Annotated in this window: 47 protein-coding genes (2 of these 47 only partly in view); 25 read left to right on the forward strand and 22 right to left on the reverse strand. The window is 65.4% G+C overall.

The window, feature by feature from the left end; genetic code table 11:
- The 6 genes in view from GA566_RS17900 to GA566_RS17925 are tightly spaced (at most 16 nt apart) and all read left to right on the forward strand, a layout consistent with a single transcriptional unit that may run on beyond the window.
- Positions 1-1,581, forward strand: the final stretch of a protein-coding gene (locus tag GA566_RS17900) for a hypothetical protein (protein ID WP_160473560.1). 2,538 nt of this gene lie to the left of the window's left edge; 1,581 of the gene's 4,119 nt are visible here — the last part of the coding sequence; the start codon falls outside the window, past its left edge; the stop codon is at positions 1,579-1,581.
- Entirely contained in the window at positions 1,571-2,401 is an 831-nt protein-coding gene (locus GA566_RS17905) for a hypothetical protein (RefSeq protein ID WP_160473561.1), read from the forward strand. Before GA566_RS17900 ends, GA566_RS17905 begins: the two co-directional genes overlap by 11 nt.
- Positions 2,398-4,998, forward strand: coding sequence for a hypothetical protein (locus GA566_RS17910; RefSeq protein ID WP_160473562.1), 2,601 nt, complete (start codon positions 2,398-2,400; stop codon positions 4,996-4,998). The genes GA566_RS17905 and GA566_RS17910 overlap by 4 nt, the downstream gene beginning before the upstream one ends.
- Complete coding sequence (locus GA566_RS17915) at positions 4,995-8,225, forward strand: contractile injection system tape measure protein (protein ID WP_160473563.1); 3,231 nt, start codon at positions 4,995-4,997, stop codon at positions 8,223-8,225. The genes GA566_RS17910 and GA566_RS17915 overlap by 4 nt, the downstream gene beginning before the upstream one ends.
- A 16-nt stretch (positions 8,226-8,241) precedes the next feature.
- Positions 8,242-9,585 carry an ATP-binding protein gene (locus GA566_RS17920; protein ID WP_160473564.1) on the forward strand — a complete coding sequence of 448 codons (1,344 nt, stop codon included), beginning with the start codon at positions 8,242-8,244 and terminating at the stop codon, positions 9,583-9,585.
- Complete coding sequence (locus GA566_RS17925; RefSeq protein WP_160473565.1) at positions 9,582-12,242, forward strand: Ig domain-containing protein; 2,661 nt, start codon at positions 9,582-9,584, stop codon at positions 12,240-12,242. The genes GA566_RS17920 and GA566_RS17925 overlap by 4 nt, the downstream gene beginning before the upstream one ends.
- 20 nt (positions 12,243-12,262) lie before the next feature.
- Here the strand turns inward: GA566_RS17925 and GA566_RS17930 are convergent, their stop codons facing one another.
- Positions 12,263-12,907, reverse strand: coding sequence for a response regulator transcription factor (locus GA566_RS17930; protein WP_160473566.1), 645 nt, complete (start codon positions 12,905-12,907; stop codon positions 12,263-12,265).
- Positions 12,904-13,830, reverse strand: a complete 927-nt coding sequence (locus GA566_RS17935) for a sensor histidine kinase (protein WP_370459322.1) — start codon at positions 13,828-13,830, stop codon at positions 12,904-12,906. The genes GA566_RS17930 and GA566_RS17935 overlap by 4 nt, the downstream gene beginning before the upstream one ends.
- Positions 13,831-14,078: 248 nt before the next feature.
- On the opposite strand from GA566_RS17935, the gene GA566_RS17940 reads away from it, so the two are divergent.
- A complete protein-coding gene (locus GA566_RS17940; RefSeq protein WP_160473568.1) occupies positions 14,079-15,899 on the forward strand; it encodes a DUF4157 domain-containing protein in 1,821 nt (606 codons plus the stop codon).
- Between the two features lie 31 nt (positions 15,900-15,930).
- Here the strand turns inward: GA566_RS17940 and GA566_RS17945 are convergent, their stop codons facing one another.
- Positions 15,931-17,811 carry a glycerophosphodiester phosphodiesterase family protein gene (locus GA566_RS17945; protein ID WP_160473569.1) on the reverse strand — a complete coding sequence of 627 codons (1,881 nt, stop codon included), beginning with the start codon at positions 17,809-17,811 and terminating at the stop codon, positions 15,931-15,933.
- Positions 17,812-18,042: 231 nt separating this feature from the next.
- On the opposite strand from GA566_RS17945, the gene GA566_RS17950 reads away from it, so the two are divergent.
- Positions 18,043-18,192, forward strand: coding sequence for a hypothetical protein (locus GA566_RS17950; RefSeq protein ID WP_160473570.1), 150 nt, complete (start codon positions 18,043-18,045; stop codon positions 18,190-18,192).
- Here GA566_RS17950 and GA566_RS17955 read toward each other — a convergent pair.
- On the reverse strand, positions 18,189-18,827 hold the full coding sequence (locus tag GA566_RS17955) for a DUF2459 domain-containing protein (protein WP_160473571.1): 639 nt from the start codon (positions 18,825-18,827) through the stop codon (positions 18,189-18,191). The genes GA566_RS17950 and GA566_RS17955 overlap by 4 nt on opposite strands.
- Positions 18,824-19,438: a TetR/AcrR family transcriptional regulator gene (locus GA566_RS17960; protein ID WP_160473572.1), complete on the reverse strand. Its 615-nt coding sequence runs from the start codon at positions 19,436-19,438 to the stop codon at positions 18,824-18,826. Before GA566_RS17960 ends, GA566_RS17955 begins: the two co-directional genes overlap by 4 nt.
- Before the next feature lie 89 nt (positions 19,439-19,527).
- On the opposite strand from GA566_RS17960, the gene GA566_RS17965 reads away from it, so the two are divergent.
- The gene (locus GA566_RS17965) at positions 19,528-19,956 is read left to right on the forward strand and encodes a VOC family protein (RefSeq protein ID WP_160473573.1); all 429 of its coding nucleotides are present in this window, start codon (positions 19,528-19,530) and stop codon (positions 19,954-19,956) included.
- On the opposite strand, the gene chrA is transcribed toward GA566_RS17965, so the two are convergent.
- On the reverse strand, positions 19,953-21,125 hold the full coding sequence (gene chrA / locus GA566_RS17970) for a chromate efflux transporter (RefSeq protein WP_160473574.1): 1,173 nt from the start codon (positions 21,123-21,125) through the stop codon (positions 19,953-19,955). The two genes, GA566_RS17965 and chrA, sit on opposite strands and share 4 nt — an antisense overlap.
- Before the next feature lie 199 nt (positions 21,126-21,324).
- On the opposite strand from chrA, the gene GA566_RS17975 reads away from it, so the two are divergent.
- Together GA566_RS17975 and mdtD are read left to right on the forward strand one after the other, a co-directional pair.
- The gene (locus GA566_RS17975) at positions 21,325-23,439 is read left to right on the forward strand and encodes a TonB-dependent receptor (protein ID WP_160473575.1); all 2,115 of its coding nucleotides are present in this window, start codon (positions 21,325-21,327) and stop codon (positions 23,437-23,439) included.
- 133 nt (positions 23,440-23,572) lie between these two features.
- A complete protein-coding gene (mdtD, locus tag GA566_RS17980; RefSeq protein WP_160473576.1) occupies positions 23,573-24,979 on the forward strand; it encodes a multidrug transporter subunit MdtD in 1,407 nt (468 codons plus the stop codon).
- 165 nt (positions 24,980-25,144) lie between these two features.
- On the opposite strand, the gene GA566_RS17985 is transcribed toward mdtD, so the two are convergent.
- Positions 25,145-26,032, reverse strand: a complete 888-nt coding sequence (locus GA566_RS17985; RefSeq protein WP_160473577.1) for a LysR substrate-binding domain-containing protein — start codon at positions 26,030-26,032, stop codon at positions 25,145-25,147.
- 105 nt (positions 26,033-26,137) lie between these two features.
- On the opposite strand from GA566_RS17985, the gene GA566_RS17990 reads away from it, so the two are divergent.
- The 10 genes from GA566_RS17990 (at position 26,138) to GA566_RS18035 (ending at position 36,179) form a co-directional block, all read left to right on the forward strand.
- Complete coding sequence (locus GA566_RS17990; RefSeq protein ID WP_160473578.1) at positions 26,138-27,142, forward strand: tripartite tricarboxylate transporter substrate binding protein; 1,005 nt, start codon at positions 26,138-26,140, stop codon at positions 27,140-27,142.
- 52 nt (positions 27,143-27,194) lie between these two features.
- Positions 27,195-27,926, forward strand: a complete 732-nt coding sequence (locus GA566_RS17995) for a PIG-L deacetylase family protein (protein WP_137926887.1) — start codon at positions 27,195-27,197, stop codon at positions 27,924-27,926.
- Positions 27,923-28,636, forward strand: coding sequence for a 4-carboxy-4-hydroxy-2-oxoadipate aldolase/oxaloacetate decarboxylase (locus GA566_RS18000; protein WP_160473579.1), 714 nt, complete (start codon positions 27,923-27,925; stop codon positions 28,634-28,636). Before GA566_RS17995 ends, GA566_RS18000 begins: the two co-directional genes overlap by 4 nt.
- A gap of 124 nt (positions 28,637-28,760) precedes the next feature.
- Positions 28,761-29,708, forward strand: a complete 948-nt coding sequence (locus GA566_RS18005; protein ID WP_137926885.1) for a LysR substrate-binding domain-containing protein — start codon at positions 28,761-28,763, stop codon at positions 29,706-29,708.
- Between the two features lie 215 nt (positions 29,709-29,923).
- Positions 29,924-31,339, forward strand: coding sequence for an FAD-dependent tricarballylate dehydrogenase TcuA (gene tcuA, locus GA566_RS18010; protein ID WP_160474645.1), 1,416 nt, complete (start codon positions 29,924-29,926; stop codon positions 31,337-31,339).
- On the forward strand, positions 31,326-32,534 hold the full coding sequence (tcuB, locus tag GA566_RS18015) for a tricarballylate utilization 4Fe-4S protein TcuB (RefSeq protein ID WP_137926884.1): 1,209 nt from the start codon (positions 31,326-31,328) through the stop codon (positions 32,532-32,534). The genes tcuA and tcuB overlap by 14 nt, the downstream gene beginning before the upstream one ends.
- 49 nt (positions 32,535-32,583) lie before the next feature.
- Positions 32,584-33,372 (forward strand): class II aldolase/adducin family protein, encoded by a 789-nt coding sequence (locus tag GA566_RS18020; protein ID WP_160473580.1) that lies wholly within the window; start codon positions 32,584-32,586, stop codon positions 33,370-33,372.
- Positions 33,373-33,557: 185 nt separating this feature from the next.
- The gene (locus GA566_RS18025; protein ID WP_137926882.1) at positions 33,558-34,544 is read left to right on the forward strand and encodes a tripartite tricarboxylate transporter substrate binding protein; all 987 of its coding nucleotides are present in this window, start codon (positions 33,558-33,560) and stop codon (positions 34,542-34,544) included.
- A gap of 3 nt (positions 34,545-34,547) precedes the next feature.
- Positions 34,548-35,567, forward strand: a complete 1,020-nt coding sequence (locus GA566_RS18030) for a D-2-hydroxyacid dehydrogenase (protein WP_160473581.1) — start codon at positions 34,548-34,550, stop codon at positions 35,565-35,567.
- A 135-nt stretch (positions 35,568-35,702) separates the two neighbouring features.
- The gene (locus GA566_RS18035) at positions 35,703-36,179 is read left to right on the forward strand and encodes a response regulator (protein ID WP_202126826.1); all 477 of its coding nucleotides are present in this window, start codon (positions 35,703-35,705) and stop codon (positions 36,177-36,179) included.
- Positions 36,180-36,189: 10 nt separating this feature from the next.
- Here the strand turns inward: GA566_RS18035 and GA566_RS18040 are convergent, their stop codons facing one another.
- Positions 36,190-36,831 (reverse strand): HD domain-containing protein, encoded by a 642-nt coding sequence (locus tag GA566_RS18040; protein ID WP_160473582.1) that lies wholly within the window; start codon positions 36,829-36,831, stop codon positions 36,190-36,192.
- A gap of 108 nt (positions 36,832-36,939) precedes the next feature.
- On the opposite strand from GA566_RS18040, the gene GA566_RS18045 reads away from it, so the two are divergent.
- A complete protein-coding gene (locus GA566_RS18045; protein WP_160473583.1) occupies positions 36,940-37,923 on the forward strand; it encodes a GlxA family transcriptional regulator in 984 nt (327 codons plus the stop codon).
- A gap of 188 nt (positions 37,924-38,111) precedes the next feature.
- On the opposite strand, the gene lpdA is transcribed toward GA566_RS18045, so the two are convergent.
- The 3 genes from lpdA to GA566_RS18060 all read right to left on the reverse strand — a co-directional run bounded on the left by lpdA (position 38,112) and on the right by GA566_RS18060 (position 42,110).
- Complete coding sequence (gene lpdA, locus GA566_RS18050) at positions 38,112-39,917, reverse strand: dihydrolipoyl dehydrogenase (protein ID WP_160473584.1); 1,806 nt, start codon at positions 39,915-39,917, stop codon at positions 38,112-38,114.
- A gap of 103 nt (positions 39,918-40,020) precedes the next feature.
- Complete coding sequence (locus tag GA566_RS18055) at positions 40,021-40,752, reverse strand: SDR family NAD(P)-dependent oxidoreductase (RefSeq protein WP_137926877.1); 732 nt, start codon at positions 40,750-40,752, stop codon at positions 40,021-40,023.
- 236 nt (positions 40,753-40,988) lie between these two features.
- Entirely contained in the window at positions 40,989-42,110 is a 1,122-nt protein-coding gene (locus GA566_RS18060; protein ID WP_160473585.1) for a nitronate monooxygenase family protein, read from the reverse strand.
- A gap of 230 nt (positions 42,111-42,340) precedes the next feature.
- Between GA566_RS18060 and GA566_RS18065 the strand changes: the two genes are divergently transcribed.
- A complete protein-coding gene (locus GA566_RS18065) occupies positions 42,341-42,805 on the forward strand; it encodes a RidA family protein (protein WP_137926875.1) in 465 nt (154 codons plus the stop codon).
- On the opposite strand, the gene GA566_RS18070 is transcribed toward GA566_RS18065, so the two are convergent.
- The 4 genes from GA566_RS18070 to GA566_RS18085 form a co-directional block, all read right to left on the reverse strand.
- Positions 42,802-44,160, reverse strand: a complete 1,359-nt coding sequence (locus tag GA566_RS18070; protein ID WP_160473586.1) for a chloride channel protein — start codon at positions 44,158-44,160, stop codon at positions 42,802-42,804. The genes GA566_RS18065 and GA566_RS18070 overlap by 4 nt on opposite strands.
- Positions 44,161-44,162: 2 nt before the next feature.
- Positions 44,163-44,651 (reverse strand): DUF4148 domain-containing protein, encoded by a 489-nt coding sequence (locus GA566_RS33680; protein WP_160473587.1) that lies wholly within the window; start codon positions 44,649-44,651, stop codon positions 44,163-44,165.
- Positions 44,652-44,878: 227 nt separating this feature from the next.
- Positions 44,879-45,046 (reverse strand): hypothetical protein, encoded by a 168-nt coding sequence (locus tag GA566_RS18080; RefSeq protein WP_202126827.1) that lies wholly within the window; start codon positions 45,044-45,046, stop codon positions 44,879-44,881.
- A 61-nt stretch (positions 45,047-45,107) separates the two neighbouring features.
- Positions 45,108-45,686, reverse strand: coding sequence for a DUF3299 domain-containing protein (locus GA566_RS18085; RefSeq protein ID WP_160473588.1), 579 nt, complete (start codon positions 45,684-45,686; stop codon positions 45,108-45,110).
- 387 nt (positions 45,687-46,073) lie between these two features.
- Here GA566_RS18085 and GA566_RS18090 point away from each other — a divergent pair, with 387 nt between their 5' ends.
- Positions 46,074-47,279 (forward strand): cytochrome P450, encoded by a 1,206-nt coding sequence (locus tag GA566_RS18090; protein ID WP_137928516.1) that lies wholly within the window; start codon positions 46,074-46,076, stop codon positions 47,277-47,279.
- 92 nt (positions 47,280-47,371) lie between these two features.
- Here GA566_RS18090 and GA566_RS18095 read toward each other — a convergent pair whose 3' ends face one another.
- From GA566_RS18095 to GA566_RS18120, 6 genes are all read right to left on the reverse strand, one after another.
- A complete protein-coding gene (locus GA566_RS18095; RefSeq protein WP_237380461.1) occupies positions 47,372-47,515 on the reverse strand; it encodes a MarR family transcriptional regulator in 144 nt (47 codons plus the stop codon).
- Between the two features lie 10 nt (positions 47,516-47,525).
- Positions 47,526-48,578 carry an alpha/beta fold hydrolase gene (locus GA566_RS18100; protein WP_137928514.1) on the reverse strand — a complete coding sequence of 351 codons (1,053 nt, stop codon included), beginning with the start codon at positions 48,576-48,578 and terminating at the stop codon, positions 47,526-47,528.
- Between the two features lie 140 nt (positions 48,579-48,718).
- Positions 48,719-50,125 (reverse strand): SLC13 family permease, encoded by a 1,407-nt coding sequence (locus GA566_RS18105; RefSeq protein WP_160473589.1) that lies wholly within the window; start codon positions 50,123-50,125, stop codon positions 48,719-48,721.
- A 297-nt stretch (positions 50,126-50,422) separates the two neighbouring features.
- Positions 50,423-51,211, reverse strand: coding sequence for an alpha/beta hydrolase (locus tag GA566_RS18110; protein ID WP_160473590.1), 789 nt, complete (start codon positions 51,209-51,211; stop codon positions 50,423-50,425).
- A gap of 281 nt (positions 51,212-51,492) precedes the next feature.
- Entirely contained in the window at positions 51,493-52,437 is a 945-nt protein-coding gene (locus GA566_RS18115) for a LysR substrate-binding domain-containing protein (protein ID WP_137928511.1), read from the reverse strand.
- A 67-nt stretch (positions 52,438-52,504) separates the two neighbouring features.
- Positions 52,505-54,352 (reverse strand): CocE/NonD family hydrolase, encoded by a 1,848-nt coding sequence (locus GA566_RS18120; protein ID WP_160473591.1) that lies wholly within the window; start codon positions 54,350-54,352, stop codon positions 52,505-52,507.
- 353 nt (positions 54,353-54,705) lie between these two features.
- Here GA566_RS18120 and GA566_RS18125 point away from each other — a divergent pair, with 353 nt between their 5' ends.
- Complete coding sequence (locus GA566_RS18125) at positions 54,706-55,680, forward strand: tripartite tricarboxylate transporter substrate binding protein (RefSeq protein ID WP_237380463.1); 975 nt, start codon at positions 54,706-54,708, stop codon at positions 55,678-55,680.
- Here the strand turns inward: GA566_RS18125 and GA566_RS18130 are convergent.
- Positions 55,649-57,671: the 3' portion of a bifunctional diguanylate cyclase/phosphodiesterase gene (locus GA566_RS18130; protein ID WP_160473592.1), read on the reverse strand. Its footprint extends 155 nt past the window's final position; only the last 2,023 of its 2,178 coding nucleotides appear in the window; its start codon lies beyond the right edge, outside the window; it ends in the stop codon at positions 55,649-55,651. The two genes, GA566_RS18125 and GA566_RS18130, sit on opposite strands and share 32 nt — an antisense overlap.

The raw sequence follows: 57,671 nt of genomic DNA on the forward strand, positions 1-57,671 counted from the left end.
CCCACGTTGCTGAGTACCACGCTCACCCGCAACACGAAGCTCAAGCGTCCTGCGGCGCTGCCGCGCGAGCCGTATACGCCGACGCTGCAAGGGCTGGCCCTGCATTACCAGTCAACCCAGGATATCCGCCTTGTACCCGGCGACGGCAGCGACGCGGACCAAAGCCTGTTGCAGCGTGCCTATCACCTGTACCCGTACGGCATCGCTGCGATGGTGCCGCAGCACGGACAGCCGCCGGGCCTGCTGCCGCGCCATGCTGGCGACGGCAATCTCTTCATTGGCCTGAGTGGAGACGATCTGCAGGGCACGCTCAGCCTGTTCTTCCATCTGCGCCGCGAGGAGGCTGCGGAGCGCTGGGGCGATGCCGTGCCGGAACTGCATTGGGCCACTTGGCAGGATGGCCACTGGCAGCCGCTGGCACCGCATATGGTGCTGTCCGACGGCACCCAGGGATTGCTGCGCTCCGGCATCGTGCAGTTGAATCTTCCGGCCGGCATGACCGCCAATTGTGCTTCGCTACCGGGAGCGTGCTACTGGCTGCGGCTCGGCGCGGACTGGGGGTTCACGCAGCTGGCTGGTCTCTACGGCGTGCATGCACAGGCCATCACGGCAACGCGCACGGTTCTGCCGGAGGGTGACCAGGCCCCGATCGCGGTGCCGCCGGGCACCATCAACATGCCCGGCGAGCGTGTGCCCGGCTTGCGTGCGGTGGTGCAGGTGGGGCCGGCGGACGGGTGGCGCGCGGCGGACCGGCCCGAGGCAGTGCGCATGCGCGGGGCTGAGCGACTGCGTCACAAGCTGCGCGCGGTGACGCGCTGGGACTACGAGCGCCTGCTGCTCGACGCGTTTCCGGAGGTGTTCAAGGCCCGGTGCTTCGCCCACCACGAGGCCACGCTGATCGACCCCGCCGGCCGGCGCCACCAGCATCTGGCCAATCTGCCCGGGCAGGTCCTGCTCGCCGTGGTACCGCATCCGCAACCGGGCGAGCTGTTCCGCAGCACCGAGGCGCCGCGCTTCGATGCTGCGCTGCTCGAAGCGATGCGCGCGCACTTGCAGGCTTGCGCGCCGGCAGGGGCACGCGTGCTGGTGCGCAATGCCGCCTATGAGCGCGCGCAGGTGCGCTGCATCCTGCGACTGGTATCAGGCAGCCATCCCGGCGCCATGTTGCGCCAATTGAACCAGGCGCTCGTCGAATACCTGTCGCCTTGGCACGCCGATGGCATCGGCGCCGATTTCGACTGGAGCGTGCGGGCCGACACGCTCGAGGCATTCCTGCGCGCCCAGCCCGGCGTGGATGCGGTGGGCAAGCTGTCGATGCTCCATATCGTGCGCAACGACCGCCAGTTCAACGTGCTGCATGACACCGCCACGCACACGATCCGGGGCGAAGCGCGTACGTTGCGACCCGCGCAGCCGTGGAGCCTGCTGTTGCCGACGCGCCGTCACCTGCTGGAGCTGCACGACGACATCGGCCCGCTGGTGCCGCACGTCACCGGTATCCGGCGGCTGGAGGTTGGCAGCACGTTCATTGTCGGCCGCGCCGCGCCGAACCCTTCCGCGCAGGTGCGTGATGACCAGTAGGAACCGAGAATCCCTCAAGCGCTATTTCCGCGAAGGCGCGCTGCCAAACGAGGACCATTTCGCCGATCTGATCGACTCCATGCTCAACATGAGCGACGAGGGCTTTCGCAAGACCGTCGAGCATGGCTTCGAGGTGTACTCGCCGCTCGGCCACGACGCGCTGGTCAGCTTCTTCCGCGATCAGGACCCGGAGCGGCCGGCATGGCGCTTCGGGCTGGGTGCCAACGACGAACTGCTGGTGCAGGGCCGCACCAGCCCATTGGCGAACGGGGCTGGTGCCGATACCGGCGCGGGGCAGGCGCAGGCATTGCCGCCAGCCGTGCTGTGCCTGGACCAGGACCGGCGCATTGGCGTGGGGACAGAGAATCCGCGCGCGACCCTCGACGTGGCCGGCGTGGTGCGCGCCACGGGGCGGCAGGGCGCGCTCGCACGCCAGCACGCCCTGCCGCTGCTGGCCAACGGTGAGTGGCAGGACCTGACCGACGACCTTGAAGGGTGTCAGGCGCTCGAAGTGGTGGCGGGCGCGGGGCAGCGCGGCAAGGGGCGTTTTGGCCTGGTGCATGCGATTGCGATGAATACGTACAACCCGACGCTCGGCCTGTTCGACTTCTTCAACCGCAAGCGTGGCATCCGCAGTACCCATGGCTTCTATAGCCGGCGCTGCGACCGGCTCGAACTGCGCTGGAACGGCACCAGCGGCCGCAATGCGCGCTACCGGTTGCAGATCCGGAGCGGCTGCGATTTCGGCAGCGGCGTGCACATCCAGGCGCAGGTCACCCAGCTCTGGTTCGATCCCCACATGAGCGAGGGCCAGTCATGAGCATCCTGCTGCGTCGCGCCTCGCCTACCGCGTCGGTAGTGCCGACGGCCCTGCCGTCGCCGCTGGAGCCCGCTGCCGACAGCGCCACCATCGAGCGCCTGAGCGACGACCCGCCGTTCAGCTATCCGGACCTGCGGCAGCACGGCATTGCGCTGACGCAGGCATTGAGTGGTGAGTGGTGGACCGACTACAACTATCACGACCCCGGAGTCACGCTGCTCGAGGCGCTGTGCTACACGATCACCGAGAACGTGTTTGGCGCCGACGCCGAGATCGCGGACCTGCTGACCGCGCCCGATGGCCGCATTCACTATCGGCGTCACGCCCTCCACGGTGTGGAAGACGCGCTGCCGTGCCGGCCCACCACCGATCTCGACCTGATGCGCTACCTGCTCGATCGCGTGCCGGCAGTGCATCAGTTGCGCCTCACCATGCCGGACCACGACGGGCTATGGCGCATGGCCCTGCGCGTACACGATGGCGATGATGTTGCCGCAGCACGCGATACGGCCCGCGCCTATCGTGCGCAGCGCAACCTGGGCGAGGACATCGCGACGCTGGCACAGGTGTTGCGCCCGCGCTGGTGCGCGTTGCAGATACAGATGAGCGTGGAAGGGCCGCGCGACCTCAATGACATCCTGGTGGAACTGGTGCAGCGCTGTGCGCGGCTGGTCAGCGCGGCGCCCCCGCGACGACCGGTGCAGGCGCGTCTGGCGCAGCGCGACGCGTTCGGGCGGCCACTAGGCACGAGCCGGTTGTTCGAAGGCCCGTCACTGCAATGCGGCTGGATTGCCGAGGAGGACCTGCGGCGCGACGCCGCCGATGCGTCCGCGCGGCGGGACAGCCGCCTGTATTTCAGCGACCTGGCGCGCGCATTGAGCCAGATCGACGGCATTGCCGATATCAGCGACCTGCGGCTCGTGCTGCAAGAAGCAAGCGATGCGGGAACAGGCGACGATCATGACGACGACGGTGCCGACAGCCTGCAATGGCAGGGCGAAGACTGGGCGCTGCAGTTGCGCTGGCCGGAGACGGAAGCGGCATTGTCGGGCTGGACCGTCAGCCGGCGTGGCAGCCGTATCCATCTCGATGCGCGTGAACTGGTGGCGCAACTGGCCGATGCACGGCAGGCGGCGCGTATCGCCAGCGTTCCGCCACGCACACGCGCCTATGCGGGTCAACTGCTGCCTCGGCCGTCCGGCCACTACGTGCCGGAGATCCCCTACCTGTCCACCTGGCACCACCTTCCGCCGCTGTACCGTGAGGCCCACTCGGCGCCGCTTGCCGATGCCGAACGCCAGGCGCAGTTCGGCGCTTATCTGGCATTGCTCGAACAGTGGATGGCGCATGGCAACGCGCAACTACAGCATCTGCGCGAGCTGTTCAGCCTGGCGCCGCAGCCGGACAGCAGCTACTGGTGGGAGCCGCTGGGCCCGGCGCAGGTGCCGGGCCTGGCCGGGGTCTGTGCCGAGCCGGGCGATGAGACAGCCCGTGCGCTGGCAGCGGGTGACGACGCGCTGGAGCGCCGCAGTCGCGTGCTCGACCTGCTCCTCGCGTTGCACGGTGAACATTGCGACCAGCACAGCATCCAGGGCTTTGGCTACTACTTCGATGCCGCGGGCTGGCAAGCGCATCTGTACGAATGCAAGCGGCGCTTCGTGCAGCGCATCGTGCGCCATACGCGGGACCGCGCGGGTGCATTCGACTATAGCCGGCCATCGTTGGGCCGGCGCGGCAATACCGCGCCGCTGCAGGAACGCATCGGACTGCTGCTTGGTTTCACGCAGACCCATAGCCGGTTGCTCGCAGGCGGACTGTCGGCGCTTGGCATGCGTATCGACGATGCCCATGCCCATACCCGGCGCAATGCCACCGAGCCACCGTCCGATCTGGAAGCGCTGACGATGGGTGCGCCGCTGCGCACGCGCATCGCCGAACACTATGCCGAGGATACGGAACTCGGTCAGGTGGCGGATCGTCTCGCGTATTACTTCACCGATCTCGCGCCGCAGAGCTGGCCCGGCGCGTTGCTGCGGTGTGCCGCGCACGGCGGGCGCTATCACCAGGGTGCAGGCGGGGATGGCGCGCCGCAGCTCTGGCTTGGACCCGACGAACACGGTGCCTGGTGGCCGCTCGCGGTGAGGGAAGGGCCGGGCGGCGTGCTGGCGCCTGCCCTCTATCTTCACGAGTTTGCCTGCCGCCTGCAACGCGAGTCCGAGGGCCTGCATCTGGTCGAGCATATCCTCTTGCGGCCGTTCGGCGATGCGCCATCCGAAGCGGACGTGCCGGCTGACTTCTACCCTCATCGGCTCAGCGTGATCCTGCCTGGCTGGACAGCGCGTGGCGCGGTCCAGAGCTTCCGCGATCTCGCGGAGGAGACCATCGCGCTCGGTTGTCCCGCGCACCTCATGCCGCATGTCCATTGGCTCGACGCGGCAGATCTGGCTGCATTCGAACTGGATTTCGAAGCATGGCTGCGTGCACGGCAGGCACAGGCCAATGCGCCCGATGACGCCGCCGTCGTGGCGCATCTCGATACCTGTGCCGCGGCCATGCGCCATCGGTTGAGCGCGTCACGGCGCGGAGACGCGCGATGAATGCACCGCTGCGCCTGCCGCACGTAACCGGACATGCCATCGAGACGCTGTCGTGGACCAGCGTTGGCGCCATGGAGCGAGAGGCCGCGCACGCCTATCAGGCGCGCCTGAGCCGCTTTCTCAACGGCCGTGGACGCGAGGTGATCGCACGGGTGTTCACACGGTTGTCTCCGCCTGGCGAGCACTGGCGCATCGATCGGCTGGAGATCGATACTGGCCCGCTGGCGGAAGACGCCGGCGAGAGCCAGTGGGCCGCCGTACTGGAGGCGCAACTGGTGGAGACACTGACCCGGGCGCGTCGTGCGAGCGGCGGGGCCAGTTTGACCGATTGGGCCCAGCGGGTCATTGGGACCGGAGGGAACGTTGCGTCCGCGACCGCCCCGCGACCGGCAGACCACCAGGCGCTGGAACACTTCCTGTTTTATCTCCAGCGAGGCCATCTGCCCTGGTCGCATAGCCCCATGGCGGGACGGGCGTTGTCCGCATGGCTCGCGCTGCTGGCACGCCGCATCGGGCCGCGGCTGTGGTCGATGCTGCAGCGGTTGCAGCCAGGCGACTACGTTCTCGCGCGGCTTAGCCGCATTACGCCGCATGAGGGATTGCAAGCCCTGATCGGCGTGCGCTATCGCGAGCTGGCGGACAGCCTGAGCACGCTCGACGCGCAGGTGCTGGCACCCTTGCAGGCGCGCGGTCGTCTCAGTGCCTATCAGGTACAGCAGTTGCAGCAAGCGTGGCGGGTCTCGGCGTTCCGTCTCTTGTGGGGTCAGCGCGCGGGCAATCTGAGCGCGGATGGGTTGCGCCGGCTTCAGCGTGAACTCGGTGCTGCGCTGGTGCGGCAACTGGGACAGGGTGGATTCGGGCAGTGGCGGCCATCACTGCAGCCCGTCGCGCATGCCGAGGCGTATGGTGATGGCGGGCATCCCCCTCCAGGCGGCCGGGCGCGACCGGCGCGCATGCTGCCACGCCTTGACCAACTGCTACTGGGTGGCGTGATTGCGGCAGTCGAGCGGTCTGGGCGAAGGAAGAAGCGTACGGCACCGGCAGATGATCGAACGCATCTGGATACGTCATACACAGCGCGCGCCCTGCCGGCGAACGATGCTGTTTCGGTGGTGAACCCTGCGCGTGTAGCGTATGCCGCTGTGGCCGACACTACGCCGACCATCGCACCAGCGCGCGGCGAGCGCCCGGTCGAGGCTGCACTGCGTCGGCTTGGGGCCGCGCTCGATGGCAGTGCGCCATTGCGCGGGCACGCTCTGCAGGTGCTGATCGACGATCTGCATGCGCGTGTGCCGAACGAACTTCGCATCCACTTGCAAGGCGCCGCGTTGCGTCGTGGCGAGACCGGGCGCTGGTTGCCGCAACATGGCATTGCCACGGTTTGGCGCATCGTGCAGATCCTGGCAGGTGCCGCCGAGACCGCTGACAAGCTCGAGGTCAGCGCCACGTCAGGCATCCCCCAGACCTCCCTCGCGCTGGCCTCCACGGTGGTAGCGACGCGTGGCGCGCACTGGGCGGAATCGTTGAGGCAGTTTTCGCTGGCTGCGGTGTCGCGTGGCACGCGGCCCGGGCGCGGCCGGCGTGCGGGAGTGTCTGCGCTGCAGGCATGGCTGGTGGCGTACACCTTGCGTGAACTGGCTTTGGGAGAGCGTGCGCCGACCGACCAGCGCGGTTGGCAACGGTTCTGGGAGCGGGCGGTGGCGGCATGGCAGCGCGGAACGTCTGGTGTGCGCCCGGCACGGCCGCAGCGGCAGCCACCGAGGTGGCCTTTGATGCGGCCCCGCAAGCGATCTCCCGAACGTCCCCTCGAAAGCCCCCTCGAAAGTCCCTTCGAGCGTCGCCTTGAGCCTCCCGTCGAGCTTGCGCACGAGCAGGCCCCGAAGCGGCCGCTGAAGCGCTCACTGACTGACCGTGCGCCAGGCCATACCGCGCCCGTGCTGCATCCTTTTGAAAGACGGCCGTCGGCGCGCAATTTTCGCTGGGAAGCCTTGCATACCGTCACGACCCTGGAAAGTCGCCTGTCGCATCTCGCGGCATTTGCGAAAGTGCCGCGCGTGCGGCGAGACTGGATCATGCGCAACCGTTTGAGCGAATGGCTCGCCGAACCATCCCTGTGCGCGACGTGGATGGCGCGCACCGCCCCGGCACAGCGCTGGGAATTGCTTGCCGTCCTGCGTCCGCGTGACATCGGTACCCTGCGCCGGACCAGCGATGTGCTGCAGTCGGTGCAGGCCGCATTGCTGCCCAAGCGGACGGCGGGTGAACGCCAGCGCAGCCATTGGCAGTTCCTGACGGGGCACGTGTTTGCGGCGGATCTGCCGATCGCGCCCGCCATGCTCGCGCGGCGCTATGCGATCCACCTTTGCCGGGAGCAGACCGCCGGCATGGCGTCGGGCGAAGCTGCGGCCGCGTTGGCGCAGCCTGCCCACGCCACGCGGAGCGCCCCGTTGCGTCAATGGCTCGCCCGCGTCGCGGCGGCCCTGGCGCCGTGGCGCTGGCTCTCGTTGGCCGGCACGGCGATATCGCGGGCCGCCGCACGGATCCTCAACCGCGCTCCCAGCCCCGCAGAACAATGGGAGGTGCGCCAGCCCATGCGCGGGATCAGCGCGCTTCAGCCCGGCGGAACAGCCGCGCCGCCGGCCATCGGCGCCGCAGCGTCCCGGCAGTCTTTTCCCATGCACACCATGTCCGCAGACGATCCGCACTACATCGACAATGGCGGCCTCGTGCTGCTGGCCACCTACACCCAGCGGCTGTTCGCCATGCTGAACTTGCTGGAAGGCAACGCGTTTCGCGACGCGGCGGCCGCCTCGCGCGCGGTGCGCTGTCTGGCGTATCTGGCGGAAGGGCATGACGGGGCCAGCGAGGCCGAATGCGTATTGCCGAAGTTGCTCTGCGGCATGGCGCAGTCCGCACCCTTGGGCGGCGACGCTGCGGGCGATCTGGACGACGCGCTGGACGACGCCACGATTGCAGTGCTCGACAGTCTGCTGGACGCGGTGGTAGCGCACTGGACCGCGCTCGGCAAGACCTCGCGCGACGGGTTGCGCCAGACCTTCCTGCAGCGCGAAGGCCGGCTTGCGCGCGAGCATACGGAAGGCGGCATGCATTGGCGGCTGGTGCTGAAGACGGGGGCCTTCGACATGCTGCTGGACCGCCTGCCGTGGTCCTTCGGCACCATCAAGCTGCCCTGGATGCGGGAGGTGCTCTATGTCGACTGGCGCTGAATCCGGGAATCCGGGAATGGATGCTTCCGTGCGCGCACGCCATACCGAGGCGTTGCGGCGTGAACTGGACTGGCTTGAGGCAGCGCTCGACCAGCGCTTCCGCCAGCATTTCGCTCACGAGAGTGCGCCCGAGCCATTGCCGCCGGCTCCGGCATTGCCTGCGGGCAGCGCGCTGGCCGAGGTGGTCGCGCAATATGATCTGGGCGAGTGCGAACGGCTGGTGCTGGCGCTGGCCATGGCGCCCCATCTGCGGCCCGCTGCGCTCGACCTGTTCTTCGTCAAGAACCGCGATTTCGATCGCGGATTCAGCGAGTTCGGCGGCGCCAGGGCATCCCGCCACGCGGGCTTCCTGCCGACGGGCGAGACGGCGGCATTCCTGGTTGCCGGTGACGACCTGGCAGAGCGCATCGCCACGCTGGAGCTATTCGATGCGCAGCGCGCCTTCGCCCGTGGGGGGCTGGTGTCGCTCGACGGAGACGTGGGCGGCGAGCCACAGTTGAGCGGTGCGCTACTGCTGAGCGCGGAAGCGCTGCAGCGCCTGCAGACCGGCGTCTGGCACAAGCCGGACTACAACGCGCAGTTTCCGGCCAAGCGCATCACCACGGCCCTCGCGTGGGACGACCTGATCCTGGCGCCCGAGGTGATGGACGAGCTCGCCATGATCCAGACCTGGTTGCAGGCGGGCCCCGCGCTGATGGACGAATGGGGCATCGGCAAGGCCGTCAAGCCCGGCTATCGCTGTCTGTTCCACGGTCCACCCGGAACCGGCAAGACGCTTACCGCCACGCTGCTGGGGCAGGGCGCCCAGGCGGACGTCTATCGCATCGACCTCTCCATGGTCGTCTCCAAGTACATCGGCGAGACCGAGAAGAATCTTGCGCGCGTCTTCGACCAGGCGCAGAGCCGCCGCTGGATCCTGTTTTTCGACGAGGCCGACGCGCTGTTCGGCAAGCGCTCGGCCACGCAGAGCAGCAACGACCGGCATGCCAACCAGGAAGTGGCCTACCTGTTGCAGCGCGTGGAGGATTTTCCCGGCGTGGTGATCCTGGCCAGCAACCTGCGCGGCAATATCGACGACGCGTTTTCGCGCCGCTTTCAATCCATGATCTATTTTCCGATGCCCGACGCGACCCAGCGTCTGCGGCTATGGCGCAGCATGCTGTCGCAACCGGGGCGGCTGGCCGACGACATCGACCTGGTGGAGCTGGCAGAGCAGCATGAGCTGTCCGGCGGCGCGATGGTGAACGTGCTGCGGTTTGCAGTGTTGCAGGCCAACCGCGAAGGCGTCACGCAATTCACGCGTGCACACCTGCTGGCGGGACTGACGCGGGAGATGCGCAAGGAAGGGAGAACCGCATGAAGCGCGCATGGACCGGCCTTGTTGTCTGGGTGCTGCTGGTGGTCCTGTACGGACTGTTACCCGCGCAGCCTGCAAGTTCCGTGGGTGCCTCGGATGCGAGCGTCGCGTCGGCCTCGGCGCCGGCCGCTGGCAGTCGTGCCCCGGCTGCCGCATCCGCACCGGCAGCGCCCGCAGCAGCGACGCCCGCGCCCGCTTCGGCGCCGGCCGTATTGCCCTCGACAATGCTTCCGGCGTCCAGCCAGGCCTGCCCACCGATCAATCCCAACACGTTTCCGCCGCTGGCCTGCGTGCGCCCAAGCGAACCGCTGGCGCTGGAGAAGACGGCCGTCACCTCGTTGCCGAATGCCGTGGTGGATCAGGACTACAGCTACCGATTCATCGCTACCGGTGGCGAGCCGCCCTATACGTTCGAGGAGATTCGCGAAGATCCCCGGCGCGGTCTTCCCGCCGGGCTGAGCCTGACCGCCGATGGCACCGTCACCGGCACTGCCACCCAACGCGGACGCAAGTCGTTCGTGGTGGCGCTGCACGACCAGACCGGGCAGGGCCTGCGCCAGACCTTCTCGATCAACGTCGTGGCACCGCGCGGGCTGAAGCCGGCCGGCAAGGCGCCTGACACTCCAGCCGGCACCTCGCCCGCGACCACCATCCAGACGGTTTCCATTGCCGCCACCCAAACACCGGTACGCGGCCCGAACCTGATCGATACGTGGGTGCTGACGCAGGAATTGCTCAAGCAGGTCAATCCGGTCATTACCGAAGGCGATACCACGGCATCCGATGCCCCGGCCGGCACCACAGCAGAAGGGGGCGCCAGTGCGGTCGATGTGCCAGCCGCGATCAATGCCGCGCCCGTGGTCACCGAGGGCGATGGCCTCGACGAATTGTCCGCCGCGGGCTCCGCCCAACTGGAGATCTTGCTCAAGCCGCTCGTCGGGGTGGAATATCCTACGCGCGCGATGTTCGCCGCAGCGCTCGATGCGCATGTGTGCACCTATGCGGCCGCGCTGACCGATCGCGTGGCGCAGACGAATCGGCAGGCCTCACCCACCGCTGAACAGTGGCGCGACCGCTGTGCCGTGGCATGGCAGGGTCCCTCGCCCAAGGCACCGGTGCAACTCTCCGAGGCTCCGGTCAAATGGCAGGACCTGCCGAGTACCCTGTTACCGGCCCGGGTCCGCAACTGGCTGATCGAGCAGGCACGTCAGAGCCACGATGCCGCAGTGAGCAACGCGCCCGGATGGCAGGGCACCGGCTGCAACTGCTTTACCGATGCCGCCGATGGCCAGGTCTACGGATTCGTGCCGCACTGGAGCGATGCGGAGAAAGGGCCCAAGCTCGATTTCAGCCTGTACGACCGTCTGGTGAACTACGCGCAGCCATTCGATGACGATGGCAATATCCTGCAATTGCAGCCAGGCGCCGCCGAGATCGAGTTCTACCGTGCCGTCCATCGCTACGGCAGCAAGCTGGACATGACAGTCTATCGCCGCGACTGGCAGTTCCTGCAACGCCTGCCGGAAGATCAGCGTCGCCGCATCGCGGGCCAGGTGGCCCTGCACACGGCACAGATGCTCAACACGCGCTTGAGCGATTTCGGCGCGCGCTGGCAGGATCGCATCCCAGGGCTGGCCAGCGATACCTACCTTGGCGACGGTGTGACCTTGTTCCTCGACCAGTTGCCCTCGCCCGCCGACGCGGGGTTCGCCACCTTCGCGAGTTTCCGTGAACGTCTGATCCGGTCGATCATTGCCGAACTGCACAAGCAGAAGCGGCCGATCACGCTGAACCTGATGATCAGCGCCGGCGACCTGGTGCCGGCACTGCGGGACGCCAACGGTACGGGAAGCTCCAGCGCGGCAGTCAATCCTGCCAACCGTGCCGGCACGAAGAGCAAGGAGCCGTCGGCGGCGGTCGCGCTGCCGCGCCCGCCGGGCTGGACCTTCGGCGACCTGTTCGACATCCTCGTGTTCGCCGAAAACCCGCGCTTCCAGGACGGGCGCATTACCGCCGCATCGGGGGCGTACCACAGCAATACCAACGTGACGGTGAAGTACATCGTGCTGCTGCCGGAACCCACCACGCGCAGCAAGAAGGTGTTGCGCGAGGCGGTGGAGACCACGACGGACCTGGTGGGCACCAATCGGGCCATCATGGTGCGGCGCATATTGCCGCTGATCTCGGTGGGCAGCGCCGAGCCGCAGCAACTGGCCGACGACCTGGCTTACTTCAACGACAACTTCGGTGGCGTGGCGCTATGGCCGCAACCGCTCGCCAATCCGCTGCTACTGGCGCAGACGGAGAAGACCGTGCGCAGCACTATCCTGGCCAACGAGGCACCGGTGAGCCAACTGTGCAACGTTGTGTGCGACTGGCGCTGGGCCCTGCGTGGCGTGTTCTGGCTGCTGATACTCGTGGCGGCCGTATCGCTCGTGCCGTACCTCTTCTCGTGCCGCGTGCGCGCGCTGGGCCGTCCTTATCAGCTCTACCTGCTGCTGGCGGCCATCGTGCCATTGGTGATCGGCGGATTGCTGCTGCGATGCGATCCCGACCTCGCCTCGTCCGAGATCGCCAGCCGGCTGCTGGTCGGTGTGCTGGTGGTCGTGATCCTGAGCATGCTGTATCCCCTGCTCAAACCGCGCGCGGAGAGGCCATGACCACCTCCCTCGCATTCGTGCTACGTGCTCAGGCCCTCCCGCATCGCATAGCGCGTCAGCTCCGCAATGGTGCTGATGCCGAGCTTGCGATAGGTGTTCTCGCGATGGCTGGCCACCGTCTTGTCGCTCAGGAACAGCATCTGGGCGATGGTCCGGGTGCTGTGACCCTCCGCCAGCATCTGCGCGACCTGACGCTCGCGCGCCGTCAGCTGCGGCAAGCGGATGGCTTCCACCACCGTGCCGCCCTGGCGGCTCGCGTGGAGCACGGTGCCGATCAGCTCGCCACTGAGAAAGATCTGATTGGCCATCACGCGGCGGATCGCCCGTGCGAGCTCGTCGTAGGAATTCTCCTTCAGTACGTAGCCCGACGCGCCGGCGTCCAGTGCGGCCATGACGTCGGCGGGCCGGTCGTTGACGGACAGGCAGAGCATCTTGCAGGGCGTGGACTCCGCGCTCAACCGACGGATGACCTCCACGCCGTTGAGGATGGGCATGGCGATATCGAGTACCAGGACGTCAGGGCGCTGCACGCGCGCAATCTGCAGCATCTCCATGCCGTTACGCGCCTGGGCGAGTACCTCGATATCGTTCTCGCGCTGAAGCAGGGCGGCCAACCCCTCGCGCATCATGCTGTGGTCGTCGGCCAGGGCAACCCGGATGCTCATGGCGATAGTACGGGGCAGGCGCACTCCGCCCGGAATTCGGATCTCGGCTCGGAGTGGCGTTCCGAGTGGGAGGTGGGCCACCACTCGATGCAGGCATGCACGCCCGCGCCGGTGCGTGCGTCCAGCCGCAAGCGCGCGCCAATTGCTGCGAGGCGCGACGGCAAGTCGCGCAGACCGTTGTGACCGCGCATCGGTGTACATGCAAGGTCCGGATCGAAGCCGGGGCCGTTATCGGACACCGTCAACGCGATGCCGGGCGGGTAACCGGCGGTCTCGCGCAGTCCGAGGCAGACATGGGCGCCGGGCGCATGCTTGCACGCGTTGAGCAGCAGTTCGCGCGCGGCACGCATCAGTTGCTCGCACACGAGCGGTGGGGGCAGGGTGGCGAGGGTCGGGCAGTCGGTGTCGATGGCACATCCGGTCATGCGCGCAACCTCGGCGGCGAGTTCGATGCACTGGTGTGCCAGCGGCGGCGGCAGCGCCGGCAAGTCTCTCTGCGCCATCTGCTGCAGCCCGCCGATCACGCCGCGCGTGGTCTGCAGCGCATCCTTGACCAGTTGCCGGGCATGACGCAGCGCAGCTTCGCCGCCATCCCCCGGAGACTGGGTGGCGCGATCCAGTTGCATGAGCGCAAAGGCAAGCAACTGCGCCGGACCATCGTGCAATGCGCGCGCAATGTCTTCCGTATGGCGCGTGGGATGGCCGCTGTTGGCGCGTGCCGGCCGCGCGCACCGTGGGCACTGCAGAGTTCCGTAGGGAAGGGCGGAGCGTCCCCGGCGCGATGGCCTGGGACGGCATGTGCAGGGAACCGGCAAGCCGCGCGCGGATATCGTGCCATTGACAGGTGTCGATACGGGCCACGCCGTGGCCCTGGCTGCGCCAATGCTGCACCGAGGCCCCATTCCTCGTTTCTTTCCAGTCATCCAATACCCGTCAAAAGTATTACTGCAGTCTTGTTGCCCGATGACACTGTCTGCGAGACGAGATGTCTGCCCTGCGGGCTCTTGTCGCCTCTTCAGCCGGAAGCGTCCCGACAGATTGTAGGAAAACTACATGGAAAAAATTCAGAATTAAAAAACTATCAAGGTACTGTTGCACGCGGGAAGCGGGACAATGACCTGCGCGTTTCCCGCAGGCGGTAGCGTATGACCCATACGGGGGAGATTTCGTCATGCCGACTTACATAGAACGTGAACGCGAACCCGACCGGGAGGAAGGCCATGCATCGGCGGAGTCCGGCCGGGCGCCCAGCCATCCCATGCAGGCGGTGGCGGATGCGGGCGCGCGCAATCGTCTGCCGCCAGCCCTGCAAACCAACCTGGAAGGGCTATCCGGGCAATCACTTGCCGATGTGCGGGTCCACTTCAATTCGTCGAAGCCCGCGCAGATGATGGCCCATGCCTATGCGCAGGGACGCGACATTCATCTCGGACCGGGTCAGGAGCGACACCTTCCGCACGAAGCCTGGCACGTGGTGCAGCAGGCCCAGGGCCGTGTACGGCCTACCGCGCAGCTCGCTGGCGGGACTGCCGTCAACGATGATGCCTCGCTCGAAGCGGAGGCCGAGCGGATGGGCGACATGGCCATGCGCTCGCCGGAGGCGCCGGTGCAACGCGTGGCGCAGATGCCCGACAGTGAGCCAGCGTTGGTGCGGCAGCCCGTGCGCAGCAGCAACGCGCCCGTGCAGCGCGTGCGCTTTGCCAATAGCAACAGCTTCTACGGGCCGCAGCATCCGGTGTTGCCCTTACCCGGCGATATGCGTGACGCGCTGGGTGCCACTTACCGGGGGCGTGTAGAGCGCCAGGAAGTGATGATCGACTTGTCTGCGGCGGGACAGCAATGGTTGAACCAGCATGCACCCATTCCCGGTGGGGTTGGGGCACTCTGCTGGGCGGAGATCCTCGACACCGACTGGCGAGACCTTGGCAAAGGCATGCCGGCGATCGAGGTGGCCCAGATGGACCTGGAGTTCTTCAATCATCAAGCCGATTTGATGAGAGACCTCGGCAACAGATTCGCGTTCGATCTGGTGATCCGTCCCGGCACTCCACTACGCGTGGCAAGCTTCGTGCTGCAGACCGATGCCCAGAACGCGCTCAACCTCGAACCCTCGAACAAGCCTATCGAACCGCAGGTGGCGCAGGCCATCACGGCGAGATTCGTCAACGACAATGCGCTACGGGCGCGCATCAGGCAGAACGTTCTTTCCACGTTGCTTGGCGCGGGCCAATATCAGTGGATACTGGCCAACTGGACGAGTATCAGCCAGACCCACGACGTGTATATCGATGTCGATTTCTATCCCAACCGAATGCCGGACCGGGGCGGACTCCTCCACAAGGACTCGATCGGCGAGACGCTCTTCGTCAATCTCACCTACAACAATCCGCAGGCGGGCGCCTCTCCCGAATACGCGTACGACAACCAGGGTCATGCGCCTTACGAACAGAATTTTCCGCAGAGCGCGCACACCTTGCTTGCCGATACGCGCCAGGCAAACCAGGGCAAGCCGGACACCATCGAGGGTGTAGACCTGCCCGCGCACGGGCGTGTCAGCTTCATTGACCCGGCGATCTGGCATGCCACGCCGCTATACGGGCGAAGACTGGAGTTGCCATCCTATGGCGATGCCGACGATCTGACCTACGACCAGGTACGGCAGGATATCGGCCAGAACGTTCCACGGGAACATCACGCCGAGGCACTGGGCGTGATTGCAAACCTGCACGGTGCCGTCAGGGGCGCCCAGATCAAGACACTCTACCGGTCGCACGAGATGCTCCGGTACGGGCGTACCGCAGATACCGCCATTCGGGATACCGCACCGCAGACGCGCCGGCAGCGCGCGCGCAGCGTGGATCTGACCAACCATCCGGAACGCCTTGCGGCGCTCCAGCAGCAGGCGACCCAGCCACGGTCGTTCATTCGCACCTGGGTCATCCTGCGGAGGAAGCCGCAGCAGCCGCAGCAGCAGGGGGGCGGAAATCCGTAGCGGAGAGGGCCCGCGGTTGGCGGACCGGCGGCTACAGCCCGTGGAAGATATGGCGCAGAACCTCCGGATACTTATCCCGTTCCGCAAGGACCAACGCCTTCACGTCCGCCTTCTGCGCAGTCGTGAATGTTCGCCATTGAGCATGCATCGGCGTTCTCGCCTTGGCGTTCAATGACGCCGCCAGGAGCGCCGCAGCGCGCGTGTCCTGTTGGTACAGCTTGTACTTCGCGGCGTTGGCGGGAATATCGGTCAGCAGGTGGACATTGCTCTTGTCCCGGGTTTCCCGCAGGATCTGCTTGATCAGCGTGGCCTGCGAGCCGGTATTGTCCTGCATGTCGCGGTTGACCCCGTCCTTGTAGGACTTCTTCTGCCAGGGGTCGAAGTCGAGCTTGCCGTACTGCGCTTTGGGCGAGTCATACGGACGCTCGGCACCGGGCACGTAGGTGACGATCATGTCGTCGACGTCCTTCATGGCGGCGAGGTTGGCCGTGGAGGCGGCCATGCGCAGTTCGTCCGCATTGGCTTCCCTGCCGGTGTCGGGATTCGCCGAACCAAGCCCGGTATAGAGGTGTCCCAGTCTCGATTTGCGCTTGCGGATCGCATCGAAGTCGCTGGCGCGGTCCTTGAGATTATTGAAAAGAATAATCTCCCAATAGGGCTGCGGGTTTGCCTTCTTGAACTTGCTGATACTCCTGCCTACCACGGCATCCATGGTCTTCTCATAAGCCGCCACGGCAAGATCGTCGCGGCTGTTCTTCGGGCGCCCTTTCATTTCGACTTCGATGCGCAGCGGATGACCAGTCGCGTTGTAGTAGGTGGTCGCCACGGCCACCGACGCGCTCAACAGGCCATCTAGGGAAATGAAAGCACTGTCGGGATTGTCGGTCCGCTGAATGCCCTGCAACTGGGCCGCGTCGAGGTCGCTGACATAGGCCGGATTGCCCTCATCGCCAACCAACGCCGCATGCAGCGTGCGACGGGCGTCGGATAGCTGCTCACGGATATTGCCATCGTGACTGACCATCGGCACATTGTCGCGGGACAGGTACACGTCGCATTCGATGCCATCGAGCCGGGGCGTCGCGTCGCGGGTGGTCTCGGCGTAAGCCGAATCGAATGCGGCCTTCGAGTTCTCTGCGGGGCGGTTCAGCCGGCGCGAGTCAGTGTCCTTGATCAGGCCGCCGCGTGTGCGGTTGGTCGGGCCGCCGCCGCGATGCGCGACGATACTGACGCCAGGGCGTTCCGCCATCTTGAGGCGGAGCTTGCGGAGTTCGGTGTTGATGTCGGCCGAGCTGGTCTGATCGTGCAGCCAGTAGTCGAGCGGCCCGAGCATGCTGTAGGTCTCGAAGTTCTGTGCGGTGGTTGCGGTGCCGCTGGTCGCGGCGTCCTGTACCGCCTCCAGTGACCGGTCGTGAATCGCCGAGTTTTCTGGCGCCGTGTCGGCGGCGAGATCCGGCTTGGCCTCGATGTAATCGAAGAACGTCTTGAGTCCGGCCACCACCGGGGTAATGCGAGGCACGGCCGACCGCTTGTCCAGTTCGCCAGCGATGCGGTTGAGCTTGCGATAACGCTGATACTTGAGCGGGGCATGGAGCGGCTTACCGGCAATCCCCTCCGCCTGCTTCCTGTCCTTGTTGGCGGCGAGTTCGGGGTCGCCGTAGAGATCTTCCTTGCGCTGCACGACGGGCTGCAAGCCGGCCGCCTGGCGCACGGCCGTCCTATGCGTGCCGGTATCGGACTGCGACTGCCAGGCCCGCATGCGCGAGGACGCGGGGCTGGCATCGGCCAAATCCTGTATGCGCCGTTGCGCGACGGTGGCGGGACGCTCGTCGGCAATGCGCCGTGTGCCGTGTTGCGCGGCCGGAATCTGCGCTGGTGTGGACAACTGCGGCTTTTCGATTTTCTTCTGCATGACGAAGTCCCCGATATGCGGTCGCGCTAACCATGGCACGGAGCGACCCTATCAGAGTGCGGGCGATTGCGTATGCGGATGTCGTGGGGTGTCGCACGCAGGCGACAAGCGGACCTCGTTCCCGGAGATGTGGTTCTTGGTGCACCACTCGCAATCGACTGCGAGTCGGCGTTTGACATTGGGGTCGCCAAGTTCTTCAATGGTCCTGATGCCATGCACCTGGTCAACGCCATGCCGAAAATCGCCGTCCTCCTGCTCGTGCCGATATGGCTGGCCGGCTGTGTGTCGGTCAGCAGCAGCGATCCCAATCCGCCGCAACGTACCACTGTGGTCACCCCGGCACCGGGCACGACCACGGTCTGCAATCCCGGACCCTGCTAGGGTGCTGTTTCCGTAACGTCGCGGATCTGGCGCATGATGCCTTCCGCGAACAGCACCGGGCCGAGGATCGGAATGCCGGCCTCGCGCAGCGCATCGGCAGTCCACGTATTGCAGGTGTAGAAACCCGCGTATCGCGCCGTGGCCCCGAAATACAGCCCGCCCGTATAAGGGCCGTCGCCGAGACTCACCGGCGCGCCGCTGGCATTGGTTTGCACGCTGCGATTCAGGAAGGCGCGCAGGCGCTGGATGCCTGCGGCGTCCACGTCGAGCCGTACCACGTTGTCCTTGCCGAACGCGGCAGCGGGGGTGTCCCGCAGGATCGTCAGCAGCAGCACGCCCTCACCGGGTAGCAGCGCAGAAAGCAGCGTCATCGGGCCGCGCTCGCCGCTCATCAGATAGTGGCGATCTCCGAATCCGAAGCAGAGATAGTTCGAGCCTTCGTAGCCCACGGTGACGCGCAGCAGTTGCGCGTCGGCATCGACCGTGCGGATACAGACGTCGGTATGCCAGTCGCGTTCCACCACGTCGATGAAAGTCACTGGCGGCGCGGCACGCGCGGCTGGCGTGGCGCATCCCGCCAGCAGGAATGCTACGGCGATGGCTGCCGCGAGCGGCAACCGGCGGGCCGGTGTCATGGCGCGCTTGCCTTCGGCACGGTGCTTTCGACCAGTCCGATCATGGCCGTGCGGAATGCTTCTGCATCAGCACCGGCTGCCACCTCCAGCGCGGCCCGGTCGAAGGCTGCGGAGAGCAGGGCGGCCAGCGCATTCACTGTCGCATCCGATGTCGCATCGTGCGGCAGGTTATGGCCGAGCGCAGCCTGTAGTCCTTCACGTAACGTCCGACCCGCATGCTCGGCGTCGAGCGCGAACATTGCCGAGGGGCCAAGCACGGCGGGACCATCGACGAGCAGCAACTGCGTGCGCCCCGGCACCGTCATCGCGTCGAGGTAGGCCAGGCTGCCAGCCACGAGCGCATCGCGCACGGGCAGATTGGTGGGCGCGGCGCGCTCGATCTCGTCCGCGACGGTACGCGCTTCGTCTTCGAGCAGGGCGCGGAACAGGGCCTGCTTGTCCGCGAAATGGTGATACAGCGCGCCGCGCGTGATACCGGCGGCAGCCACGATCTCGGGCGTCGATGTGCCGGCATAGCCCTTTTGCACGAACAACTGCCGCGCCGCCGCCAGCAGGGCAGTACGAGTGGCCTGCGTGCGTTCCTGGTTGGATCGCGCTTTTGCGTCTTGCATACATGCAGCCTGTATGTATAAGATGGAGAAAGATGCAGTCTGTATGTTACGTCAGGCAGTCCGCTTCAGCCAACCATGGAGACAACACGATGAAAACCACCAGCTTTTACCCCGTCATCATGACTCGCGACGTGGCCGGTACGGCTGCGTTCTACCAGCGCCATTTCGGATTTCGTCCGCTGTTCGAGGCGGACTGGTACGTCCACCTTCAGGCCGAGGCCGATGCACAGGTCAACCTCGCCATCCTCGACGTCGACCATGAGACGATCCCCGCCGAGGGACGCGGCAAGACGGCGGCGGGGTTGCTCATCAATTTCGAGGTGGAGGATGTCGATGCCGTGCACGCGCGCCTGAAAGACGCCGGTTTGCCGATCCTGCTGCCGCTGCGAGACGAAGCATTCGGGCAGCGCCACTTCATCACCGCCGATCCCAACGGCGTCATGCTCGACATCATTACGCCCATCGCCCCGTCCGCAGAGTTCGCGGCGAGCTACGACGATGACGCGCGGCCGGCCTAGCCCAATGCCCATCCGCCCAGCGCGCAGCCAGCCACCACCAGCCACGGCGGCACGCGCCATACCGTCAGCGCGATCACGGCCAGCACCGCCAGCGCGAAGTCGGGGGCCGAGTGGACGGCGCTGATCCAGACCGGATCGTAGAGCGCCGCCAGCAGCAGCCCCACCACGGCGGCGTTGACGCCGGCCAGCGCCGCGCGTGTGGCAGCGTTGCGGCGCAGCCGCTCCCAGAATGGCAGCGCGCCGAAGACCAGCAGGAAGGACGGGGCGAAGATCGCCACCACGGCGAGCAAGCCTCCACCCCATCCGCCCATGCGCGTATCCGCCGCGCCGAGGAATGCGGCGAACGTGAACAGCGGACCCGGCACGGCCTGCGCGGCGCCATATCCGGCAAGGAAGGTATCGGCATCGACCCAGCCCGGCGGCACCACGGCCGCCTGCAACAGGGGTAGCACCACATGGCCGCCGCCGAAGACCAGCGCGCCAGCCCGGAAGAAGGCGTCGAACAGCGTTAGCGCATGATGGGCGGAAGCCTGCGCGGCCAGTGGCAGCAGCACCAGCAGCGCGGCGAAGGCCAGCAGGCAGACTACGGCAGTACGGTGTCCGACCGGGATGGGCAGGGGTTCGTGGGATACCGGTGCACCAGCGTGAAAAAGGCGGGTGCCGATGAGTCCCGCCAGCACCATTGCCCCGACCTGCATCCACGGCGAAGGCAACAACAGCACGGCGATGGCCGTCAGCGCCATCATCGTCAGGCGCGGCGCGTCGGGGCATAGCGAGCGAGCCATCCCCCAGACGGCCTGCGCTACCACGGCCACGGCGGCCAGCTTGAGGCCGTGCAACGCGCCGGCCGGGATCACGTTGCCAAAGCGGGACAGCCCCATCGCAAACAGGATCAGCGCCACCGCCGACGGCAGCGTAAAGCCCAGCCACGCCGCCAGCGCCCCGCCGTAGCCCGCGCGGGACAACCCGATGACCATGCCCACCTGGCTACTGGCCGGACCCGGCAGGAACTGGCACAGCGCCACGATATCCGCATAGGACGACTCGCTCAGCCAGCGGCGGCGCGTCACGAAGGCTTCCCGGAAATAACCGAGATGTGCCACCGGCCCGCCAAACGAGGTCAGGCCCAGGCGCAGGAACACGGTGAAGACTTCGAGCAGGGCACGCATAGGGGCGGGGAGGGCTGTGGTGCCGCGAGGGTAGCATCGCCAGACGTCGTGCGCATGTCGCATGTCAGCGTTTGCCCGACGGCGCAGGCGGGGCAAGTGCCGGTAGACTATGCGCCACGCGCCGGGGGTCACAGTCCTGTCGAGAGCCTGGCGCGCAAGAAAGCATTCCCTCGGGTTTCCACTTTGCGGAACGCGCCCCATGCACGCTACCGGCAGGTCCCCGCTTTCGTTGTCTGTCTCGTTTGCGCTGAAGGGCTGGCTCCTGCCGCCCGCCATCGTCCTGTCCACGCTGTCGTTGCCAGCCGGGGCCGACGAGACCACGCTGCCCGATGTGGTGGTCAGCGCCAACCGCGCCGAGCAGCGCCGCTTCGATGCGCCCGCCGCCATCGACAGTATTCCGGTCAATCCCTTCACGGCCACGTCGCCACTGGTCAGCCTGTCCGAACTGACGCTGACCAGCCCCGGCATTGCCGTGCGCGACCGCCAGAACTATTCGCAGGATCTGCAGATTGCCGTGCGCGGGTTTGGCAGCCGCTCTACCTTCGGCGTGCGCGGGGTGCGGCTGTTTGTCGATGGCATCCCGGCCACGATGCCGGACGGGCAAGGGCAGGCGTCCACGTTCGACCTCGCCAATGCCAGCCGTGTGGAAATCCTGCGCGGACCGTTCGCGCAGATGTATGGCAATGCGTCGGGCGGCGTGGTGCAGGTCTTTACGCCCGATCCGCCGAAGTCCGGCTTCACCGGGCGCGCCTCCACCGGGTTTGGTTCCGATGGACAGTGGCAGGCCGGTGTGACGCTGGGCGGCGGCAATGAGAAGCTCGGTGCCACGCTCGATGCGTGGACCTACCAGACCGATGGCTATCGCGATCACAGCGCGGCGCGCCGTTATCAACTCAACGCCAAGATCGTGGCGCAGCCGACCACATCCACGAAGATCACCGGCCAGTTCAATTACTTCAGCCAGCCGCTGGCCGAAGACCCACTCGGGCTCACCCGCGCGCAGGCCGAAGCCAATCCGCGCCAGTCGATTGCCGCCGCCACGCAGTTCAATACTGGCAAGGACGTGGAGCAGACGCAGGCCGGTGTGGTGGTCGAGCATCGACTGACGGAGCAGGACAACCTGAACTTCCGGCTCTATGGCGGTGGGCGGCAACTGACCCAGCGGCTCGGGTTCAGCGGTGCGGCGCCGACGTCGGCGGGTGGCATCGTCGATCTTGATCGCACCTATGGCGGCGGCGCGCTGTCGTGGACGCGCAAGACCACGGCCAACGGTTTGCCGCTGCAATGGACGGCCGGTATCGAGGCAAATGGCATGCGCGATGCCCGCCATGGCTACGTCAACAACAACGGCCAGCAGGGCGCGCTGCGTCGTGACGAGACTGATGAAGCGGCAGACTATGGTGCTTTCGCCCAGTTCAACTGGACCGTGCATCCAGCGTGGGAAATCGTTGGCGGCGTGCGTGCCAGCATGGTGCGGCTGCGGATCGACGATCACTACATCACGGCAGCCAGCCCTGACGACAGCGGCACGTCCACGTACCACAACGTCAGTCCGGTGCTCGGCGCCGTCTGGCATGCGCATGAAACACTGAATGTCTACGCCAATCTCGGGCGTGGCTTCGAGACGCCGACGCTGACGGAGGTGGCCTATGGCCCGGGCGGCACGGGCGCGAACCTGGGGTTGCAGGCATCCACCAGCCGGCAGGGCGAGATCGGCATGAAGTGGCAGTCGGGCGGCCAGCGGGTGGACGTGGCGCTGTTCGATGCAGATAGTCATTCGGAGGTGGTGCCGCAATCCAACGACAACGGCCGCACGGTCTACCAGAACGTGGACGGCGTGCGCCGGCGCGGACTGGAACTCGGCTGGCGCGGCGCGTTTGGCGCGGCACAGCGGCTGACCGCAGGGCTCGGCTATACCTATTTGTCGGCGTACTTCGGCGAATCGTTCGTCAACGCGCAGGGCGCGACCGTGGCGGCGGGCAACCGGTTGCCGGGCACGGCACGGCATAGCTTTGGCGCCGAGGTGGCCTACCGGCCGTGGGGACAATGGATGGTGGGCGTGGAAGCCAAGGCGGACAGCAAGGTCTACGCGGACGATCTCAACACGCAGGCCGCGCCGGGCTATTTCATCGTCAACCTGAAGACCGGCTACACGTTCAAGGTTGGGGCCACGCAGCTTTACGTTTTCGGGCGCATCGACAACGTGGCGGACCGGCACTACATCGGCTCGGTCATCGTCAACGAGGCCAACGGGCGCTACTACGAACCCGCGCCGGGGCGGCGATTCTTCGTGGGATTGCGGGCATCGATGTAGCAGCGGTCATCGTGCCCCCCCTTGCCAGCGCCGTGCCGAGCGCCTAAGGTGGCGGTTCTGGCCGGCATCACGCCGGCAGCCCCCGCCCTCAGCCGTCATGCCGTCCGTCACACCCCCCGTCGATTCTGCTTCCATGCCTCACGATCCCAAGCTGCGCATCATGCTGTGGGTGGTGGCGGTGGGGTTCTTCATGCAGACGCTGGACTCCACCATCGTCAACACCGCGTTGCCGTCGATGGCGCGCAGTCTGGGCGAGAGCCCGCTGCGCATGCAGTCGGTGATCATCGCGTATTCGCTGACGATGGCGGTGATCATTCCGGCGTCGGGCTGGCTGGCCGATAAATTCGGCACGCGCACGATCTTCCAGATTGCCATCGGTCTGTTCGTGCTGGGATCGCTGTTGTGCGCCTGGGCGCCCACCTTGCCGTTCCTGACCGCCGCGCGCGTGGTGCAGGGCGCGGGCGGGGCGATGCTGCTGCCGGTGGGGCGCTTGTCGGTGCTGCGTACATTTCCGCGCGAGCAGTATCTGCAGGCGCTGAGTTTCGTGGCCATTCCGGGCATGATCGGTCCGCTGATCGGCCCGACACTCGGTGGCTGGATCACGCAGACGTTTTCGTGGCACTGGATCTTCCTGATCAACGTGCCCGTGGGCATCATCGGCGCGCTGGCCACCATCCGCTACATGCCCAACGCGCGGCTGCCCGGCATCGGGCGATTCGATGTGGCCGGCTACGCGTTCCTGGCCATCGCGATGGTGACGCTGTCTTTTTCGCTCGACGGATTGGCGGGCATGGGCTTCCAGCACGCCACGGTGCTGATGCTGCTGATCGCGAGCATGGCGGCGCTCACCGCCTACGTGTTCCACGCGCGCCGCAGCACCATGCCGCTGTTTCCGCTCCAGTTGTTCGGTATCCATGCCTTTAGCGTAGGGCTGATGGGCAACCTGTTCGCGCGGATCGGCAATGGCGCCATGCCGTTCCTGATTCCGTTGACGCTGCAGATCAGCCTGGGATATTCGCCGCTCAATGCCGGCCTGATGATGGTGCCGGTGACGGTGGCCGGCATGGCGTCGAAGAGCCTGGCGACGCAACTGATCGAACGCTACGGCTACCGGCGCGTGCTGGTGGTCAACACGTTCGTCGTCGGACTGGTGATGGCATCGTTCGCGCTGATCTCGCCCACGTTGCCACTGCCGCTCACGCTGCTGCAACTGGCGATCTTCGGTGCGGTGAATTCGATCCAGTTCACGGCCATGAACACGGTCACGCTCAAGGACCTGAGCGGCGTGACGGCCAGCAGCGGCAACAGCATGCTCTCGATGGTGCAGATGCTGGCAATGAGCCTGGCGGTGACCTCAGCCGGGGCGCTGCTCGCGACGTTCCAGGCGGGCATCGGCTCGCATCACTTCGATGTGTTGCCCGCCTTCCATGCAACGTTCCTGTGCGTGGGGCTGATTACGTCGGCGTCGGCGTGGATTTTTATGCAGCTGGACGCGGAGGTGGCGGTGCCAGCGAAGGCACAGCCGTCGGAAGAGGTTTGATTTACCTCGTTCTCTCTTGGTTTGCTCCCCTCTCCCGCATGGCGGGAGAGGGGTAGGGGGAGAGGGCCAGCGGTGCATATTGCGATCAGTCGGCAAGCAGAACCTCCGGCCCTCTCCCCCGCCCCTCTCCCACGTTGTGGGAGAGGGGAGCAGACCATCAGTGAGTCAGTTCCCGAAATACCCCACAAACCTCCCCATGATCGGCGACAGCACCCCCGTCCGATGCGCCATCAAGATATGGCTGGCCGCATCCGGCCCCGCGATCGGCCGATACGCCACGCCCGGAATCCCGGTGCGTGAGTAAATCTCCGGCAACACCGATACCCCCGCACCGCTCGCCACCAGACCGATGATCGTGGTGGCCTCCCTCGCTTCCTGTGCAACGTTGGCTGCGAAACCTGCGCGGTTGCACAGCGTCGTCACGTGATCGAACAGTCCACAGCCGAGTCCGCGCGGGAACAGCAAGAAACGTTCAGCCGATAGCGCACTGATATCGATATCGGCATCCTGCGCGGCCAGCGGATGCGCAACGGGCAGAACGGCCACGAGACGGTCCACCAACACCTCGCGCACGGTGATGCTCGCGGGCGGACGGAATTGAGGGGAAGGTCGCAGGAACGCGATATCGATCTCGCCGTGTTCCAGTTGCTGCAGTTGCTGCCCCGTGGACAGATGCACGAGTTCGAGCCGTGCATGGCGATGCGCCTCGCGGAACGCATGGACGGCGCGCGGGAACATGTCCTGCATCGGCACCGATGCGGTAAAGCCCACACGAATCTCGCCAGCCTCGCCGGATGCCACCTGCTTCACCACCTCGCGCGCCTCGTCGAGATTGGCAAGCGCGGCGCGGGCCTTCTCCAGGAACAGTTCGCCAGCCGGGGTAAGCGCCACGTGGTGGCGGGAGCGCTCCAGCAGCGGACTCCCCAATTCATCCTCAAGTGCCTTGATCTGCACGCTCAGTGGCGGCTGGCTGATGTGGAGGCGCCGGGCTGCCTCGCTGAAGCTCAGCGCCTCGGCCACAGCCACGAAATAACGGAGTTGGCGAAAGTCCATGATAGGGATTCGGAATAACCAGCCATCTGAAAACGTATTGGACAGTATCACGACCCGAACTCAGAATGCGAGCACGTTCTAAACCAAGACTCACAGGAGACAACCATGCTGCGCGGGCTCGCTCGTATTCGTTTTCCAATGGGCGGGAGCCGCCCCATGCTGGTTTCGCTGGCGGCGGCGCTGGCTTTGGGGAGTGCCGTGGCGCACGCCGACGCCTATCCTGACAAGCCGATCCGCCTGGTCGTGCCGTATGCCGCCGGCGGCGCCGTGGACATCGTGGCGCGCGCCGTGGGCCAGCACATGAGCGTCGTGCTCAAGCAGCCCATCGTCGTCGATAACAAGCCGGGCGCCAGCACCAATATCGGCCTCGACTACGTGGCCAAGGCGCAGGCAGATGGCTACACGATCATGATGGCGTCGAACAGCTTGGCCACGAACGCCGCGCTGTTCCCCAAGCTCAGTTTCAACCCGGCCACGGATTTCACGCCGGTGGCGCGCGTGGGCGAAGCCTCGCTGGTGGTTGTGGTGCCAGCCAAGTCGAGCATCACCTCGTTGAAGGGACTCGTGGCGCAGGCCAAGGCGCAGCCGGGCAAGCTCAACTATGCGTCGGCGGGCAATGGCAGTTCCGGGCACCTTGCCGGCGAACTGCTCAAGGACGCCGCCGATATCGATGTGTTGCACGTGCCGTACAAGGGCGGCGCGCCGGCCATCACCGACCTGATCGGCGAGCGCATCACGTTCATGCCGATCAATCCGCTGGAAGTGGTGGCGCATATCAAGGCTGGCACGCTGCGCCCACTGGCGGTGGCGAGCGCCAACCGTTCTGCATTGCTGCCGAACGTGCCGACCTCTAAGGAGGAAGGGTTGCCCAACTTCACGGCCTCGGTCTGGTGGGGCCTCGTCGCACCGGCCAAGACGCCCGCGCCCATCATCAAGCAACTGAATGCGGCGGCCAATACGGCGCTGGCTGACCCCGAGGTGCGCAAGCAGTTGAACCAGCTTGGCGTGACCATCGTGTCCGGCACGCCCGAGCAGTTCGGCCAGTTCGTGAAGACCGAGACGGCTACGTGGCAACACGTCATCAAGAAGGCCGGGATCACCGCTGATTGAGCCCCTGATTGACCCGCATTCAAGCATCAACGATTGAAACTGGAAGTCCCCAATGTCCGAGCAAATCTCTCCCCGGCCTTCGATCCTCGTCGTCAGCGCCCACGCGGCTGATTTCGTCTGGCGTGCGGGCGGTGCCATCGCGCTGTACGCGGAGCGCGGCTACCACGTGCGCATCGCGTGCCTCTCGTTCGGCGAGCGCGGTGAATCGGCCAAGATGTGGCGCCAGCCCGGCATGACAATCGAGCGCGTCAAGGCGGCGCGTCTCGAAGAAGCGCAGAAGGCGGCAGACATTCTCGGCGGCACGCTGGAATGCTTCGACCTTGGCGATTACCCGCTGCGCGTGCCCGACGAAGCCTTGCTGCGGCTGGCCGATATCTACCGCGAGATTCGCCCGGAACTGGTGTTGAGCCATTCGCGCGAAGACATCTACAACTTCGACCATCCGCTGGCGACGCACGTCGCGCAGGAAGCCCGCGTCATTGCGCAGGCGCATGGCTACAAGCCCGAGGTGCCCGTGATCGGCGCGCCGCCTGTGTTCCTGTTCGAGCCGCATCAGCCCGAGCAGTGCAACTGGAAGCCCGATGTGCTGCTGGATATCTCCTCGGTGTGGGAGAAGAAGCAGCGCGCGTTCACGACGATGGCTGCGCAGGAACACCTGTGGGAGTACTACACCCGCGTGGCGTTGCAGCGCGGCGCGCAGGCCACGCGCAACTCGGATCGCAAGATCCAGCATGGGGAAGGTTACGCACGCGTCTTTCCGCAAGTATCGGAGGTGTTGGCATGAGAACGGTTGCCTATCGCAACATCCTGCGCGCCGATGGGCGCGATATCGAGACGCTTGGCAAGCTCGGCGTGGCCACGGTGCATGAAGCCCAGCGCCGCACGGGGCTGATGAAACCCTATCTGCGTCCGATCCAGTCGGGCTCGGCCATCGCGGGCAGTGCCGTGACGGCGCTGATGCATCCCGGCGACAACTGGATGATTCACGTGGCCGTGGAGATGATCCAGCCCGGCGACGTGCTGGTGGTGGCGCTGACCAGCGACTGCACCGATGGCGTGTTCGGCGATCTGCTGGCCACATCGCTGAAGGCACGCGGCGCACGTGGTCTGATCCTTGATTCTGGTTGCAGGGACGTTGCCACGCTCAACGCGATGGGCTTCCCGGTCTGGTCGCGCGCGATCTCGGCACAGGGCGCGGTCAAGGAAACCGTGGGCGCGGTCAACGTGCCCGTGATCTGTGCTGGCGCCCAGGTGCGGCCCGGCGATGTGATCGTGGCCGATGACGATGGCGTGGTAGTGGTGGCTCGTCCGCAGGCCGGCGAGGTGGCGCGCAAGGCGTCGGAGCGCGAGGCACTCGAAGGCGCCAAACGCGAGACCCTTGCATCGGGCGTACTCGGACTCGACATGTACAACATGCGCCCGGGACTTGCCGCCAAGGGGTTGGTCTACTCCGATCAGGCCGTGGACTGGTACAGCGGGGCCGACGAAGCCTGACGCAACCAAAGCGCGAGAAGCACCATTCGCCGCGCTGCATCTGGTATAAGACGCCCCAGAACGACAAGCCGAACGCCTGCGTAACCGTGTTGCCGGGCGGATCGGCCAAGCCCTGGGGAGACAGATGGAACTGCGCCAGCTTCAATACTTCGTGCGTGTCGTGGAACTCGGCAGCATGAGCCGCGCCGCGCTTGAACTCGACATGGTGCAGTCCGCGGTCAGCCAGCAGATCAGCCGTCTCGAAGGCGAGCTTGCCACGCGGCTGCTGCGGCGCACGCCGCAGGGCGTAACGCCCACCGAGGCGGGCCTCGCCTTTTTCCACGAAGCCCAACTCACGCTGCGCCACGCCGAACAGGCGCGCCGCGCCGCGCATCAGGCCCGGCTCTCCGGAACCGTCAGCGTGGGGCTGGCTCCGACCACGGCATCGGTGATCGGCGTGCCGCTGATCCGCGCCATGCGCGAACGCTATCCTGATGTACGGCTGCATGTCGTCGAAAGCCTTTCCGGCCATCTCACCGCCATGCTCAACGCGCGCCAGCTCGACCTGGCCGTGCTGTTCGATACCCACGCCGCGCGCCGCTGGACCGTCATCCCGCTGCTGGAGGAAACCCTGTTCCTGATCCAGTCACGCCAGGCACTGCCACAAGGCAAGGCCGATCCGCCAACGCTGTGCCAGATGGCGGACCTCGCCGAGGTGCCGCTGATCATGCCCACGGGTGTACACGGCTTGCGTAGCACTCTGGATGCCGCCTTCGCCCGCGCCAAGGTGGCGCCGCACGTGACGCAGGAAGTCGATTCCCTGGCCATGCTCATGGACGCCGTCGACATGGGTTTCGGCGCCACGCTGCAACCCTGGGCCGCCGTGGGCCGCTATCCCGACGCGGCCACGCGCTTCCACCTCGCCCAGATAGACGACCCGGCCGTCATGCGCCGCAACCTGCTCTGCAGCCTATCCGACGACGAACTCTCGCCAGCCGCCCTGGCCCTGCGCGTAGTGCTGGGCGACATCGCGCGCGGACTGGTGCGATCAGGAGAGTGGCGGGGAGCGAGGTTGGTGGAGGGGGTTGCCTGAAAGGCAGGAATTACTCGGGCGCGTAGTGGGCCCCGGCAGCACTTGCCGGTCTCCCGTCAGCCATCACAAATCGTGATGCCCCCATGCCAGACAAGGGCTTAGCAGCGATCCGTCGCGCGGATACAGTCGCTGCACAGACCCACGAAGGCATGAAACATCGTGTTCCCACTCCTCAAAAAGACCTGCCGGCAGGGTGCTTGCGCATGAGTTCGCCGATGATCGATGTACTGGTGATCGGCGGCGGCAATGCTGCGCTGTGCGCGGCGCTGATGGCCCGTGAAGCGGGCGCCAGCGTGATGCTGCTCGAATCCGCGCCGCGCGAATGGCGTGGCGGCAATTCCTCGCATACCCGTAACCTGCGCTGCATGCACGACGCGCCGCAGGACGTGCTGATCGATGCCTATCCCGAAGAGGAATACTGGCAGGACCTGCTCAAGGTCACGGGCGGCCTGACGGATGAAAAGCTGGCGCGCCTGGCGATTCGGGCGTCATCGACCTGCCGCGACTGGATGCGCAGCCATGGCGTGAATTTCCAGCCGCCGCTATCGGGCGCGCTGCATGTGGCGCGCACCAATGCGTTCTTCATGGGTGGTGGCAAGGCGCTGGTCAACGCGTATTACCGCAGCGCGGAGCGTTTGGGCGTGAGCATCCGCTACAACGCGCCGGTCGATCGCATCGAACTGGACGGAGGTCGCTTCGTCGCGGCGTATATCGGCAACGAGCGCATTGCGGCGCGTGCCTGCGTGCTGGCGGCGGGTGGCTTCGAATCGAATCGTGAATGGCTGCGCGAAGCCTGGGGTCAGAACGAGCGTGGCGAATGGCCGGCCGACAACTTCCTGATCCGTGGTACGCGTTTCAACATGGGCGTGCTGCTCAAGCACATGATCGAGGCGGGCGCCGACGCCATCGGCGATCCGTCGCAATCGCACTGCGTGGCCATCGACGCGCGCGCTCCGCTCTATGACGGCGGCATCTGCACGCGGATCGATTGTGTGTCGCTGGGCGTGGTGCTGAACGCCAATGCCGAGCGCTTCTACGATGAAGGCGAAGATTTCTGGCCCAAGCGTTACGCCATCTGGGGCCGCCTCGTGGCGCAGCAGCCGCAGCAGATCGGCTATTCGATCATCGACGCCAAGGCCGTGGGCCGCTTCATGCCGCCGGTGTTCCCCGGTGTCAAGGCCGACACGCTGCCCGAACTCGCCCGCAAGCTCGGGCTGGACGAGGCCACTTTCATGCGCACGATCGGCGAATACAACGCCGCCTGCCGCGTGGGAAATTTCGATCACACCGTGCTGGACGATTGCCACACCGAGGGCGTGACCCCGGCCAAGACGCACTGGGCGCGTCCGCTCGATACCGCGCCGTTCTATGGCTATGCCCTGCGGCCCGGCATCACGTTCACGTACCTGGGTTTGAAGGTCAACGACCAGGCGGCCGTGCATTTTGGCGGTCAGCCTAGCGACAACCTGTTCGTTGCCGGCGAGATGATGGCCGGCAACGTGCTCGGCAAGGGCTACACGGCCGGTGTGGGCATGGCCATCGGCACCGCATTCGGCCGGATCGCGGGCACCGAGGCAGCACGCGCTGCAACGGGTGTGGCATCACAGGAAAAGGACTATGCAACATCTTGAAGCGTTGACGCGCGAGGCGGCGGCGCTGGCCAACGGCGACATCGACACCATTGGCGCCAGTGGACTCCATGGCCTGCTGCCGCTGACTGCGGACGAAGAGGAAGTGGCACGCACGCTGCAGATCTGCAACGCATGCCGCTATTGCGAAGGATTCTGCGCCGTGTTCCCGGCGATGACGCGCCGGCTGGAGTTCCCGAAAGCCGATATCCACTACCTTGCCAATCTCTGCCACAACTGCGGCGCGTGCTATCACGCCTGCCAGTACGCGCCGCCGCACGAATTCGCGGTCAACATTCCGCAGGCCATGGCGAAGGTGCGCGTACAGACCTACGGAGATTTCGCGTTCCCGGCGGTGCTCGGCGGACTCTATCGTCGCGCCGGTATGACCGTGGCATTGGCGCTGGCCGGTGGTCTGGTGCTGTTCCTGCTGATGGTGCTGGCCATGCGCGGCTCGCTGTGGCACGCGCCGCTGGCCGGCAACTTCTACGCGATCTTTCCGCACAACCTGCTGGCCGCGATGTTCGGTGCGGTATTCCTGTTCGCGATGCTCGCGCTGGGTATCGGCGTGACGCGGTTCTGGCGGCAGGTCACGCCGGGCACGCGCGACGGGGAATCGCACGGTGCGGCGGCCGGTGGTGCAGCACACGATGCGCTGCGGCTCAAGTATCTGGATGGCGGTCATGGCAAGGGCTGCAACAACGATGACGATGCGTTCACGCTGTTGCGTCGCCGCTTCCACCATTTCACGTTCTACGGCTTCATGCTGTGCTTTGCCGCTACCACGGTGGCTACGCTGTATCACTACCTGCTGGATCTCCACGCGCCATATCCAGTCACGAGCGTGCCGGTGCTGCTGGGCATTGCAGGCGGTATCGGTCTGCTGATCGGGCCGGCCGGGCTGCTCTGGCTGAACCTGCGTCGGGACCCTAAGACGATGGACGCTGCGCAGAAGCCGATGGACCGTGGCTTTATCGCGCTGCTGTTGCTGACCAGCGCGAGCGGACTGGCTCTGCTTGCCTTCCGCGATACCGGCGCCATGGCCGCGCTGCTGGCCATACACCTGGGCATCGTGATGGCACTGTTCGCCACGCTGCCCTATGGCAAGTTCGCGCACGGCATTTTCCGCAGTGCTGCGCTGCTCAAGTTCCATATCGAGAAACGCCGGCCGGCTGACCTTGCCCTCGGCTCGGATTGAATCTCGGGCAAACAACATACCCAATCGAACCCCATCCAGGAGACACCCCATGACGAAACCCGGTGTGCTGAACATTCCGTCGATGCGCGACCAGTGCAGCGAGGCGGAGTGGCAGGCGCGCGTGGACCTGGCCGCCTGCTACCGGCTGGTCGAGCTCTACGGCATGGCCGACATGATGGCGAACCACATCTCCGTGCGCGTACCGGACGAGGACGATGCCTTCCTGATCAATCCCTACGGAATGATGTACGAGGAGATCACCGCCTCATGCCTGATCAAGGTGGACCATGACGGCAAGATTCTGTCGAAGCCTGACTTCGGTGAGCTGAACTACGGCATCAACAAGGCGGGCTACGTAATCCACAGCGCCGTCCACCATGCGCGCCCCGAAGTGGCCTGCGTGATCCACACCCATAGCTGGGCGTCGATGGCGGTGTCCTCGCTCGCATGCGGACTGCTGCCAATCACGCAGACGTCCATGCGCTTCCTGAAGATCGGCTACCACGACTACCAGGGCGTGGTGCTCGACACCGCCGAGCAGGCATCGCTGATCGAAGACCTGGGCCGGGGCGAGGCACTGATCCTGCGCAACCACGGCGCGCTGACCGTGGGCAACACCGTGGGCGAGGCATTCAACTGGATGCACCGGCTCGAACTGGCCTGCCGCTCGCAGGTAGCGGCGATGTCGTGCAACACGCCTTTCCAGGAAGTGCCCGCCGATGTGCTGCAGGAAACGTGGAACAACTACCAGCCCGGCACGCGTCGGCCTTATGGCGTGATGGAGTGGCCAGCTCTGCTGCGCAAGCTGGACCGGATGGACCCGGGATATCGGGATTGAGCCTCGGTTTTCTCCCGGTTTCTCCCCTCTCCCGCAAGCGGGAGAGAGGCGGGGGAGAGGGCCAGCAGTGCAAATTGAGACAGGTCGGCAAGCAGAACCTCGTTGCCCTCTCCCCCAACCCCTCTCCCACTGCGTGGGAGAGGGGAGCAAAACAATACAAAACAAAAAATTCTACGGAGACAACCATGCATCGAATCGTCCCCCCAACGCTGCATTCCCGATTGCTCACGGCCTGCGCGCTGGCCCTGGGCGTGACAGTGGCCACGCCTGCCATGGCCGACGACTATCCCGTCAAGCCCGTTCGCGTAGTAGTGGCCTTCACCGCCGGCGGCACAACAGACATGCTCGCCCGCAGCGTCAGCCAGCAGATGGCACAACGATTGAAGCAGTCGTTCGTGGTGGACAACCGGCCCGGTGCAGGCGGCAATATCGGCACCGAGTACGTGGTGCGTGCGCCGGCTGACGGATACACGCTGCTTGTGAACTCGGTGGGACCGATCTCGATCAACCAGACGCTTTACAAGAAGCTCAACTACGACCCGCTGACCGATCTCGTCCCTGTGGTGCAGATCGCCGATGTGCCGAATGTGCTGGTGGTCCATCCGTCGCTGCCGGTAAAGACGTTCGAAGAATTCGCGGCCTATGCCAAGGCGAATCCCGGCAAGCTCAACTACAGCTCTACCGGCGTGGGCACGTCATCGCATCTGTCGGGATTCATGCTGACCGAGCGTATGGGCACGCAGGCCACGCATATCCCCTACAAGGGCGCCGATGCGCTTAACGACCTGCTCTCCGGCCGGGTGCAGTTCATGTTTGCGACGATTCCTTCGGTCATGTCCCATATCCAGGCCGGCAAGCTGCGGGCATTGGCAGTGACCAGCGCCAAGCGGTCACGCTCGCTGCCAGATCTGCCCACCATCGCGGAGAAGGGCTTTCCGGGGTTCGAGGCCGGATCGTGGTTTGGCTTCTTCGCACCGAAGGGTACGTCGCCCGAGGTGGTGGCGAGGTTGAACAAGACGGTCAACGAGATCCTGCCGTCCCTGCAGGCGCAGATGATCCGCGAGGGGGCCGATCCCGTGGGCGGCACGCCAAAACAGTTCGGGGACTTCACGCGGGCAGAGTTCGTCAAGTGGAAGGCCGTGGTGAAGGCGTCCGGCGCCACGGTGGATTGATCGATGGCGACGAGGTCCGAATCCGGCGCGGCACCGCTGCGCATCCTGTTGTCGATGGCAGCGCTCGATGCCCATCGTGATGCCATCGACAACGCCATGGCTGGTCATGCGTGGGAGCCGGTGTCCGCACCAGACATCGACGATCCGCGTTCCGTCGATGCCGATGTCGCCTTCGTCTCCCGCGACGTCACGGGACTGTCGACCAAGCATGAGGTCCTGCCGGCCACGGAACGGTTCTACAACGCGATGCGCGAGGCGCCGTCGTTGCGCTGGGTGCATACGCACTCGGCCGGCGCGGATCGCGCGATCTTCCTGCAACTGCGGGAACGTGGCGTGGACGTGACCACGTCGTCGGGATCTAACGCGGGAGTCGTGGCGCAAACCGCGCTGGCGGGTGTGCTCGCGCTGGCCCGGCATTTTCCGCAACTGATGGATGCCCAGCGTGCGCAACGATGGGCGCCGCTGATCGGTAGCGGCATGCCGCGCGATCTGCAGGGCCAGCGAGCGACGATCCTGGGGTGGGGTCCGATCGGCCAGCAGATTGGCGCGGTACTGCGCGTGCTGGGCCTGTCCGTTACCGTGATCAGGCAGCGTGCCACGCCGGCCGGCGAGGGGTTCGCCACGGCCACGTTCGATGTCCTCGACGCGATCCTCCCGCAGACAGACTGGCTGATCCTGGCCTGCCCGCTGACCGACCGCACGCGTGGGCTGATCGATGGCGCGGCGCTACAGCGCCTGCCAGCGGGTGCGCGACTGGTCAACGTGGCACGTGGCGAGATCGTGGACGAAACGGCGCTGATCGAGGTATTGGGCAATGGTCATCTCGGCGGCGCCTATCTGGATGTCTTTGCGCATGAACCGCTGCCGGCCACGTCGCCACTCTGGATGCTTCCCAACGTCATCGCCACGCCGCACAGCGCGGGATTCTCCGATGGCAACGCCGCGCGCGTGGTGGAAATGTTCCTCGACAATCTCCGGCGCTGGACACGCGGCGATGTTCTGATGAACCGGGTCACGGGGTAAGTCGAAAAAATGAGAAATTGAGAACTTTCCACCGTGATTTGCGGAAATTTCCGCAACCTGCGAGAGAGCGTGGCGCGCACAATACAGGGATCGCAACCATCACTGTTTCTATCCGGAATGCGTCCGGTCCGCGCCATGCCCAGCCTTGCATTGTTCGTCCAGCCCACGTTCGCTACGCCGCCGGCCACCACCACGCGTACGGCATCGTCTGCCGTGCGCGTCAACAAGCTGCCGCGCATCGTGCTGGCCGACGATCATCCGTTTTGCCTGATGGCGCTGGCGGAGCAACTGCGCGCGGCCATGCCGTGCGAGGTCGTGTCGTGCGAGCACGGACATGCGGCCTGGGCCGCGCTGCAGGCGCAGGATGTTGCCATGCTGCTGACCGACATCGACCTGCCCGGCATGGATGGCCTCACGCTGGCCCGATCCGTCCGGAGCCGGGAACAAAGTAACAAAGTACCGCATCTACCGATCGTCGCCATCTCGGCCACTGTGAGTCCGGCCATAGAACGGGCGTGCCGGGCCGCTGGTATCGATCTGGTGCTGGAAAAGCCGGCTAGCGCCGAGATGCTGGCCGGTGTCCTGCGTGCCTGTCTCCCTCATACCGATTGAGTCGACGGCTTCACCCTTTCCAGGCCGAACAGCGGATCACGCTGCAGAAGTTGCCACGATGAAAGTGCGGTTCCTTGTCGGCAATGACATCGGCCTTGACATTGCCGAACGTGGTATCGGGCTTGTGACGGATGCCATCGTAGAACGCCTGGATGATGTCCTCCTTGAAGTGTTCGGTGCGTGGATGCGCATGCACCACGGCTTCGCGATCCGCATCGGCGAACGTGTCGTAGCGGATGCCAAGCACGTCCATCTCCACACCCGCCGTGACTAGCGCAATTTCAGGTGCCATGAATTCTGGGACGCCCGGCGTGGTGTGTAGCGCGATGGCCGTCCATACCTTTTCCACTTCGCGTTCGCCGATGCCCCGGCTGCGCAAAAAGTCCGCGGCGGCGTTGGCACCATCTACTTCGAATCGCTTGTCGGCGCTGCCATGTGCATGGGTCAGCCCCATGTCATGAAACATGGCGCCTGCGTAGAGCAGTTCGGGGTCATAGCACAGGGCGCGATGCTTACCGGCCAACGCTGCCCAGTAATAGACGCGGCTGGAGTGATGGAACAACAGCGGTGATTCGGTATCGCGCACGAGTTCGGTGATCTCGCGAGCCAGTTGGCTGTCGGGGATGGCGATGTCGCCGGTGGTGAAGCGCATGGTGGACTCCTTCGCTTGGGGTTGAAGCGAGTGTAGGAGCGCGGTAGGATGGCTTCAATCGTCGTAATACGACGATATAGGACAAACTGACGTTAACAGGACGCTGCCATGCCGGCTTCGCGAAACATTGGCCTGCTCGCCATCGAGGGTGTGCAGTTGCTGGACGTCTCGGGGCCACTCGATGTGTTTGCCGAGGCCAACCGCCAGGCCGGGGCCGAGATCTATCACCTCGATCTCGTGGCGCTTGGTCGCGGCCCGGTGCGGGCCTCGTCGGGGGTGCGCCTGATGCCGGACATCGTCATCGAGGACGATCCCAGGGCGCGCAAACTGCCTCGCATCCACACACTGCTTGTGGCGGGCGCACCCCACGCCGCAGACGCGGAGGTGGCCCCGGCATTGCTCGACTGGCTGCGCCGTGTGGCGCCGACGACGCGGCGTTATGGTTCGGTGTGCAGCGGGGCGTTCCTGCTGGCCGAGGCCGGTCTGCTCGATGGACGCCGCATCACCACGCACTGGGCCGACGCCGACGCGCTGGCCGCAAGGTTCCCGCATGTCACTGTCGATGCCGATGCCATCCACGTGCGCGATGGCAAGCTGCGTACCGCGGCAGGGGTCACGGCCGGCATGGATCTGGCGTTGTCGCTCGTGGAGGAAGACCTGGGCCGGGATATCGCCATGCGCGTCGCCAGCCAACTGGTGATGTTCTTTCGACGGCCCGGTGGCCAGATGCAGTTCAGTCGCCGCGAAACACCCGCTGCCAATCGTTCGGCACTGCAGGAACTCCAGCGCTGGGTCGCCGCCCATCCCGCCGAACCGCACGATGTCCCCAGCCTGGCTGCACGCCTCGGCGTCAGTCCACGGCATCTGTCTCGTCTGTTCCAGGAAGAGGTCGGTGTCACACCCGCGAGTTGGGTGGAGGGCGCCCGCGTAGCCGCCGCGCGGCAATTGCTGGAGGAAGGCATCATCGCGCCGAAGCAGGCAGCGGCAGCCTGCGGCTTCACGAACATCGATACGTTCAGGCGGGCATTTTTGCGCGTGGTGGGGGTAACGCCGGCGGACTATCGGAAGCGATTTGTGGGGGTGTTGGGGTAGGGCGTTTCGGAGTATTCCAACGCCCTTCGCTATGCGCTCCCCTCTCCCATGCCAGTGGGAGAGGGGTGGGGGAGAGGGCAGGAGGTTCTGCTTGCCGACCACATCGCAGATTGCACCGCCAGCCCTCTCCCCCAGCCCCTCTCCCGCCACGCGGGAGAGGGGAGTCAACCAAGAAGCGGTCGATAGAACTACATATTCAACGCCCGCTTCTGCACCGCAAGCGCGGCCTCGCGCATGACCTCCGACAGTGACGGATGCGGGTGGCTGATCATGCCGATGTCTTCCGATGCTGCCTTGAATTCCATGGCGACCACGCCTTCGGCGATCAGGTCCGAGGCGTTGACCGAGATGATGTGTACGCCCAGCAGTTCGTCGGTGTTGGCATCGGCGATCATCTTGATGAAGCCTTCGGGGCGGCCCAGGCCGAGCGCGCGGCCGTTGGCGGTCATCGGGAACTGGCCGGTCTTGTAGGCACGGCCTTCGGCCTTGAGTTGGGCTTCGGTCTTGCCGACCCAGGCGATTTCCGGTGCGGTGTAGATGACCCACGGAATGCAGTTGTAGTCGATGTGCGGCTTCTGGCCGTCGATGACTTCGGCCACCATCACGCCTTCGTCCTCGGCCTTATGGGCAAGCATCGGTCCGCGCACCACATCGCCAAGCGCGTAGATGCCGGGCACCGACGTGCGGCACTGGTCGTCCACCGGGATGAAGCCACGTGCGTCCGCTGACAAGCCCACGGCATCGAGACCGAGGTTGTCGGTATTCGGCACGCGGCCGATGGAGACGATCAGACGGTCGGCGTCGAGTTTCTGGTCCGCGCCATCGCGGTCCTTGTAGGCGATGCTCACGCCCTTGGCCGAGGTCTTGATCTCGCCGATGTTCACGCCGAGGTGAATCGCCAGCCCCTGCTTGTTGAACTGCTTGGCGGCTTCCTTGGCGATGGCTTCGTCCACCGTGCCCAGGAACGTCGGCAGCGCTTCGAGCAGCGTCACCTCCGCGCCCAGCCGTCGCCAGACGGACCCGAGTTCGAGTCCGATCACACCAGCGCCGATCACGGCCAGCGTCTTCGGCACCGAATCGAAGGACAGTGCGCCCTCGTTATCGGAAACGATCTTGTTGTCCACGGGCACGTTAGGCAGGTGTCGCGCCTTGGAGCCCGTGGCGATGATGACGTTGCGTGCGGTATAGGACTTGGCGTCCTTGCCCTCGATGGCTTCCACGGTGACCACGCCGTCCGCCGCGCGGCCCTTGAACTTGCCGTGTCCCTTGATCCAGGTGACCTTGTTCTTGCGGAACAGGAACTCCACGCCGCCCGTGAACTTGTCGACGATAGCCGCCTTGCGGCCGATCATCTTGGCGAGATCCAGGGAGACACCCTTGACGTTGACGCCGTGATCCGCAAGATCGTGCTGCGCCTGCTCGAAATGTTCGGACGATGCGAGCAGCGCCTTGCTCGGGATGCAGCCCACGTTGAGGCATGTGCCGCCGAGGCGAGGCTTGCCGCTGGGGTCTTTCCACTCTTCGATGCAAGCCACGGTCTTGCCGAGCTGCGCCGCGCGGATGGCCGCGATGTACCCGCCGGGGCCAGAGCCGATCACGATCACATCGTAGTCGGCTGTGGCCGATGCGGGAGCGCCGCCGCCTGAAGCTGCGACCGGTGCAGGTGTTGAGGAGGGTGCAGGGGAGGGGGCTGGTGAAGGGACTGGAGAAGCAGAAGGCGAGGAAGGTGCAGGCGCCGCCGCCGTGGCCTTGGCTTCGGTGTCCACCACGGCGATGACCTGTTCGGCCTGCACCGTCGCCCCATCTGGCTGAACGATCTGCGCCAGTACACCGGCTGCGGGGCAAGGCACTTCGAGCGTGACCTTGTCCGTTTCGAGTTCCACGAGGATCTCGTCGATGGCCACGGCCTCGCCGGGCTTCTTCTTCCACTGCAGCAGCGTAGCTTCCGAAACCGATTCGGAGAGCTGGGGCACCTTCACTTCGATCGTGGCCATTAGGGTTCCTTAGGTAGCCGTGGCGAAAGCTTCCAGTCTAGGAGAGTGCGCTCACGGCTACCTGAAGGATGACTAAGGGTTTACCCTTGATGTGTGATGCGTCTTAGTGGCCGGCGCTCTGACCACCGTCGACGTGCAGGATCTCGCCGGTCACGAACGGTGCCGATTCCAGGAAGAGCACGGCGTCCACGATGTCGCTCATTTCGCCCATATGGCCCATCGGGTGGAGCGCGCCCAGCGCAGCGTGGGTTTCAGGGGCGTGCATCGGCGACTTGATGATGCCAGGCGACACGGCGTTCACGCGAATACCGCGCTTGGCATATTCCACAGCCAGCGACTTGGTAGCGGCGTTGATGCCGCCCTTGGTCAGCGAGGCCAGCACCGAAGGCACACCGTCGATGGCGTGGTCCACCAGGCTCGTGGTGATGCTCACCACGTGGCCGCGGCCCTGCTTTTCCATTTGTGCGATGGCGAGCTGCGTGATGTGGAAGAAGCCAGCCAGGTTCACGCCGGTCTTGGTGGCGAAGTCTTCGGCGGTGTATTGCGTGAACGGCTTGGCAATGAAGATGCCGGCGTTGTTCACCAGCGCATCCACGCGGCCGAATTTCTCGATGGCGGTGGACACCACGCGGCGGGCCGTGTCCGCATCGGCGATATCGCCTGCCACGGCAAGGATATCGGCGTCATCGGACGGCTTGATGCTGCGGGCCGTGGCCACCACGCGGTAGCCGCGTTGGCGATAGGCCTTGACCAGCTCGGCACCGATGCCTTGCGAGGCGCCCGTGACGATGGCGACCTTGGTTTCGTTGGAGGAGGAGGTGGTTTGCGTGCTCATGATGGGATCTCGTATCTAGGTTGACCTTGGCGATTTGCCAATCGAACCGACGTGGTCGATGGATGCAAATTTAGGTGACGATCCGCCTCAGTTGAACGGCCTGGCGGCACAAAGACTTGTGCGTGGGGGGAACAAGTGCAGTCCGAGGCCAGTCAACGCCGCAACAAAAAAGGCCGGTGCCACTGGCGCCAGCCTTCTGAGAAAAACCGGTTGCGATCGCGAACGATCGCCGGTGGTCAGCGCAACGTCGCGCGCAATCCCGCCAACCCATCAACGGCTTCGGCCAACTCCCCATTCAACACCCGCATCAGTTCCGCAGCCGGCAGCGCTCGCGCCAGCGGCACCGCTTGTCCCGCCCATTGCGCGGCGAAAGCTGCCGAGCCTTGTGCCTTGGCGGCGGCGTGGAGCGCTTTGCCGGCATCGTAGGCGATCGGATAGTCCGGGGCCGCTGGCGCGTTAGCCGCCATGCCGAGTGCCGTGAAGCGGTTAGTGAAACCGCGTGCGGCGCGGCCCGAGATGGCTTGGGTCAGCGTGGTAGGTGGTGTCTGCGCCGAGGCCAGGATGGCGCGATACGCGGCATCGGACGACGTTTCGGGACACGCCACGAAAGCCGTGCCGAGTTGGGCGGCCGCCGCACCGAGGGCTAGCGCCGCTGCGATGCCGGCGCCATCCATGATGCCGCCCGCCGCAATCACGGGCAGGCGTGTTTCACGTACCAGCACGCGCACCAGCGCCATCGTGCCGAGTCCTTCGTCGTATTGCTTCGGATCGAACACGCCGCGATGGCCGCCGGCTTCGATACCCTGCGCGACGATGGCATCGATGCCCGCCGCTTCGATCAGCCGTGCTTCCTCCCGCGAGGTGGCCGAGGCCATCAGGTAGATGCCGGCGTCGTGCAGCGCGCGGATCTTGGCCGCGTCGGGCAGCCCGAAATGAAAGCTGACCACGGCAGGGCGTTCTTCGAGCAACATCTGCAGCATGGCTTTATCGGTCTGGAACGACTGATAAATCTCACGCAGCGATTCGGGCGGCTTGGCGCCGAATTCCGCAAAGACCGATGCGAGGTAGTCGAGCCATGCCAGTTCGCGCTGGCTGTCGGCCTGCGCGGGCGTATGGCAGAACAGGTTGATGTTGATGGCTTTGGACGTCAACGCGCGGGTATCGGCGATGGCCTTGCGGGCGGCCTCGGCATCCATCGCACCGACCCCGAGAGACCCAAGGCCGCCCGCGTTGCTCACGGCGGCGGCCAGTGCCGGGGTGCTTACGCCGGCCATCGGCGCCTGGATGATCGGCGAGGTCAGGCCGAGACGGTTCAGGAAGATCGAAGCGGACGAAGCGGACCAGGTGGGCGAAGTCATGTTGCAGTCTCCAGATAAGGCGCAGCCGGCGAGATGGATTTCATCTCGAAACAAGATGAAAGATGCAATGTAAATGCTGATTTCGCGATGATAGGGGAAAGCGTGCGACTTGAGTTGTTCCTCAGCGTATCAAGTCATGTGCCAGCGCCGGGGTTTATCCGCGGCGGGGCGGTTCCTATAGTTGGCCGCAGGTTCGCATCCCTTGATCAATGACTACCCCGGAGACTGCCATGAGCACCATCGAATCGAAACTGGCCGCGCGCGGCCTGACACTGCCGCCGCCGCCCCAACCGCTGGGCAGCTACACCGCCGTCAGCCGTGCGGGCGATCTGTTGTTCATATCAGGACAGTTGCCGTTGCGTGATGGCAAGGTGGCCTGGACCGGGCAAGTGGGCCGCGACCTGAGCGTTGCAGAAGGCAAGCAAGCGGCGGCGCTGGCCGCATTGAATGTATTGGCGCAGATTCGTGCGTATCTCGGCAGTTTCGACCGGCTTGATCACATCGTGCGCGTGGAAGGGCACGTTACGAGCGCGCCGGGCGTGTTCGATCAACCCGCCGTGCTCGACGGTGCATCGGACCTGTTTGCGGAGGTATTGGGCGACAAGGCCGGACATGCGCGCGCGGCCTATTCGCAGACGCAGCAGCCCGGCAATGCAGCGGTGATCCTTGTGGTGATCGCGCAGATCAAGGATTAGGCCGCGCCGCGGGTGCCTGCCGGGACGACGGCTGCCGGCACCGGCGTGGACACGTGTGCGGCGTACAGCCGCTGCGCACACACCGATCCCACCACGGAGAGTGCAACGGCTGGCAGCATGTCGTATTGCAGATGCGTGAACTCGCCTACCAGCACGATGGCCGTCAGCGGCATCTGCATCGACGTGGCGAGGAAGGCTGCGCCACCGATGACGGCGCAGGCGCCCACCGGGATATTGGGCAGGAACATGTTCCAGAACCCTGCGGCGATCACACCAATCAGCGCGCCGCAAGCCAGCCCGGGCGTCAGCAGTCCGCCCATCGCACCCGCGCGCAGCGAGGAGCAGATGATCGCGAGCTTGAGCGCCAGCAGCGTGATGGCGAGGCCGATGGCGATCTGGCCAGTGAAACCGAGCAGCGCGGGACCTTTGCCGTTGCCCGGCAGTTCGGGAAAGACCATCGCCAGCAGGCCGATCAATGTGAAGTTCAGCAGGCAGAGCACAGGCAGGCGCCAGGAACGCGCGGCGTGCAGGCGTGCAGTGGCGGTGACTTTGGCAAACAGGTGGGCGGCGAGTCCGGCGATCGGTCCGAAGAGTGCGGCCCATGCAAGCAGCGGCAAGCCCGGCGTGAAGGCGGGCAGCGTGTACTGGACTTCCGACCCGAGACCCATCGAAGCGACCAATGCCGCGACGGTCGACATGAAAATCGCCAATACCGCCGTGGAGGGCTGAAAACTTTGCAGCAGGACTTCGAGCGTGAACAGGGCGCCTGCGAACGGGACGTTGTAGACAGCGGCCAGTCCGGCGCCCGCACCTGCGGCGACTATCCGGCGTTGCCAGGGGGCGGGCAGGGCGAATGCTGCCGACAGGCGTTGTCCGATGAGCGCGCCAATCTCGCGCGGTGCCACTTCGCGGCCCAGGGGCGAACCCAGCGCGACGGTGACGATCTGCAGCAAAGCGTGGCAGACCGTGGTGAAGACAGGCATGCGGGGTGGTGCAGGCAGCGAGACGTCCGCCTCGCCCACCGCGCGCCGGATACCCACCAGCGGGCGGCCGAAACGATAGAGCAGGAACCATCCGGCACCTGCCACGATGCCGGCCGCGACAAGTGCAGCGAGCCGGCGCAGCGGCGTGGCATGTTCCACGCCCGACAGAAAACTCTGATGGCCGATGACTTCGGCCAGGCTGTAGTGATAGGCCAGATGCTGGATGGCGTGCAGGAGCATCGCCAGGGCCATGCCGCCCAGTCCGGCGCCGACGGCGGTCAGCGCCGCTACCAGGGGCAGGCGCCAGCCGCCACGCGGAACATTGCGTGCGGCGGCGGGCTCGACGATCAGGTCATGTGGCCTTGCACCCATACTCAGGCGCCGTCGAAGAACGGGTTACGCGGACGGTCGATACGCGGCACGTAAGTGGCTGCCTTCATCGACGTCATCTTCGCCTGCACCTGCGGCTGCGTGGCATACGTCGCGTTCGACACCGTCGATGCCTGCGCCTGCGACAGCTTGGCTTCGGCCTTCTGCAGATCCACCGGGTAGTTGTAGTCCGTGCGGAACGGGTCGTAGCCTTCCTTCTCGACATTGACCAGATCCTGACGGACCTGGGCGCGCGTCAGCGGCTTCGGTGCGCGGATGCCTTCCTCGGCCGATACCTTGGCTTCGGCGGCCTGGATGTCAGCCGGATAGTTGTCGTTCGACAGGGCCGGATCGTAGCCAGCCTTCTCCACGGCGATCAGGTCGGCACGCACCTGTGCGCGGGTTTCGGCGCCATTCTGAACGGTGCTTTGGGCGAAAGCCATGGCGGGCAATGCGAGGATTGCGGCGCTGGCGAGCAGGGTCAACTTCTTCATGATGTGCTCCTTGCACAGAGGTTTAGGACTTCAAGTGATGCGACGTTGTGGAAGCGTCGGAAGTCATATTGCTCGTCCAGGGAGGGCGTGATTTTCAGATTCGCACGCAGGATTCAGGGATGCCACGCCTCGGGGCCGATCCGCAAACCGGGGCGGGTGGACCGTACTATCTACTTGTCCAGTGTCACCTTACTCTCGGCATAAGCGGCCTGCTGCGCGAGGTTGGCTCAGGTCACCTTGTTCACTTCGGTATCGGCGGGCGACAGGATATTGCCGTCCTTGTCCATGGGCGCCATGCGCGGCACAGGTTTGCCGGTGCGCGTGTCGATCAATACCGAGCGACGTTCGCCACGCGTGAAGCGCTGCGGCTCGCCCCATTGGCCCAGTGCCACCACGACCGGGAACCGCAGCGGCCAGCGGTCACCGATGACATCGAGCGTCCGTGCGAGCCCAGCGTCAGAATGCGGGCTTCACATTTTCCACGGCAGCACCGGTCAACTGGTAGCCGGCATCGCCCATCATCGTTTGCGACGCCTTGACGCGCATCGTGCCGCTGACCGTCACCACATCCATCGTGCGGAAATTGCGTGACGCTTCGTTCGCCACCACGTGAACCACCTGGTTGGCTGGCGGGGGTGGCGTATGGATACATGCGCCAAAGTAGGGCACGAGCAGGAACTCGCGGATCGCCTCCCCCTCGCCTTCGAGCGACACCACATACCCCGTCATCCGCGCACCGCGGCCGTCGAGCGCAGGATTCATCGGCGCGTTCTGCCAGTACACCTTGGCCTCGTCGAGCGCCTGCTGCGCACGCGGATCGTCGTCCTCCAGTTTCGCGATGTCGAGGCCCTTGAACGGCTTCATCGGATCCCAGTCCGCAGGACGCAGCGTCTCCCAGGCAACGGTTTCGATGCTCGGCGCCGCGGCCGGGGCTGCAGGTTTCGAGACCACCGGCGGCGTACGGGGCTTCGACGCGGGTTTGCCAAAGAACGCCTGCCCGGCCGCCATCAACGCGAGCACGCCCGCCGTGGCCATGGCGGCAATGCGCAGGGATCGCGGAAGTTTGCGGGGAGCGGAACGGCGGGGCATGGCAGGGCGGGGACGGCGGGTGAGGGGGCATTCTAGCGCGGGTTTGCTCCCCTCTCCCATGAAGTGGGAGAGGGGTTGGGGGAGAGGGCTGGAGGTTCTGCTTGCCGACCGCATCGCAATATTCACCGCTGACCCTCTCCCCCGCCCCTCTCCCGCAAGCGGGAGAGGGTGCAAACACAGGGATGGCTCCAAATTTGCAACCATTCGAAACCGTCCGCATCCTCATGTATCTTGGGCCCTGCCAGACACACTACGATACAAAGCCTGCATGGAAGCAGGCAGGGGTGGCTGATATAACGCGGATCGAACAAGAACAATGCGCGATCTCCCCTCATGAATCTGCAGTCGTTTTCCTCCCCCGCTTTCTTCGAGAATCCTTATCCGCTGTATGAACAGATTCGCCAGGCCGGGCCGCTGCTGCCGCTTGGTCCGAATGTATTCGTAACGGGCCGCCATGCCGTGATCGACGCACTGCTGCGTGACCGGCGCATGGGCAAGACGTATCTGCAGAGCGTGCAGGCGCGCTACGGCGAGGCCGCCACGCAGCAGCCGGTGTTCCAGGCGTTGAGCCGCACCTTTCTGATGATGAATCCGCCCGCGCATACGCGGCTGCGGGCGCTGCTGATGCAGGCGTTCAACCAGCGGCAGGTGGAAGCCATGCGACAGATCGTTGCCGCCACCACGCAGCGACTGCTGGATCGCATCGGGCCGCAGGCCGAGTTCGACATCGTGGCGGATTTTGCGCTCCCGTTGCCGGTGGAGATCATCTGCCGCATGCTCGATATTCCGCTGGAGCACGGCGAACGCCTGGGCGCACACGCCGCGCGGCTGGCGTCGGCGCTCGATCTGGCACCGCTCGATGCCGACCAGCTCGCGCTGGCCGATGAAGCGGCGCTGGTGCTGGAGGCGCATTTCCGCGATGTGGTGGCACAACGGCGCGCGCATCCCGGTGACGACCTGATTTCCGCACTGGTCGCCGCGGAGGAAGACGGTACGACACTGAGCGTGGACGAGATTGTTTCGAACGTGATCCTGCTGTTTGTGGCGGGCCACGAAACCACGTCGAACATGATTGGCAACACGATGATTGCGCTGTTCCGCAATCCGGACCAGTTGCAGCGCCTGCGTACGGACGCATCGCTCGTACGCAACGCGGTGGTCGAGTGCATGCGCCACGATGGCGCCGTGCAGATGGTGGTGCGTACGGCGATGGAAGACGTGGAAGCTGGCGGCGCGCATGTGCCGCGCGGCAGTATCGTCTTCATGCTGCTGGGCGCGGCCAATCGCGATCCCGCCGTGTTTGCCGATCCGGACCGCCTCGATATCGAACGCGATGCCACGGCGGCGCTGGGCTTCGGCGGTGGTATCCACTATTGCCTGGGCGCGCGTCTCGCCATGATGGAAATCGAAGTGGCGATTCGCGCCTTGCTGGGTCGCTTTCCGGACCTCAGGCCTGTGGATCTCGAACAACTCGCCTGGCACCGCCGCAACAACCTGCGCGGCGTGCAAGCGCTGAAGGTCAGGACAGCGGGCCGCTGACGGCAATACTGGCGACGGCGAGCTTTCCTCTCGCCGCCGCCGGCATCACCATCACCATCACCATCACCATCACCACTACCACCACCATCAACTCATGACGGCTTGTCGTCTTCCTTGCGCGGGCGCGTCTGGCCCGGCATGGCATTGAACACACACCGATGACCGGCACCGCCCAGTTCCGAAGCCAGCGCGGACAGCGCCATGGTCACGAGCAACAACATCCGGCGCATCGACATGTTGGCCTCTTTACTTCTTGTCCACGTCGAGCACGGCCTGCGCAAACGCGGTGGGCGCTTCCTGTGGCAGGTTGTGGCCGATGCCGCCAGTGATTTCGCGGAACTCGTAGCGGCCCGTGAACTTGCTGGCGTAGGCGCTGGGCTTCGGATGCGGGGCGCCGTTGGCATCGCCTTCCATCGTGATGGTCGGAATGCTGATGTTCGGTGCCTTGGCGAGTCGGTCTTCCAGCGCGTTGAAGCGTGCCTCGCCCTTCGCCAAGCCCATGCGCCAGCGATAGTTGTGGATCGTGATGGCCACCTGGTCGGGGTTATCCAGCGCGGCGGCGCTACGGTCGAACGTGGCGTTGTCGAATTCCCACTTCGGCGAGGCCAGCTTCCAGATCAGCTTGGCAAAGTCGTGCGTGTACTTCTTGTAGCCGATCTCGCCGCGCTCGGTGGCGAAGTAGAACTGGTACCACCACTGCAGTTCGGCTTCCGGCGGCAGGGGTTGCGCGCCGGCTGCCTGGCTGCCGATCAGGTAACCGCTGACCGAGACCAGGCCACGGCAACGATCCGGCCAGATGGCGGCCATGATGTCGGCGGTACGCGCGCCCCAGTCGAAGCCGGCCACCACGGCGGTCTGGATCTTGAGGGCGTCCATCAGGTCGATCATGTCGGCGGCAATGGCAGCCTGTTCGCCGTTGCGCGGCGTCTTGGCCGACAGGAAGCGCGTGCTGCCATAGCCGCGCAGGTAGGGGATGATCACGCGGTAGCCGCGTTCGGCCAGCAGTGGTGCCACGTCAACGAAGGCGTGGATGTCGTACGGCCAGCCGTGCAGCAGCAGCGCCACCGGGCCATTTGCCGGGCCAACTTCAGCGTAGCCTACGTCGAGCACGCCGGCCCGGACCTGCTTGATCGTCTCGAAGCGGGTGTGCGTGCCGGGCTGCGTAGCCGGCAGCGCAGGTGCCTTGACGATGCCGGAATCCGCATGGGCGGCTTCGGACAGACCCAGTTGGGCGGCGGCCAGCGTGGCCGCTGCCGTACCGAAGAAACCGCGACGAGACAAGCTGAAGTTTTCCGACATGTTTCTCTCCTGTGTGTGTGTGGTAACAACCTGGAGAGAAGTCTAGGAACCCGGCGCACGTGCCATGTGTCTGCCGACCACGGCTTTTGTATCGGCGTGTATATGGCCGGGCAGGGGCGTACTCGGTGATACAAAAAGGTCTACAGCACCACAAAGACAAACCACAGCACAACCGGGGCAATCACCGTCACCGCCGCGCCGTAGATCAGCAGTTTCCGGAAGAACGCCTGCCGATCCACGTTCTGCGCGTTGGCCAGCACCAGCGCGCCATTGGTGGAGAACGGGCTGACATCGACGATGGTCGAGGCCACGGCCATCGCCGCGATAAAGCCGATGGCGCTGACATCGGAACCCTGCTGCAGGAACGGCACGGCCAGCGGAATCAGTGACCCCAGCACTGCCGTAGAAGACGCAAAGGCCGAAACGACTGCACCGACAAAGCACAGCAGCAAGGCGGCCACGAGCGGGGAGGTGAGGTTTGCCACGCTATGGCCCACGAAATCGATCGTACCCATCTTGTCCATCACGCCCACGTAGGTGCTGACGCCAACGATCAGCATGATCTCGGGCCACGACACCTGGCCCAGCGCCCGCTTCTGCTGCTCCGGCGCCATCAGCGTCAGCAGCACGGCGATGGTCAGCGAGACAAAGCCGATATCGAGCTTGAGCCAGAGCGTGAGCACTGCCAGGGCGACCAGGCCGAACACGGTGAGGTATTGATAGAGACCGGCAGGCGCGTCGGCATCCTGCCCACCGGCGCCGCCGAGCAGGGCATCGCTGTCGCGGTCCATGGTCTTGCGCTCTTCCATTCCCGCTTCGGCCTCGGCATCGCCGTAGATCTGTGCGCCTTGTGCGGGGATGGTTCGTGCCGCAAACGGCGCACCGATGGTCAGCACATCGCCAACGGGCGAGGTGGCAGTGGCCACTGCCGGCGCGGACTTGCGCATCAACCGCAGGCCGCCGAAGGCCACGAACAGACCTGCAGCCACGGCCAGGTTGACGCCGAAGCTGGCGAACGCCGTGGCCATCTCGTTGAGCGGCAACCCCGCTTTTTGCACGATTTTGTTGGTAATGCCGCCATAGATGCTGATCGGGGAGAAGCCGCCGCCCTGCGCGCCGTGGATCACCATCAGGCCCATCATTAGCGGATTGATGCCGTAGCGCGCCGCGAATCCGAGTGCGATGGGCGCAATGATTGCCACGGCGGCGGGGCTTACCGCGCCCACGGCAGTCAGCGTTGCCGCGATCAGGAACATGATCCATGGAATGGCCGCGATGCGTCCGCCCACCGCGCGCACGGCCAGCCTGACCAGCCAGTCGATGGTGCCGTTGTTCTGCGCGACGGCAAACAGGTAGGTGATGCCCACCAGGGTCAGGAACAGGTCGGCGGGAAAGCCGAGGAGAATTGCTTTCGCCGGCATGGCGGCCACCCAGGAACCGACGATAAAGGCGCCGACGAACGCCAGTGCGCCCATGTTGACCGGTAGCACCGTGGCAATCACGAACATCAGTCCGAGCACAGTGATGGATATCAGGTGTTGCGACATGGCGAACTCCATCGCAGGCGTGCACGCGATGCGCGCCTGACGGAAACAGCAAAGGAAAGGCTGGCGGCACGTGGCCGCCGCGCGGGCAGGGCGCTGCTAGTGCAGCGGCGGGCGCAGGCGGGAAGGAACAGGCATGTTGTCTCCGGTGTGGCGATGCCTCGGGCGGGCATCGATGAATTCGTTGTAGGGAGACAATAGGGTGCCGCGGACGCGGCATCAATTAAGGACCGTCCGCGATCCTTACGGAAAGCGGAACGGTACGGCCAGCCATCGGCAATGACCGGCCGGATGAGGCGATCAGTGCGATTGCCCTGCGGCGTCGAGAATCAGGTTCGCCACTTCCTGCGGATGCGAAATCAGCGACACATGGCTGGATGGCAGTTCGATGGTGCGCGCCGACATCCGCTTGGCCATGAAACGCTCCAGATCGGGATTGATCGTGCGGTCTTCGGTCGACACGGCGTACCACGTGGGCTTGTCACGCCACGCGGCCACCGTGGTCTTGGCCATGGTGATGGCGCGGCCCATGGGCTGCTGCACGGCATAGTACGCAAGCGCCTCCTTCGGCGGCAGGTCACCTGCGAAGTCGCTGACGAACGCCTGCTCGGAGAGCTTGCCGTAGTTGTCGAACCATTGCAGGCCAGCGGAGGCCGGCGCGGCGGGGAACTTGCGGGTCAGCGCGGGGTAGTCCTCGCCAGCATCGGGCGCACGCGCCGCGATATAGACGAGGCCCGAGACCTTCGGATCATCGCCGGCCTGCGTGATGACCATGCCGGCATAGGAGTGGCCAACGAGTACTGTCGGGCCGTTCTGCTGGGCGATGGCACGCTTGACGGCGTCCACGTCGGCATCGAGCGAGGTGGTCGGGTTCTGCACCGAGGTGACGTGCAACCCGTGCGCCTGCAGCAGCGGAATCACTTTCTCCCAGCTGGAGCCATCGGCATACAGGCCGTGGACGAGCACCACGTTCTTCACGGGCGTGGGATGGGCGGGGGGCTGCGCGGCATGGACAAGGCCGGCGACGGAAACGGCGGCGAGGGCGGCGATGGTGGTGATCGCGGAACGGATGGAGCGGGAGAATGGCATGGGACTTCCTTCTGGATACACGGGATAACAAGACTTTGGAAAGTAGCGAACAACGTGTGTTGCTGGCCCGAAGTATGTGCACCCGCCAGAGCGGCAATTCCTCGATTTCGAGAGTCCTTTTTTCTTCGCACGATGGCCGTATCGGGTGTGCGGCAAGGGTCTTCTGGCGTGTTAACGGCACGCCATTTGTGCGACGCAGAAAGCGGGGCTGTCGTTGAATCACTGCTGGTTTCTCCCCTCTCCCGCGTGCAGGAGAGGGGAGAAAACCGAAAGGAAAAAAGCTACTCCGCCTGCCCCTTCAAACTGCCCAACGCCGCTACCCCCTGCCACGCGCCGCTATCGATCGCATCCACGATCAACTGCAGTATCGCCGCCTCTACTGTCTTGCAGGCCAGGCTCAGCCGTGCAGCACCCGCCACGCAGAGAAACACGCGACGCGAGAGCGTGGAATCGGAAATCGGTACGCACACGAATGCGCCGGGTGCCTCGTTGGCCAGTGCGCTCCACGGCAAGATCGTCCAGCCCATGCCGGCGTTGACGGCAGAGAGCAGGACGGAGACGGCACTGGTCTCGGCGACGAGATGCAGTTCGAGGTTGGCGGCCACGAATGCGCGGTCGGTCAGCACGCGCACGGAGTTGGGAAAGCTGGGCAGCAGCAATGGCAGCGCGGCTACCTCGGCCAGCGTGAGCGGCTGGTTGCCGTGACCGCTGGCGGCGGGGCCCACCGCCATGAGGTCTTCATCGAGCAAGGGAATCAGGTGCATGTTGGGACGCTGCTGCGCGTCCATGGCGATGCAGAGATCGAGCTTCTGCGCGGTGACGAGCTCGGCCAGGTCGGCGCTGCTGCCTTCGACGATTTCCACGGTGACATCGGGCACGTTGGCCGTCACCAGTTGCAGCAACGGCACGGCCAGCACGCGCGAGGTGCTCGTCGGCAGCCCCACGCGCACGTGGCCAGAGGGCACATCGCGTCCGTGGCGCACGGCGGCGTGCGCTTCTTCCATCTGGCGCAACACCATCTTGGCGTGGCGATACAGGATCTGTCCGGTCTCGGTGGGCCGTGCACCGAAGGGGCCGCGCACCAGCAGCTTGGCGTCGAGTTCCGCTTCGAGGTTGACGACGTGCTGGCTTAACGAGGGCTGCGCGATATGCAGCGCATCGGCTGCAGCGGTAATGCTTTCGAGTTCGACGATGCGCGCGAAATAGCGAAGCTGCCGGAAATCCATGGCGGGGCCTGACGGTTGGGAGATGCCCGACTCTAGCACCTTGCGTGCAGGCCGGGCACTCGCACGGCTATCGCGCCGCAGCAGGATCCGCGACAGGAACCTCGATCATGCAGCCGCGCTCGCCGCCCAGCGTCAACGTCAGTTGTGGTGGTCGGCCATGCGGCACCTGCGGAAAATGACCGCGATCCGCACCGGCGATGGATACACGCAGGCGACTTCCTTCGGCCAAGGTCCACGCGATCGGCAGCAGCGCAAACGTCAGCGGCACGGCGCACCCCGGCGTCAGCCGCTCGGCATCGGCCTTGCGGTGCGCACGATAGGGCCACGTGGTGCGGTACTCGGCGGGGCAGGGCTCTTCCTTGCGATGCGAGGCGCGCAGCATGCCTTCGGTGATATAGCGCACCGTGCCGCTCGCTTCGACCTCCGAGAGATAGACGAACACTGCGGCGTCGGGCTGGGACGATGCCACATCGAGATGCGCGATCACGTGCCCGGCAATGGCCATCGGCGCGGAGAGTGGCGCGGAATCGAAGTGCGGCAGCGCGGCTTCGTGCTGGTGCCAGTCCGCGTAGTAGTCCTCGATATTGGCCGCACCCAGCCGCTCGTAGCGCGTCTGGCGGCCGGTGGTCCAGTCGAAGCTCACCTGCGTGGAAAGCGCGGTGGTTTCTGCCTGTGCGCGAGTCGAGAGCACAGCCTCGTCGTTCAGGTAGAGTCGCGTGTTGCCCGGAGCGGGTGGCCACGCATCGGCCGGTTTCCACTGGTTGTCGTGGATGCTGTGGTAGTGCACGCGTGCCTCGCGATCGAGGCCGGTGGGAAGGTCCAGCAGATGATGATCGAAGAAGCGCAGCACCTCGGCCAGCAGCGGGAATTCGGACGAAGGCTGCGCACGCCACGGCGATACGTTCGTGCGCGCGCCGTGATCCCATGGACCCAGCAGCAGGCGGCTGTCGTGCGACGGCAGCGACAGGAACCGCGTGATCGCGCCATTGGCGTAGCCGCCGCCGTCATACCAGCCCGAGATCGAATAGACCGCGACGTCGGACGCGATGCCATCGAGATAGCGATACGGGCTGCAGCTACCGGAATCAAGCGAGGGATCGTGGAAGGCCGCCCCGTCGCGATACGCGAACTCGGGTGCCAGATCCGCCAGCGTGAAGTTGTTGCGATGCTCGGCGACCGCAGCCTGCACCAGCGCGCCATCGGTGTCTTCATCCACGCGCTCGGGGCCAGCAAAGCGCGGGTCGTTGAAGTACGGAAAGCCAGCTACGAGGTCGCGGCGGTCCTGATCCAGCGCGAGCATCAGTTCGTCGTACGCCTCCACCCATACCTTCGACAGCATGCCGCCCGGATAGAGCTGTTCACTGTAGATGTCCGACACCGAGAACAGTGGGGCGATGGCCTTGACGGCGGGGTGTCCCGTGCTCGCAAGGAAACACGCGGCGGCACCCAGGTACGAGATACCCGTCGAGCCGATCCTGCCGCTCGACCACGGCTGGTTGGCAATCCATTCGGCCACTTCGTAGTAGTCGTCGCGCTCGGTGGGGGAGCGCAACGCATCGCGCGTGCCAAAGCTCGCGCCCGTGCCGCGCACATCCACCACGACCACGGCATAGCCTTTTGGTACGAAGGCATCGCGATACTTGGCCGCATTGGGGCTGGGCTCGGCACCGGCGCCCGTTAGACGGAATCGACGGTAATACGGCGTGAAGATGACCACGGCCGGTACGCGCTCGGGCACGACGGAACCGGCCATCGACTGCGGCAGATAGATGTCGGCAGCGAGGCGGCAGCCATCGCGCATCGGCAGGTATTGCGAGAACGGCTGTGCGGGGACGGCGAAGCGGGACGGGCGGCTGGCAAGATAGGCGGACGGCGGCGTCAGCCAGGCGTTGCCACGGGTATCGAGGTCGGACATCGTTTTTTAGGGGGGCAAGAAGTGCGCAGAGGGAACGCTGCCATGGTAAGGAGCCACCCGTTGCCTGCGGAAAGACGAAATTCCGATCTGGCCATAGGTGTGCCCTATGACCCGTGCGCTGCGGCGCGCAACCGCGCGGGCGCGTGCACGGTCAACGCGCACGCCAGCGATGATGTTGCATTGCAATAGTGCTTCCTGCCCCATGTTTGCGCGCAAACCTCGCGCATGCACTGGGGCATAGCCCTTGCCTATGTTGGCATCGGCAAACCGTATTGGTGAATCGCCGCGCAGATCCATACCATCGACATGAAATTTTCATGGACTGCTGTTGTTGCTTCGATTGGAGATTGTTGATGTACCGACGTTTGATGGCTTCCGCTTTCACCCTGCTGGCCGTGTTGAGTCATGGCGCCGCCCACGCGGACGAATCCTTTCCCAACCGGCCGATCCGCATGATCGTGCCGCAGTCCGCCGGCTCTGGCGGCGACGTGGTGGCCCGCCTGCTCGGCGAACGGCTGTCGCAGGACCTCGGCCAGTCGATCGTGGTCGACAACCGCCCCGGTGCCAACGGCATCGTTGCCATGAGCACGGTGGCCAAGGCGCAGCCCGATGGCTACACCGTCCTGCTGACCGGCGTGTCGCAGCTCAGTTTCAACCCGCACCTGTACGCCACGCTGCCGTACGATCCGCAGAAGGACTACACCTTCATCTCGCCCGTGGTCGATACGCCATTCGTACTGCTGGCCAGCAAGGCCAGCGGCATCACGTCTGTGCAGAGCTTCATCGACAAGGCCAAGACCAAGCCTGGTGGCCTCTCCTTCAGCAGTGCCGGTGTGGGCAACTCCACTCACCTGGCGATGGAAGTCGTGGCTGACAAGCTCGGCTTGAAGATGACGCACGTGGCCTACAAGGGTTCGGGTCCGGCGCTCACTGGCGTGGTGGCGGGCGAAGTGGACGCCATGGTCAGCGTGCTGGGTGCGGCATTGCCGCAGGTGACGGGCGGCACCGTGGTGCCGGTCATGATCATCGGCCAGAACCGTGTGAAGGAATTGCCGAACGTGCCGACTGTGAAGGAAGCGGGGATCGATGTGCCGCTGATGCCGAGCTGGTACGCGCTGGTGGGGCCGGCAGGGCTGGATGCGAAGACCGTTGCGAAGCTCAATGCGGCGGTGCAGGCCGCGCTGGCCGATCCGCAGGTCAAGGCCAAGCTGTCGGCACTGTATCTCTATCCGGTGGTGGGCAGCCCCGCGCAAATCAAGCAGCGCGCGGCCTCGGAATCGAAGGTCTGGGGTGATTTCATTCGCAAGCGCGGGATTCAGAGTTCGTGAGATAGCCGCGACAGCTTTCTCCCCTCTCCCGCAGGGCGGGAGAGGGGAGCGAAATGGCGGCGGAAGAGGGGAGAAAAGATGAGCGTGAGAGGGGAGAACACTCACGCATCACCGCCTCAAAATCCGCACCGGCCAGCGGTGTCGCCAGCAAGAACCCCTGCACCTCGTCGCAGCCCACATCCTGGATCTTGCGCAATTGCGTGGGCGTCTCCACCCCTTCGGCCACCACATCCATCTGCAGCGCGTGCGATAGCGTGACGATGGCCTGCAGCAATGCGCGGCCTTCCACCTCGTGGACATCGAGCTCGCCCGTGAAGAAGCGGTCGATCTTGAGTTGCTTCACGCGGAAGCGCTGCAGGTGGGCCAGGCTGGAATAGCCGGTGCCGAAGCCGTCGATGGCCATGTCGTAGCCCCGCTCGCGGAACTGCGCCACGATCTGCGCGGTCTTGTCGGCATCGTGCATGGCGACGCTCTCGGTGACCTCGAACATGAAGCGGGACGGGGACACAGCGGCAGCGGTCACGATGGCATCGATGCGCTCCACAAGATCCGTGACAGCGAACTGCACCGCCGACAGATTGATGGCGATCTGCGTGGCTGGCAGCCGGGCATCATCCCAGCGGCGAATCCATCGGCATACCTCGGCCACCACCCATTCGCCAATCTGCACGATCTGCCCGGAGCGTTCGGCCACGCCGATGAACTCGGGCGTCGGCACCTCGCCATAGAGCGGATGCCGCCAGCGGATCAGCGCCTCGGCACCGGTCAGGTTGCGGTTCTGCGTCTTGAACTTGGGCTGGAAGGCCAGGTACAGGCTGCCATCGTCCACGCCGTGCGGCAGGTCGCGCTGCAGCACCATCGCCCGGTCGGCCTTCAGGCTCATCTCGGGCGTGAACACACGGTACGCGTTCCGTCCGGCGGATTTGGCGGCATACATCGCGATGTCCGCGTTTTGCAGCAGTTCGTCGGCGGTGGTGCCGTCTTTCGGATAGAAGGCGATGCCGAGGCTGGCAGCGGTGCGAAGACGCGCGTTATTGGCCAGCCCTTCCTTGCACAGTGTGCGCAGCAGTCGCGACGCCACGTCAGCCGCCTTGCCTTCTTCGCCGATTGCGCCGAGCACCACCACGAATTCATCGCCGCCCACGCGGGCCACCAGTCCATCGGTGCCGGTGGCGTCGACGAGGCGCGTGGCGCAGTCCTGCAGCAGCGAGTCGCCCACGGCATGGCCGAGTGCATCGTTGATGCCCTTGAACCCGTCCAGATCGAGAAACAGTACGGCGAACGGCGCGTTGGTGCGCGATGCCTCGGTAATGGTTGTTTCGATATGGCGCAGCAGCGACACCCGGTTCGGCAGGTTGGTCAGTGCATCGTGCGTGCCGAGATGATCGAGGCGGCCCCGGGCTTCGCGCAGGGAACTGACCAGCGCGCTGTTATGCCAGCCGAGAAAGAACAGTGTGCCAGCCAGCACGAGGAACGAGGCGACGGACACCAGCGCGGCGAGCCAGTCGGCGCCAATGGCGTTCACGGTCAGGCAGACAGCGCCGGGCGCGAAGCTGGCGGCGGCCATGCCGGTGTAATGCATGCCGGCAATGGCCAGGCCCATGACCAGCGCGCCAGCAAAGCGCTTCACGACGACATAGTCGTCGCCCGCATTGCGCAGCCGGAACGCGATCAGCAGGGCCGCCATCGACGCCGCGATGGCCAGCAGCACCGAGAGCGCGACGATGGGCATCGAATACTGGATACCCGGCGCCATCTTCATGGCGGCCATGCCGCAATAATGCATCGACGCAATGCCGAGGCCCATCAGCGTGCCGGCCAGCACAAGCCGCTTCGGCGTCAGCGAGCCGCGCGTGACGGTGGCCAGCGCCAGATAGGCGCTGGCGCTGGCCAGCAGGACGGAAAGGGCGGTCAGCAGCGCGTCGAACCCGATGGCGATGGGCAGCGACAACGCCATCATGCCGATGAAGTGCATCGACCAGATACCGATG

The organism is Cupriavidus sp. SW-Y-13 (genome assembly GCF_009793345.1).
Taxonomy (GTDB): domain Bacteria; phylum Pseudomonadota; class Gammaproteobacteria; order Burkholderiales; family Burkholderiaceae; genus Cupriavidus.

Bases quoted from the DNA above. Each gene is read 5' to 3' on its own strand.
- GA566_RS17950 (WP_160473570.1), top strand. From the start codon at position 18,043: ATGCCGAAAATCGCCGTCCTCCTGCTCGTGCCGATATGGCTGGCCGGC.
- GA566_RS18065 (WP_137926875.1), top strand. From the start codon at position 42,341: ATGAGCACCATCGAATCGAAACTGGCCGCGCGCGGCCTGACACTGCCG.
- GA566_RS17940 (WP_160473568.1), top strand. From the start codon at position 14,079: ATGCCGACTTACATAGAACGTGAACGCGAACCCGACCGGGAGGAAGGC.
- GA566_RS18125 (WP_237380463.1), top strand. From the start codon at position 54,706: ATGTACCGACGTTTGATGGCTTCCGCTTTCACCCTGCTGGCCGTGTTG.
- GA566_RS18000 (WP_160473579.1), top strand. From the start codon at position 27,923: ATGAGAACGGTTGCCTATCGCAACATCCTGCGCGCCGATGGGCGCGAT.
- GA566_RS17995 (WP_137926887.1), top strand. From the start codon at position 27,195: ATGTCCGAGCAAATCTCTCCCCGGCCTTCGATCCTCGTCGTCAGCGCC.
- mdtD (WP_160473576.1), top strand. From the start codon at position 23,573: ATGCCTCACGATCCCAAGCTGCGCATCATGCTGTGGGTGGTGGCGGTG.
- GA566_RS18025 (WP_137926882.1), top strand. From the start codon at position 33,558: ATGCATCGAATCGTCCCCCCAACGCTGCATTCCCGATTGCTCACGGCC.
- GA566_RS18110 (WP_160473590.1), bottom strand. From the start codon at position 51,211: ATGCCATTCTCCCGCTCCATCCGTTCCGCGATCACCACCATCGCCGCC.
- GA566_RS17905 (WP_160473561.1), top strand. From the start codon at position 1,571: ATGACCAGTAGGAACCGAGAATCCCTCAAGCGCTATTTCCGCGAAGGC.
- GA566_RS18045 (WP_160473583.1), top strand. From the start codon at position 36,940: ATGCCGGCTTCGCGAAACATTGGCCTGCTCGCCATCGAGGGTGTGCAG.
- GA566_RS17930 (WP_160473566.1), bottom strand. From the start codon at position 12,907: ATGAGCATCCGGGTTGCCCTGGCCGACGACCACAGCATGATGCGCGAG.
- GA566_RS18070 (WP_160473586.1), bottom strand. From the start codon at position 44,160: ATGGGTGCAAGGCCACATGACCTGATCGTCGAGCCCGCCGCCGCACGC.
- GA566_RS17975 (WP_160473575.1), top strand. From the start codon at position 21,325: ATGCACGCTACCGGCAGGTCCCCGCTTTCGTTGTCTGTCTCGTTTGCG.
- GA566_RS18120 (WP_160473591.1), bottom strand. From the start codon at position 54,352: ATGTCCGACCTCGATACCCGTGGCAACGCCTGGCTGACGCCGCCGTCC.
- GA566_RS17960 (WP_160473572.1), bottom strand. From the start codon at position 19,438: ATGCAAGACGCAAAAGCGCGATCCAACCAGGAACGCACGCAGGCCACT.
- GA566_RS17935 (WP_370459322.1), bottom strand. From the start codon at position 13,830: ATGACTGGAAAGAAACGAGGAATGGGGCCTCGGTGCAGCATTGGCGCA.
- GA566_RS17990 (WP_160473578.1), top strand. From the start codon at position 26,138: ATGCTGCGCGGGCTCGCTCGTATTCGTTTTCCAATGGGCGGGAGCCGC.
- GA566_RS18060 (WP_160473585.1), bottom strand. From the start codon at position 42,110: ATGACTTCGCCCACCTGGTCCGCTTCGTCCGCTTCGATCTTCCTGAAC.
- GA566_RS18055 (WP_137926877.1), bottom strand. From the start codon at position 40,752: ATGAGCACGCAAACCACCTCCTCCTCCAACGAAACCAAGGTCGCCATC.
- tcuB (WP_137926884.1), top strand. From the start codon at position 31,326: ATGCAACATCTTGAAGCGTTGACGCGCGAGGCGGCGGCGCTGGCCAAC.
- GA566_RS17945 (WP_160473569.1), bottom strand. From the start codon at position 17,811: ATGCAGAAGAAAATCGAAAAGCCGCAGTTGTCCACACCAGCGCAGATT.
- GA566_RS17955 (WP_160473571.1), bottom strand. From the start codon at position 18,827: ATGACACCGGCCCGCCGGTTGCCGCTCGCGGCAGCCATCGCCGTAGCA.
- GA566_RS17985 (WP_160473577.1), bottom strand. From the start codon at position 26,032: ATGGACTTTCGCCAACTCCGTTATTTCGTGGCTGTGGCCGAGGCGCTG.
- lpdA (WP_160473584.1), bottom strand. From the start codon at position 39,917: ATGGCCACGATCGAAGTGAAGGTGCCCCAGCTCTCCGAATCGGTTTCG.
- GA566_RS17910 (WP_160473562.1), top strand. From the start codon at position 2,398: ATGAGCATCCTGCTGCGTCGCGCCTCGCCTACCGCGTCGGTAGTGCCG.
- GA566_RS18115 (WP_137928511.1), bottom strand. From the start codon at position 52,437: ATGGATTTCCGGCAGCTTCGCTATTTCGCGCGCATCGTCGAACTCGAA.
- GA566_RS18090 (WP_137928516.1), top strand. From the start codon at position 46,074: ATGAATCTGCAGTCGTTTTCCTCCCCCGCTTTCTTCGAGAATCCTTAT.
- GA566_RS33680 (WP_160473587.1), bottom strand. From the start codon at position 44,651: ATGAAGAAGTTGACCCTGCTCGCCAGCGCCGCAATCCTCGCATTGCCC.
- GA566_RS18085 (WP_160473588.1), bottom strand. From the start codon at position 45,686: ATGGCCACGGCGGGCGTGCTCGCGTTGATGGCGGCCGGGCAGGCGTTC.
- GA566_RS17965 (WP_160473573.1), top strand. From the start codon at position 19,528: ATGAAAACCACCAGCTTTTACCCCGTCATCATGACTCGCGACGTGGCC.
- GA566_RS18020 (WP_160473580.1), top strand. From the start codon at position 32,584: ATGACGAAACCCGGTGTGCTGAACATTCCGTCGATGCGCGACCAGTGC.
- GA566_RS18005 (WP_137926885.1), top strand. From the start codon at position 28,761: ATGGAACTGCGCCAGCTTCAATACTTCGTGCGTGTCGTGGAACTCGGC.
- tcuA (WP_160474645.1), top strand. From the start codon at position 29,924: ATGATCGATGTACTGGTGATCGGCGGCGGCAATGCTGCGCTGTGCGCG.
- chrA (WP_160473574.1), bottom strand. From the start codon at position 21,125: ATGCGTGCCCTGCTCGAAGTCTTCACCGTGTTCCTGCGCCTGGGCCTG.
- GA566_RS18100 (WP_137928514.1), bottom strand. From the start codon at position 48,578: ATGTCGGAAAACTTCAGCTTGTCTCGTCGCGGTTTCTTCGGTACGGCA.
- GA566_RS18030 (WP_160473581.1), top strand. From the start codon at position 34,548: ATGGCGACGAGGTCCGAATCCGGCGCGGCACCGCTGCGCATCCTGTTG.
- GA566_RS17915 (WP_160473563.1), top strand. From the start codon at position 4,995: ATGAATGCACCGCTGCGCCTGCCGCACGTAACCGGACATGCCATCGAG.
- GA566_RS18035 (WP_202126826.1), top strand. From the start codon at position 35,703: ATGCCCAGCCTTGCATTGTTCGTCCAGCCCACGTTCGCTACGCCGCCG.
- GA566_RS17925 (WP_160473565.1), top strand. From the start codon at position 9,582: ATGAAGCGCGCATGGACCGGCCTTGTTGTCTGGGTGCTGCTGGTGGTC.
- GA566_RS18105 (WP_160473589.1), bottom strand. From the start codon at position 50,125: ATGTCGCAACACCTGATATCCATCACTGTGCTCGGACTGATGTTCGTG.
- GA566_RS18095 (WP_237380461.1), bottom strand. From the start codon at position 47,515: ATGTCGATGCGCCGGATGTTGTTGCTCGTGACCATGGCGCTGTCCGCG.
- GA566_RS17920 (WP_160473564.1), top strand. From the start codon at position 8,242: ATGGATGCTTCCGTGCGCGCACGCCATACCGAGGCGTTGCGGCGTGAA.
- GA566_RS18040 (WP_160473582.1), bottom strand. From the start codon at position 36,831: ATGCGCTTCACCACCGGCGACATCGCCATCCCCGACAGCCAACTGGCT.